General features: G+C 59.5%; 56 protein-coding genes and 1 tRNA gene (1 of these 57 only partly in view). 24 read left to right on the top strand and 33 right to left on the bottom strand.

Going from position 1 to position 55,446, the window contains the following annotated elements; all coding sequences use genetic code 11:
- Nucleotides 1-167, top strand: the end of a protein-coding gene (locus tag JIN78_RS08395) for a dihydroorotase (RefSeq protein WP_200391510.1). It extends 1,114 nt beyond the left edge of the window; 167 of the gene's 1,281 nt are visible here — the last part of the coding sequence; its start codon lies off the left edge, out of view; its stop codon occupies nt 165-167.
- Between the two features lie 68 nt (nt 168-235).
- Here the strand turns inward: JIN78_RS08395 and JIN78_RS08390 are convergent, their stop codons facing one another.
- From JIN78_RS08390 to JIN78_RS08370, 5 genes are all read right to left on the bottom strand, one after another.
- Nucleotides 236-613 carry a VOC family protein gene (locus JIN78_RS08390; RefSeq protein ID WP_200391509.1) on the bottom strand — a complete coding sequence of 126 codons (378 nt, stop codon included), beginning with the start codon at nt 611-613 and terminating at the stop codon, nt 236-238.
- 21 nt (nt 614-634) lie between these two features.
- Complete coding sequence (locus JIN78_RS08385; protein ID WP_200391508.1) at nt 635-2,182, bottom strand: AI-2E family transporter; 1,548 nt, start codon at nt 2,180-2,182, stop codon at nt 635-637.
- Nucleotides 2,183-2,255: 73 nt separating this feature from the next.
- The gene (nusB, locus tag JIN78_RS08380) at nt 2,256-3,146 is read right to left on the bottom strand and encodes a transcription antitermination factor NusB (RefSeq protein WP_200391507.1); all 891 of its coding nucleotides are present in this window, start codon (nt 3,144-3,146) and stop codon (nt 2,256-2,258) included.
- Between the two features lie 28 nt (nt 3,147-3,174).
- Nucleotides 3,175-3,663 (bottom strand): 6,7-dimethyl-8-ribityllumazine synthase, encoded by a 489-nt coding sequence (ribH, locus tag JIN78_RS08375; protein ID WP_200391506.1) that lies wholly within the window; start codon nt 3,661-3,663, stop codon nt 3,175-3,177.
- A gap of 62 nt (nt 3,664-3,725) precedes the next feature.
- Complete coding sequence (locus tag JIN78_RS08370) at nt 3,726-4,103, bottom strand: DUF3817 domain-containing protein (RefSeq protein ID WP_200391505.1); 378 nt, start codon at nt 4,101-4,103, stop codon at nt 3,726-3,728.
- Nucleotides 4,104-4,262: 159 nt separating this feature from the next.
- Here JIN78_RS08370 and JIN78_RS08365 point away from each other — a divergent pair, with 159 nt between their 5' ends.
- The gene (locus JIN78_RS08365) at nt 4,263-4,982 is read left to right on the top strand and encodes an N-acetylmuramoyl-L-alanine amidase (protein ID WP_200391504.1); all 720 of its coding nucleotides are present in this window, start codon (nt 4,263-4,265) and stop codon (nt 4,980-4,982) included.
- Here the strand turns inward: JIN78_RS08365 and JIN78_RS08360 are convergent.
- From JIN78_RS08360 to JIN78_RS08345, 4 genes are read right to left on the bottom strand one after another with little or no spacing between them, the layout of a single operon-like run.
- The gene (locus JIN78_RS08360; protein ID WP_200391503.1) at nt 4,976-6,958 is read right to left on the bottom strand and encodes a DUF455 family protein; all 1,983 of its coding nucleotides are present in this window, start codon (nt 6,956-6,958) and stop codon (nt 4,976-4,978) included. The two genes, JIN78_RS08365 and JIN78_RS08360, sit on opposite strands and share 7 nt — an antisense overlap.
- 58 nt (nt 6,959-7,016) lie before the next feature.
- Nucleotides 7,017-8,180, bottom strand: coding sequence for a prenyltransferase/squalene oxidase repeat-containing protein (locus tag JIN78_RS08355; protein WP_200391502.1), 1,164 nt, complete (start codon nt 8,178-8,180; stop codon nt 7,017-7,019).
- Nucleotides 8,181-8,209: 29 nt separating this feature from the next.
- Nucleotides 8,210-8,956, bottom strand: a complete 747-nt coding sequence (locus tag JIN78_RS08350; RefSeq protein ID WP_200391501.1) for a YdjY domain-containing protein — start codon at nt 8,954-8,956, stop codon at nt 8,210-8,212.
- A 47-nt stretch (nt 8,957-9,003) separates the two neighbouring features.
- Nucleotides 9,004-9,987, bottom strand: a complete 984-nt coding sequence (locus JIN78_RS08345) for a hypothetical protein (RefSeq protein WP_200391500.1) — start codon at nt 9,985-9,987, stop codon at nt 9,004-9,006.
- Between the two features lie 256 nt (nt 9,988-10,243).
- Here JIN78_RS08345 and JIN78_RS08340 point away from each other — a divergent pair, with 256 nt between their 5' ends.
- The 10 genes from JIN78_RS08340 (at nt 10,244) to JIN78_RS08295 (ending at nt 17,674) form a co-directional block, all read left to right on the top strand.
- On the top strand, nt 10,244-10,729 hold the full coding sequence (locus JIN78_RS08340) for a hypothetical protein (protein WP_200391499.1): 486 nt from the start codon (nt 10,244-10,246) through the stop codon (nt 10,727-10,729).
- Between the two features lie 22 nt (nt 10,730-10,751).
- Entirely contained in the window at nt 10,752-11,801 is a 1,050-nt protein-coding gene (locus tag JIN78_RS08335; RefSeq protein WP_200391498.1) for a GNAT family N-acetyltransferase, read from the top strand.
- Between the two features lie 106 nt (nt 11,802-11,907).
- Nucleotides 11,908-13,110 carry an FtsW/RodA/SpoVE family cell cycle protein gene (locus JIN78_RS08330; protein ID WP_200391497.1) on the top strand — a complete coding sequence of 401 codons (1,203 nt, stop codon included), beginning with the start codon at nt 11,908-11,910 and terminating at the stop codon, nt 13,108-13,110.
- 96 nt (nt 13,111-13,206) lie between these two features.
- A complete protein-coding gene (locus tag JIN78_RS08325) occupies nt 13,207-13,839 on the top strand; it encodes an RNA polymerase sigma factor (RefSeq protein ID WP_200391496.1) in 633 nt (210 codons plus the stop codon).
- On the top strand, nt 13,823-14,434 hold the full coding sequence (locus JIN78_RS08320; protein ID WP_200391495.1) for an anti-sigma factor family protein: 612 nt from the start codon (nt 13,823-13,825) through the stop codon (nt 14,432-14,434). Before JIN78_RS08325 ends, JIN78_RS08320 begins: the two co-directional genes overlap by 17 nt.
- Nucleotides 14,435-14,440: 6 nt before the next feature.
- Nucleotides 14,441-14,932 carry a hypothetical protein gene (locus tag JIN78_RS08315; protein WP_200391494.1) on the top strand — a complete coding sequence of 164 codons (492 nt, stop codon included), beginning with the start codon at nt 14,441-14,443 and terminating at the stop codon, nt 14,930-14,932.
- The gene (locus JIN78_RS08310) at nt 14,929-15,633 is read left to right on the top strand and encodes a DUF1573 domain-containing protein (protein WP_200391493.1); all 705 of its coding nucleotides are present in this window, start codon (nt 14,929-14,931) and stop codon (nt 15,631-15,633) included. The genes JIN78_RS08315 and JIN78_RS08310 overlap by 4 nt, the downstream gene beginning before the upstream one ends.
- On the top strand, nt 15,630-16,073 hold the full coding sequence (locus JIN78_RS08305; RefSeq protein WP_200391492.1) for a rhodanese-like domain-containing protein: 444 nt from the start codon (nt 15,630-15,632) through the stop codon (nt 16,071-16,073). The genes JIN78_RS08310 and JIN78_RS08305 overlap by 4 nt, the downstream gene beginning before the upstream one ends.
- Before the next feature lie 84 nt (nt 16,074-16,157).
- Nucleotides 16,158-16,997: a prephenate dehydrogenase gene (locus tag JIN78_RS08300; RefSeq protein WP_200391491.1), complete on the top strand. Its 840-nt coding sequence runs from the start codon at nt 16,158-16,160 to the stop codon at nt 16,995-16,997.
- A complete protein-coding gene (locus JIN78_RS08295; protein ID WP_200391490.1) occupies nt 16,994-17,674 on the top strand; it encodes a hypothetical protein in 681 nt (226 codons plus the stop codon). The genes JIN78_RS08300 and JIN78_RS08295 overlap by 4 nt, the downstream gene beginning before the upstream one ends.
- A 9-nt stretch (nt 17,675-17,683) precedes the next feature.
- On the opposite strand, the gene JIN78_RS08290 is transcribed toward JIN78_RS08295, so the two are convergent.
- On the bottom strand, nt 17,684-18,919 hold the full coding sequence (locus JIN78_RS08290; protein ID WP_200391489.1) for an efflux RND transporter periplasmic adaptor subunit: 1,236 nt from the start codon (nt 18,917-18,919) through the stop codon (nt 17,684-17,686).
- A gap of 189 nt (nt 18,920-19,108) precedes the next feature.
- Here JIN78_RS08290 and JIN78_RS08285 point away from each other — a divergent pair, with 189 nt between their 5' ends.
- Both JIN78_RS08285 and JIN78_RS08280 read left to right on the top strand, forming a co-directional pair.
- Nucleotides 19,109-19,729, top strand: coding sequence for a ribonuclease HII (locus tag JIN78_RS08285; RefSeq protein WP_200391488.1), 621 nt, complete (start codon nt 19,109-19,111; stop codon nt 19,727-19,729).
- Nucleotides 19,716-20,093, top strand: coding sequence for a YraN family protein (locus tag JIN78_RS08280; protein WP_200391487.1), 378 nt, complete (start codon nt 19,716-19,718; stop codon nt 20,091-20,093). The genes JIN78_RS08285 and JIN78_RS08280 overlap by 14 nt, the downstream gene beginning before the upstream one ends.
- 68 nt (nt 20,094-20,161) lie before the next feature.
- On the opposite strand, the gene JIN78_RS08275 is transcribed toward JIN78_RS08280, so the two are convergent.
- The 12 genes from JIN78_RS08275 to JIN78_RS08220 all read right to left on the bottom strand — a co-directional run bounded on the left by JIN78_RS08275 (nt 20,162) and on the right by JIN78_RS08220 (nt 32,747).
- A complete protein-coding gene (locus JIN78_RS08275; protein ID WP_200391486.1) occupies nt 20,162-21,748 on the bottom strand; it encodes an Rne/Rng family ribonuclease in 1,587 nt (528 codons plus the stop codon).
- Between the two features lie 33 nt (nt 21,749-21,781).
- The gene (locus tag JIN78_RS08270) at nt 21,782-23,872 is read right to left on the bottom strand and encodes a peptidoglycan D,D-transpeptidase FtsI family protein (RefSeq protein ID WP_200391485.1); all 2,091 of its coding nucleotides are present in this window, start codon (nt 23,870-23,872) and stop codon (nt 21,782-21,784) included.
- A gap of 2 nt (nt 23,873-23,874) precedes the next feature.
- Nucleotides 23,875-24,453, bottom strand: a complete 579-nt coding sequence (locus JIN78_RS08265) for a hypothetical protein (RefSeq protein ID WP_200391484.1) — start codon at nt 24,451-24,453, stop codon at nt 23,875-23,877.
- Nucleotides 24,450-25,283, bottom strand: a complete 834-nt coding sequence (gene mreC / locus JIN78_RS08260; RefSeq protein WP_200391483.1) for a rod shape-determining protein MreC — start codon at nt 25,281-25,283, stop codon at nt 24,450-24,452. Before mreC ends, JIN78_RS08265 begins: the two co-directional genes overlap by 4 nt.
- Before the next feature lie 36 nt (nt 25,284-25,319).
- Complete coding sequence (locus JIN78_RS08255) at nt 25,320-26,357, bottom strand: rod shape-determining protein (RefSeq protein ID WP_200391482.1); 1,038 nt, start codon at nt 26,355-26,357, stop codon at nt 25,320-25,322.
- Between the two features lie 176 nt (nt 26,358-26,533).
- Entirely contained in the window at nt 26,534-27,322 is a 789-nt protein-coding gene (locus JIN78_RS08250; protein WP_200391481.1) for a ParA family protein, read from the bottom strand.
- 384 nt (nt 27,323-27,706) lie between these two features.
- A complete protein-coding gene (locus tag JIN78_RS08245) occupies nt 27,707-28,066 on the bottom strand; it encodes a hypothetical protein (protein WP_200391480.1) in 360 nt (119 codons plus the stop codon).
- A tRNA-Ile gene (locus tag JIN78_RS08240) sits at nt 28,036-28,108 on the bottom strand. Before JIN78_RS08240 ends, JIN78_RS08245 begins: the two co-directional genes overlap by 31 nt.
- 93 nt (nt 28,109-28,201) lie before the next feature.
- Nucleotides 28,202-28,426 carry a hypothetical protein gene (locus JIN78_RS08235; protein WP_189568477.1) on the bottom strand — a complete coding sequence of 75 codons (225 nt, stop codon included), beginning with the start codon at nt 28,424-28,426 and terminating at the stop codon, nt 28,202-28,204.
- A gap of 90 nt (nt 28,427-28,516) precedes the next feature.
- On the bottom strand, nt 28,517-29,980 hold the full coding sequence (locus tag JIN78_RS08230) for a PLP-dependent transferase (RefSeq protein ID WP_200391479.1): 1,464 nt from the start codon (nt 29,978-29,980) through the stop codon (nt 28,517-28,519).
- Nucleotides 29,981-30,105: 125 nt separating this feature from the next.
- Nucleotides 30,106-31,953 carry a mucoidy inhibitor MuiA family protein gene (locus JIN78_RS08225; RefSeq protein ID WP_200391478.1) on the bottom strand — a complete coding sequence of 616 codons (1,848 nt, stop codon included), beginning with the start codon at nt 31,951-31,953 and terminating at the stop codon, nt 30,106-30,108.
- Between the two features lie 71 nt (nt 31,954-32,024).
- Nucleotides 32,025-32,747 carry a cupin domain-containing protein gene (locus JIN78_RS08220; protein WP_200391477.1) on the bottom strand — a complete coding sequence of 241 codons (723 nt, stop codon included), beginning with the start codon at nt 32,745-32,747 and terminating at the stop codon, nt 32,025-32,027.
- A gap of 171 nt (nt 32,748-32,918) precedes the next feature.
- Between JIN78_RS08220 and JIN78_RS08215 the strand changes: the two genes are divergently transcribed.
- The gene (locus tag JIN78_RS08215; protein ID WP_200391476.1) at nt 32,919-33,980 is read left to right on the top strand and encodes a phosphatase PAP2 family protein; all 1,062 of its coding nucleotides are present in this window, start codon (nt 32,919-32,921) and stop codon (nt 33,978-33,980) included.
- Between the two features lie 20 nt (nt 33,981-34,000).
- On the opposite strand, the gene lpxK is transcribed toward JIN78_RS08215, so the two are convergent.
- Nucleotides 34,001-35,248 (bottom strand): tetraacyldisaccharide 4'-kinase, encoded by a 1,248-nt coding sequence (lpxK, locus tag JIN78_RS08210; RefSeq protein WP_234037877.1) that lies wholly within the window; start codon nt 35,246-35,248, stop codon nt 34,001-34,003.
- Between the two features lie 62 nt (nt 35,249-35,310).
- On the opposite strand from lpxK, the gene JIN78_RS08205 reads away from it, so the two are divergent.
- Both JIN78_RS08205 and JIN78_RS08200 read left to right on the top strand, forming a co-directional pair.
- The gene (locus JIN78_RS08205; RefSeq protein ID WP_200391475.1) at nt 35,311-35,766 is read left to right on the top strand and encodes an SRPBCC family protein; all 456 of its coding nucleotides are present in this window, start codon (nt 35,311-35,313) and stop codon (nt 35,764-35,766) included.
- Nucleotides 35,767-35,865: 99 nt separating this feature from the next.
- Nucleotides 35,866-37,065 (top strand): phosphoglycerate kinase, encoded by a 1,200-nt coding sequence (locus tag JIN78_RS08200; RefSeq protein ID WP_200391474.1) that lies wholly within the window; start codon nt 35,866-35,868, stop codon nt 37,063-37,065.
- Between the two features lie 60 nt (nt 37,066-37,125).
- Here the strand turns inward: JIN78_RS08200 and cmoA are convergent, their stop codons facing one another.
- Nucleotides 37,126-37,839: a carboxy-S-adenosyl-L-methionine synthase CmoA gene (gene cmoA, locus JIN78_RS08195; RefSeq protein ID WP_200391473.1), complete on the bottom strand. Its 714-nt coding sequence runs from the start codon at nt 37,837-37,839 to the stop codon at nt 37,126-37,128.
- Between the two features lie 107 nt (nt 37,840-37,946).
- Here cmoA and JIN78_RS08190 point away from each other — a divergent pair, with 107 nt between their 5' ends.
- Nucleotides 37,947-39,560, top strand: a complete 1,614-nt coding sequence (locus tag JIN78_RS08190; RefSeq protein WP_200391472.1) for a bifunctional GNAT family N-acetyltransferase/carbon-nitrogen hydrolase family protein — start codon at nt 37,947-37,949, stop codon at nt 39,558-39,560.
- 585 nt (nt 39,561-40,145) lie between these two features.
- Here the strand turns inward: JIN78_RS08190 and JIN78_RS08185 are convergent.
- Genes JIN78_RS08185 through hisA form a run of 3 tightly spaced genes read right to left on the bottom strand, consistent with a single transcriptional unit; the run spans nt 40,146 to nt 42,846 of the window.
- Complete coding sequence (locus JIN78_RS08185) at nt 40,146-41,720, bottom strand: NAD(P)/FAD-dependent oxidoreductase (protein WP_200391471.1); 1,575 nt, start codon at nt 41,718-41,720, stop codon at nt 40,146-40,148.
- Entirely contained in the window at nt 41,717-42,070 is a 354-nt protein-coding gene (locus JIN78_RS08180) for an acyl-CoA thioesterase (RefSeq protein WP_200391470.1), read from the bottom strand. Before JIN78_RS08180 ends, JIN78_RS08185 begins: the two co-directional genes overlap by 4 nt.
- Nucleotides 42,067-42,846, bottom strand: a complete 780-nt coding sequence (gene hisA / locus JIN78_RS08175) for a phosphoribosylformimino-5-aminoimidazole carboxamide ribotide isomerase (RefSeq protein WP_200391469.1) — start codon at nt 42,844-42,846, stop codon at nt 42,067-42,069. The genes JIN78_RS08180 and hisA overlap by 4 nt, the downstream gene beginning before the upstream one ends.
- Before the next feature lie 61 nt (nt 42,847-42,907).
- On the opposite strand from hisA, the gene JIN78_RS08170 reads away from it, so the two are divergent.
- Nucleotides 42,908-43,999 carry a formylglycine-generating enzyme family protein gene (locus JIN78_RS08170; RefSeq protein ID WP_200391468.1) on the top strand — a complete coding sequence of 364 codons (1,092 nt, stop codon included), beginning with the start codon at nt 42,908-42,910 and terminating at the stop codon, nt 43,997-43,999.
- Nucleotides 44,000-44,051: 52 nt separating this feature from the next.
- On the opposite strand, the gene JIN78_RS08165 is transcribed toward JIN78_RS08170, so the two are convergent.
- From JIN78_RS08165 to JIN78_RS08155, 3 genes are all read right to left on the bottom strand, one after another.
- Complete coding sequence (locus JIN78_RS08165) at nt 44,052-44,300, bottom strand: hypothetical protein (RefSeq protein ID WP_200391467.1); 249 nt, start codon at nt 44,298-44,300, stop codon at nt 44,052-44,054.
- Complete coding sequence (locus tag JIN78_RS08160) at nt 44,297-44,761, bottom strand: carboxymuconolactone decarboxylase family protein (protein WP_200391466.1); 465 nt, start codon at nt 44,759-44,761, stop codon at nt 44,297-44,299. The genes JIN78_RS08165 and JIN78_RS08160 overlap by 4 nt, the downstream gene beginning before the upstream one ends.
- 68 nt (nt 44,762-44,829) lie before the next feature.
- Nucleotides 44,830-46,557 (bottom strand): mechanosensitive ion channel, encoded by a 1,728-nt coding sequence (locus JIN78_RS08155; protein WP_200391465.1) that lies wholly within the window; start codon nt 46,555-46,557, stop codon nt 44,830-44,832.
- 120 nt (nt 46,558-46,677) lie between these two features.
- On the opposite strand from JIN78_RS08155, the gene trhA reads away from it, so the two are divergent.
- From trhA to JIN78_RS17720, 3 genes are all read left to right on the top strand, one after another.
- Nucleotides 46,678-47,328: a PAQR family membrane homeostasis protein TrhA gene (trhA, locus tag JIN78_RS08150; protein ID WP_200391464.1), complete on the top strand. Its 651-nt coding sequence runs from the start codon at nt 46,678-46,680 to the stop codon at nt 47,326-47,328.
- Nucleotides 47,329-47,370: 42 nt separating this feature from the next.
- Nucleotides 47,371-48,153: a 3-keto-disaccharide hydrolase gene (locus JIN78_RS08145; protein ID WP_200391463.1), complete on the top strand. Its 783-nt coding sequence runs from the start codon at nt 47,371-47,373 to the stop codon at nt 48,151-48,153.
- Between the two features lie 157 nt (nt 48,154-48,310).
- Nucleotides 48,311-50,218: an ABC transporter ATP-binding protein gene (locus JIN78_RS17720; RefSeq protein WP_200391462.1), complete on the top strand. Its 1,908-nt coding sequence runs from the start codon at nt 48,311-48,313 to the stop codon at nt 50,216-50,218.
- A gap of 13 nt (nt 50,219-50,231) precedes the next feature.
- On the opposite strand, the gene JIN78_RS08135 is transcribed toward JIN78_RS17720, so the two are convergent.
- Nucleotides 50,232-50,762, bottom strand: coding sequence for an ATP-dependent zinc protease family protein (locus JIN78_RS08135; protein ID WP_200391461.1), 531 nt, complete (start codon nt 50,760-50,762; stop codon nt 50,232-50,234).
- A gap of 15 nt (nt 50,763-50,777) precedes the next feature.
- On the bottom strand, nt 50,778-52,430 hold the full coding sequence (gene recN, locus JIN78_RS08130; RefSeq protein WP_200391460.1) for a DNA repair protein RecN: 1,653 nt from the start codon (nt 52,428-52,430) through the stop codon (nt 50,778-50,780).
- 142 nt (nt 52,431-52,572) lie between these two features.
- On the opposite strand from recN, the gene JIN78_RS08125 reads away from it, so the two are divergent.
- A complete protein-coding gene (locus JIN78_RS08125) occupies nt 52,573-53,019 on the top strand; it encodes a GtrA family protein (RefSeq protein WP_200391459.1) in 447 nt (148 codons plus the stop codon).
- A 57-nt stretch (nt 53,020-53,076) separates the two neighbouring features.
- On the top strand, nt 53,077-54,198 hold the full coding sequence (gene ald / locus JIN78_RS08120) for an alanine dehydrogenase (protein ID WP_200391458.1): 1,122 nt from the start codon (nt 53,077-53,079) through the stop codon (nt 54,196-54,198).
- On the opposite strand, the gene JIN78_RS08115 is transcribed toward ald, so the two are convergent.
- Entirely contained in the window at nt 54,191-54,811 is a 621-nt protein-coding gene (locus JIN78_RS08115; RefSeq protein WP_200391457.1) for an HNH endonuclease, read from the bottom strand. The two genes, ald and JIN78_RS08115, sit on opposite strands and share 8 nt — an antisense overlap.
- Between the last annotated feature and the right edge of the window lie 635 nt (nt 54,812-55,446).

Here is a 55,446-nt window from a genome sequence, read left to right as displayed (position 1 = left end):
AGGAGGGGGGGCGGGCGGAATTGCTCGTTTTCGATCCCAAAGCGGAAACCACCTTTGACCGGGCCTTCCTCAAGTCCAAAAGTGTGAACACTCCCTTCTACAACCAGACCTTGCAGGGAAAAATCACCCACGTCTTGGCGGGAGAAGAGCTTCTCTTGGAACGCTGAAGGCCTAAAAAAACCGCAGCCTGTGTGACAGGGTGCGGTTGTTGAACAAAGCAGTCGACGGACTGGATTCAGGGACGCTCGAGAATTTCGACTTCGTAGCCATCGGGGTCGGTCACGAAAGCCATTTTGCGCTCTCCACCGGAGAATTTTTCGCGCCAGCCGTCGGGCCAGATTTCGAGACCCTCTTTTTCCAGCTGATCGCAGTAGGCGATGATGTCGGGCACTCCCACCGCGGTGTGCATGAGGTCCTCGGGGAACTCCACCTTGTAGTCCGGCGAGTAAGTCAACTCGAGGAAGTGGTCATTGCCGGGCAGATTCATGAACGCCAGTTCATTGCCCTGGGGAGACTTCTTTTTCTCCCCCGTTTCAAAGCCCAGCTTGTTGTAGAAAGCGATGGAGGCTTCCGGATCGGAGACGCGAATACGAGTGTGTAGGAATTTAATCATAAGGTTGAGAGGGCGGATAGTTCAGTTCGCTGGCAACAATTTGTCTTCATCCACGGCCGGTTGCTCCAACTGGGGGGAGACCTTGCGCTGCCAGATGTAGCGGGAAAAAAGCACCTTAATGGCAGCCGTCAAGGGAACCGCCAACAAGGCTCCCAAAAAGCCGCCCAGCAAGAGGGACCAGAAAAAGATGGAGAAGATGACCGTCATGGGGTGAAGGCCCACCGAGTCGCCGACGATTTTCGGCGCGGTGACGAGAGAATTGATTTGCTGCACCACGAGAAAAATCGCGATCACGGCCACGACATAAGCCCAGGTGCTGTCTCCCAGCCACTGATGATGGGCATCGCTTCCGCCGAAATGGATGAGGGCGATGATGGAGGCCGGAATCATGCAGAGAATGTTGCCGATGAAAGGGAGGATGCCGAGGATGGCGAGGGCCAGTCCGATGAGGAAGCCGTAGGGAAGTTGAAAGACGGAAAGCGCGACCCCGACGAGAATCCCGTCGATGAGGGAAACCAGAACCTGACCCCGGAAGAAGGAAATGAGGTAGGAATTGATTTCCGACAGGGTATCGACGACCTCGTCCTTGAAGCGGGAGGCCTTCAAGGGAATATACTGGTGCCAGGTGGCCTTAATCTTCGAGGATTCGTTCAAGAAGTAGAAGAGGTAGACGGGAACAAGGAGGAAGCCGAGGAGGTAGCCGAGGAAGCCAAAGACTTTGGTGGAAGCCCGCAGCCAGTCCAGGCCAGTGGCGGTGAGAGTTTGCCAGTTGTCGGTGAGGAGCTGGCCCAGTTTGGTGTCGGAAAACTTCAATTCCTTGGTTTGGGCATGATAGTCCCGCACGGCCTGCTGCTCCTCTCTGCTCACTAAGCGGGTTTCGGACTTCTCCAGCGAAGGATCCGGATCATGATCTTCGGGGAGGGCCACATTGCGGTCGGGCATGAGGGCGGCCTCCAAGGTGGAAACCGGCTCTTCCGGAGGAGCGTCACCCGGCGCGGGCTTGGTAGGGGGGACTTCGAAGCGCAGGTTTTCCACCGGAAAGAAGTCCCCGTTGCGGTAGCGGTAGCCCCGGATGGAGTTGTCTTTGTTGTATTCCGGGAAGGGGTAAGGTTTGGCAATGATTTCCCCGCTTTCGGGATCCACGTAACCAGTGATCCAATCGAACAGGGGGGTGGCTCCGGGGATGACTTCCTGCAAATCTTTGATTTTATTCACCACGGAGGGGCCGAGGTTTTCCTCGTCGCCCAACAGCTTGCCTCCTTGCTCAATGAGTTTGGGAATGAGCAAGGAAAAGAAAATAACCACCACGAGGGTGAAAGCTCCGAAAACGGCCAGCACAGCCTTGAAGCGGGACAATTTGCGGCGGTGCTGCAACCACTCCACGACCGGATCAAGGAGATAGGCCACAATGCCCGCCACCGCCAAGGGCACGAGCACGGGCTGCAAGTAGCCGAGAACTTGCCCGGTGAGCCAAATCAATCCAACGAGAATAGCCCCGAGGAGCACGATGGCGAGTCCAGTGAGACCTGACCAGAGGGTCCGCTGTTGGAAATCGTTGGGATACGGCATGGCGACTCCCGTTAGACAAGCTTACCGGGCGAAAAACGGAAGTCCGAAAATAGGCGCATCTTGTAATTGTGCCCTACTGCAGTTTGCCAAGGACGCCATTGACAAAGCTGGCGGAGTCCGTGCCGCTGTAGCGCCGGGCCAATTCCACCGCTTCATTGATACTCACCGCCGCCGGGATCTCCGGGCAGTGTTGGATCTCGGTAACGGCGAGCCGGAGGACCGCACGGTCAACTTGGGCCAGCCGTTGGAAAGAGAAATTCTCCAATTGGGCGGTGATGAGTTTGTCCGTTTCCGCGAGATTCGCGAGCACCAACTGGTGACGGGCTTGGGCAGCACCCTTGATCTCTTCCCGGGTCTTGATGCACTCACGAAGAGTCTTGGTCTCAGGAATATCGGGGAGATTTTCCGTAAAAAGCGTGTGCAGGAGAGAAGCGGATTTAACGAGCGGAGGGAGAGCTTTGGCCAGAGGTCTGAGGAGTTCGGGGCAGGCATCGACAGGGCCGAGAGCAGTGATGAGCGCCTGACCGTTGTGGCGCGACTCCTCATTGGTGGCTCGGATGTCTTCCAGATTCTCCGCAATGGTTTCGGGCTCTTTTTCTGATTTGAGCTGGCGTCGGAGGAGGTCGAAGCAATCGGGCAATTTCTGCTCGGCGGCCAACAATTGCCGAAAGCCCCGGTTTGCCGAGCGATCGTCGAGAAAGCTTTCCAAGAGAGGAGGAGCCTGCACACGCTGCTTCCAGACCGGCTGCAAACGTCCCGCGCGGTTCTGTTGCAGATGGAGCACCACCCGGGCCCGGGCGCGGATCACTTTGCCCTCAAAGGGGGCCAGAATGAGGGGCCAAGGATCACCGGCGAGGGCCGCCTCCTCACCATCAGGGGACGGACGATCGGCATGAAGAAGCTGAACGACGGCCTCGCGAATTTGCCGGCGGGCCGTGGAGGGAGAAGGAGAAGTGTTTTTCATCGCAGGGCAAGAAGTAACGCGGGCGAGCTCACTTGGCGTTGCGGGTCAATTCTTTGCAGACCTCGATCATGCCAGCCGCGGCTCGCGCGGCATCGCGGCCCCGGTTCAAGTCATTATCCTCAAGGCAGCGTTCTTTGGCCTGCTCATGGGTCTTTACCAGCAGGACTTCATGAATGACCGGCTTGCCATAGGCCACGGAGAGATTGAGCAAAGAATCGGTTACCGACTCGGCCACCAAATCCGCATGGGCGGTGGCTCCCTCGATGATGACCCCCAGACAGACGATCGCCTCGCATTCCTCGTTTTCCAAGACGAGTTTGCAGGCAAGGGGAATCTCGAAAGCACCCGGCACCCGAATCAAATCGACCCGGGCGTTGGGAATGAGTTCACCCAGCTCGGCGAGGCAGGATTCCACGAGGCCTTCCACGTATTCTTCGTTGAACTGGGAAGCGACGATGGCGATTTTGTTGCGCCCGCCGGACATGATGCGGGGTTTGGGTGGGACCGAGAAACTCATGAGAAGGGCGGGTTATGGGAAGTGGGAGCGGGATTGTCAAACGACGAGTGGAATTCCTGTCGTCATTGCTCGAGTTCCGCCAGCTTGCGACGGAGAAAAGGGTCGGCAAAGAGAAAGCCGAAGGGAGCGATGGAGGAAAAGCCGATGAGGAGAGCGAACTTGCGAGACCAAGCCAGCTGGCGCCAAGCCCAAAAAAGAACGAGGGCAAAGACAGTGAAGAGTCCACCGTGGACGCGACCGGCCCAGGAAACCGGCTCATGCTGACCCGTGAAGCCTTCGAATATCATGGTGCCGATGAGAGCGAGCCAAGAGAGACCCTCGATTAGAGCAACGAGGCGTAGGGTGTGGATGAGATGCTGGGAGGACATGGAGCCGCCGGGAGGGTAAGGGGGCCAGTAGGTGCTTGCAAAGCCAGGAATGAACTGGAGCGAAGGCGACATTCTAGCAAATTTAAAAAATTGGTGACCTAAACTATTTACAAAGCCTAGAAAGTTTGTCATGTTAGTCTCTCAGTGAGTGTTTTCAGTGTCATCCAAGCAAAATTTCTTCAGGGGATTTGTCTCCTGTTGTTGCTGACGCAGACCTCCTTCGCCCACGTGGTGAAGAGAGGAGACACTCTTTACTCCATTGCCCGGGCCAATGGCGTTTCGGTGAATGCCCTGATGTCGGTCAACGGGATCAAGGATGCCGGGAGCCTGCAAATCGGGCGCAAGCTGGTGATGCCGGGAGCGACGAAAACGGCTCAGGTCAGTCTGCGAGCTTCGCGCCCGGCCCCCTCGGCCCGCAAGTTGACGGTGGTGATCGATCCCGGGCACGGGGGCAGAGACCGCGGGGCCGTTTGGGGTGGCGTGCGGGAGTGCGACCTGAATCTGAAGACCGCGCTGAAGTTGGAATCCTATCTCAAGAAGGCTGGCTACCAGGTGGTTCTGACCCGGCGAAGTGATTCCTATGTCTCGCTCGCCCGGCGCGCGGCTACCGCCAATCGCTATCGCCAGGCTATCTTCATCAGCATTCATTACAATGCCAGCCGTCTCACCGGGGTGCATGGGGGCGAGACTTTTCATGGAGGGTCGGCCAGCAGCCGGTATCTGGCTTCGTCCCTGCAGGGACAGCTGGTGAGCCGTTGCAAGGTTCGCAATCGAGGCGCTCGTTACGGGCGCTTTTCTGTTTTGAGTGAGACCCGTTGTCCAGCCGTGTTGATCGAATGTGGGTTCATCAGCAACGCTCGCGAGCGGGCTCGCTGCCAGACCTCGGCCTTTCAAGACGCCGCCGCCCAGGCGATTCTGGCCGGGATCCAGCGTTGGGATCGCGCTTATTGATGGTGCTTCCAAAGGGCGAGAAAACCCTTTGCCTGCTCAGGATCGTTCAGGGGAAGACCATCCGGGAGAGTTTTTGAGAACTCCCGGCGGCGGGCGATGGTCAGCTCGCCGACCTCATCGGGAGCAAGAAGGCGGCGCAATTGGTGTGCGATGCGGCCCATGGAGCAGCGCGCGTTGATCTCGACGATGGGACGGAGGCGAATACGTTCCGCTTCTTTTTGGTAAAAAAAGGCATCGATGGCGACCGGGCCCTGATAGCCGGGGAGAAGGCGGGGAAGCTCTCGCAGAAGGAATTTCTTATAGAAATCCGGTCCCGAAAGGTGGCCCTCTCCAGTGGCGATCAGCGGCTGATGAAAAGCGACGGTGCATGCCTTGGGAAAAATCTGCCCGATTTTGGGGGCCACTCTCGTGCCCAGATAATGCCCCCGCGCATCGGTCAAAAGGCGGGTGAAGCTGAGAAAGCGCACTTGGCCACTGCGGGAAATATCGTAAAGAGCGGAGAAGTCGAGGAGGCGTGGGCAGAATGGTTCGATGACGACTGCTCCCTGGGTGTTCAGGATGTGGTGGAGCCAGTCCTCCTGCTGGGCCAGAGCGGTGGTGGTTGTCACCGGAAACTGGCCGCGCCCGGCGCAGGCGAGGGGGCTTTTGAGAAGCAAGGGCTCCTCTGGGAGGCGGGAGTGGAGGTGAGCCCGGGCGGAGGCGAAATCTTCAAAAACGAGGGACTCGTTGTCCGTCAACCCTAGCTGGCGGGCAGCACGGCCGGTGAGGATTTTGGAGAATTGTTCGGCGGGCAGGGCCTCCCGCCAGGGGAAGAGGCTCTGCCCGGTGGGGATATCGGACAAAGGGCGGAAGAGTTCACTTGCCTCAGGAGACCAGGCCCAGGGGCGGAAACCGCCAATTTTCCGGGTTTTAAGGTCACCAACCTGGGCCAAGGGTAGGATTTCGGGCAATGGGAGCCCGGCCTCGTGGAGACGGGTGAGATGGGCGGAGCCCGGCGGGCGGCGCATCAGGACCACATCATCGGGATGGGCCATGGCCAGCATGAGAGCCTCCAAATCTTCCTCCAGAGTGCGCGCGGCTTTGTCGGCCTGATAGGATTTCCCTTGGTTGGCAGCGGCGGCGTGAGCCTCACAGTTGGGGTTGAAGAGGTGCAGGTGGGGAGTGCGGCCGCGGGAGCGTTGGTAGAGCTGCAGCTGTTGGATAAACTCCGTATCGAGCCCGGCCCGGCGGCGGCCTTCTTCATTGAAGGGCACCCCTCCCGGTGCCTTCGCCCGCACGGGGGTCAGAGGATGGGCGAGGGAGCGGTGCCAGGCGTCCCAATCGCTTTCCTTTTGCTGCTTGAAGCGCCGAAGCCACTTGAGCCCATAGCCTACGTGGGCAATCTCGTCCTTGTAGATGGTTCCCAAGAGGGAGGCGGTTTCCCGGTCGTCCACGCGTTCAAAGGCGGCGGCGTAGTAGCGGGCGTAGTCGAGATTGCTTTGCTCGAAGGTGAGGGAAAGGCGCGAGACATACTCCAGCGGAGAGGTCATGGGTGCGATGTGGTCCCAAATCATGCGGGACAAGCTGTGCGCGCCAAATTCGGTCCCGGTGGCCGCCATGCGAGCGAGGTAAAGGCGGGTGTGCTCCTGCTCGTCGCGCAGGGTATGGAGAAGTCCCCGGCGAAAGGCGTCGGGGGCATCGGGGAACTTGAGCAGAGCCAAGGCCATCAACTCGACGGCGAGGAGTTCATGATTGCAGAAAAAGTGCAGCAGAATCGAGCGCTGTTCTTCGTCCCCCAATTGCTCGGGCGAGGGGATTTTGGTGCGGGCTTCGTGATTCTTCCGCGGGCGCAGGGTCAGGGGCCGTCCGGGTAGGTCCGGGGTGGGGTAGCTGCCCTTTTTCGGGGGATCGAGCAGGAGGCCGGGGGGAGGAGGGGCCAGCTTGTCCGCGAGCCGATCGGAAAGGAGGATTCTTTCGGCGAACTCGCGGATGGTCATTGCGCAGGGATAGGAAAACCAGCCCGCCGGGAGAGGACGGGCTGGTGCAAAGGCGACTTCACATCACGGCGTGAAGCTGGGCAAGGGAAATGAGGTTGTAGGAGGTGACCAGGAGGGGATTGTTCTCCATCCAACGGGAGTTCTCATTGACCCAGGAGCCGTCCTCCCGCTGGGTGGCGAGCAGTTTGCGGGTCAGGTCCAGGCGCCAGTCAGCTTCTTTGCCATCGGCGAGGGGGAGTTTTTCCAAGCCAGCGGCGGAGAGGGCTTTGGCAATGGTCTGGTAGTAGTAATAGAGCCCTTGCAGACCGAGGCCGGGGTTCTCTTCCAGGGTGTAATTCTTGCCCAACCACTCGAGGGCGGCGACGACGCGGGGATCGTCCTGCTCCATCTCCGCATAGATGAAGGAGAGGAGACCGGCGTAAGAAATGGAGCCGTAGGACCGAAGGGCCACCGTGCCATCGGGCAGTTCTTGCTCCCCGGCCTTGCTGTCATTGGGGAAGTAGACAAAGCCGCCCCGGTTGTCGGGATCGCCGGAGGCGAAGTCCTGATCATTGCTCTCGGGCAAATTCTGACAACGGGAGACGAACTGGATGGCAGCCTCCCAATCGAGCTTGGGCTGGGGGCCGTGCTTGGAGTCGGTGGCGAGAGCTTTGGAATGATGAAGTGCTTCCAGGGAGAGGTAGGTGTTCGACATGTCGGAGTGCGGGTAGCTGCCGCCATAGCCGACGCCGCCATCATAGACGTTATCGGTCTCGCCCTTGTTGCCCCAGTCGGTTTGTTGATTAATGAGGAAGGCGCGGGCTCTCAGAATGATGGGTTCGTCCTCTTCCTTGCCCAGCGCGAGCAGCGCCATGATGGAGGTGGAGGTGTTGTAGGTAGCGAGCCCTTTTCCGTAGATGCCTCCGTCGGCGTGCTGGTGGTTGCGCAGGAACTCGTAGCCCCGCTGAACCCATTCCGGAGTTTCGGTCGCGTGGTCGTAGCTGGGATCGCGGACGATGGCAGTGAGCGCTAGCGCGGTGAAGGCCGGGGTTTTGGGATCACCCCAGTGCCCTTCGGGCTCCTGTTGGCTTTTCAGGTAGGCCACGCCATTGCGGATGGTGCTTTCCGCCTCCAGCTTGACGGAGAGGTAGGGGCTAACGACTTCCTGGGACTCGGTCGCGGTCTGGGCCGGAGCGGTCGCGGCAGTCGCCAGGAGAAATGAGAGAGCAGTGATTTTAATCATAATTGTTCGGTTTCTTCGGGTTGGCGGGCTTATTTTTTCTCCAACAGAGGAGCGAATGTAACGGTGACCGCAGTGCCGATGGGAGGCATGCGCTCCTGGTAGGGGATCCAAGGTTCGTCGGTGTCGTTGTCTTTGCCGGAGAAATTGAGAAGGGAGGAGCGCGTGATGTAAATGGCGACCAAGTCACCAGAGACTTCAGCCTTGAAGGCGTTTTCATGAATATAAGAGCCTTGGTAAATCCACGGGGCTGGTTTCATGGCCTTTTCGGTGGTGAGGTGGTAAATCAGGTCGTTGAGGGGAACTTCCTTCTGTTCTCCCTCTTGCTGCCAGCTCACCAGCAGTTGCAGGCGGGCGGCTGTTTTCTGAGCCTCGGGGACCTCCGGGTATTTGCCGGTGTTCTCGTAGTTCTCGTTCAGGATGGGAAAGAGCTCGGGCGAGCTTTGGTACCCGAGCAGCTTGAGGGCGACATTCAAATGGAAGGCCGAGGCCTTGGTCATAAGAAGGGATTCGTGGATTTTCCCTTTCTCATGCACGATGGCGAATTCCAAAATGCCTTCCACCTGATTGACTTCGGCGGGGAAAGTGATACGTCGGGTTTTCTCGTCGAATTCGACCAACCCCAGAGAGTAGCGACCGTCACCCAATTCCTTCACTGCAGGCTTTTCATCCGAAGCCGGGACTACCTCGGCCTCTTCCGCGAGAGCAGCCGGGGGAGAAAAAGGAAAGGCAAGAGCTAGCAGCAGGGCAGAAAGGGAAGAGTGGGTGCGGAATCTCATGTTCGCGGTAAACTAACGCGCCCGGAGGGGCCTGTCTTGGAGAAAAATCAGGGATTCTCGACCAGGGTCTCAGGCGTGGTTTCAATTTCCGCTTCAGCGGCTCCCTCTCCCTCGCTGGCCTCGTCCGGCAGGGGAGAATCTTCCGAAGGTTTTTCCGTTGGCGGGCCCGCTTCCAAGGATTGGAAAGGGGTTTCCAGAATCTGCTGCCAAGCCAGTCGGGTCAGCTTGTTCACGATGGCATTCTCCGGTTCATCTCCCTTTAGCAAGGGCGGAGGAAGGGTCAATTGTGCGATGGTTTCCAGCCGCCGTCCGATGAGACGGTAAAGGCCGTGGGTGAGCTCGGAAGCGAGATCCTCGTCTTCGGCGGGAATAATGGTGATGACGGAGAGGGAGGGCTTGGCAGCCTCTTCTCCCGGCACGGTCAGCCACATGGCCACCGGGAGGGAGGGCAGGGAGGCGGGAGGAGGCGGCAGCTGGGTGATCTCGAAGCGTGCGGAAGCCAGATTTCCGCTGGCGACACTGACCAGGCTGGAAAGGGTGGTGATCCCATGCTGCAGCGACTCCGGCGGTCGCGCCGTGGCGAGATTGATCTGCAGGGGTTCGCTGGCGGAGAGATCCCCGTTCCAAGGAGGGAGCGACTCCTTAAGGTTGGCGAGTGCTTCGGTAGCTTCCTCCTGGGCCGACCCGCCGGAGGGCGTTGAGTCGATCACGCGCTCATAGGCCAGCACCGCCCGCTGGATACGGCCTTCGTATTGCAGGCGGTCAGCCAGTTGGAGGAGCGAAGGGGCCCCCAGGGAAGCTTGTTCGCGATACTCGTCCAATTGGGGAGAGGCATTCAGATCACCCAGAGGAATCTCGGGGATTTCAGGCGTTTTCCCCTCTTGGGGGTGGAGGGAATAGGGAGTGACGGCTTCCACGATTTCGCGATTGACCGGCGAGGCGAAGTCGGGACGCAGTTCTCTGACCGGAATCGTTCGCGGCGTCATAAAGTCGTATTTGCGCACGCCCCAGAACCACGTCAGTAGTGGCACCAGTATTAATAGGGGAAGAGCTACAAATTTCGGAATCATGCCGTCGGGGGCGATTACACCGCGCTGGCGGAGGGGAGAACAGAAAAAGCTCTGTCGTCCTCGCATTCTTTTTGCCGCAAAGGGGGCGGACTTGCTACCAAGGTCGAGACCAGCGGTCGCTTCTTGGGCGGATTCGGCTTCCGGGGAAATGAAAAATCGCGCCCTCGCACTAATCGGTTGTTGAGTTAAAAGGCTGCTCCAGCTTAGACAGAGCGAGATGTTTCAATCGAAAGACCTCACCGAAGAACAAGTCGAAGCTTTGCGCCGCTGGACGGCAGAAGGGGACCAACTGGCGGACCTTCAACGCAAATTGAAGGAGGACTATAGCCTCAATGTCACCTACATGGACATGCGGTTTGTGGTGCTCGACTTGGGCTTGGAGATTCAAAGTCAGGAAGAAGAGCAGCCGGAAGAAGCGGAAGGGGCCGTCGAGAACGAAGCCGGGGGGCCTCCCAAGATGGATCCCCAGGCGATGGGGGGCACGGTTTCGGTTTCTGTCGACCAGATTGCCACCCCGGGGGCCATGGTTTCCGGGCAGGTGACCTTCAGCGACGGAGAGCGGGGGCGCTGGATGATTGACCAGATGGGTCGGCCGTCCCTCGATCCGGAAACGATGGGCTACCAACCGACTCATGAAGACTTGGTTTCTTTCCAAGGCGAATTGCGCAAGGCCCTCGAAGGAGAGAGCGGAATGGGATTGTGATCTTCCGGGAAAAGAGCCGATCATGACGGGTGATATCCGGGAAGTGCTGCAGTATGTGCCCCTCTTTGCGGGGCGCACCTTCGTCATTGTCTTTGATGAAGGGCTGCTGCCTGAGTCTGCAGTGGCGGAGACCCTGCTGGACCTCATTGCCCTGCAACGGATCGGTGTCCATCTAGTCGTGGTGGTGGTGGGGGGAGACCTCGGCGACCTGGTCGATTGGGCGGTGGAGTCCGAGTTCAAAGCCGAGCCCGTTTCCAGGATTCTCGGCGAGGAAGGCTGTTGGCAAGAATGTCGGTCTCTCCTCCAGCGGGGGCAAGCGGCCATGGTCGATGGCCGTGGGAGCCGGGTCCTCGCCACCCGGGTCGGTCAGCTGGCCAAGGATTTGGCGGCGGCCAAGCTCATGGTTCTTCTCAATGAATACCCGGGTTTCGGCGATCGGCCCAGCATCGCGGAGGGAAGTATTGTCGCCGGGGAAGAGCACGAATTACTGGTGATGGCGGCGGAGATTTGCCGCCTGGGGGTGCCCCGGGTTCATCTCTTGAACGGGCACCTGCAAGGAGTGCTCACTGCGGAGATTTTCTCCAACGAAGGGGTCGGGACGATGGTGCACGCCGATGCCTATCGGGCGGTGCGGCCTCTGCGCGAGGAGGATATCCCGGAGCTCCTGGCCATGATGGGCCGCTCGGTGCGAGCCTCCCACCTCGTTCCACGGACCTACGAGCAGGTGGCCAGTCGGCTTCATGATTTTTCTCTCCTGACGGTCGATGACAACGTGGTCGGTTGCGTGGCGGTCCACTCCTATCCCGGGCATGAATTGGGAGAACTGGCCTGCCTCTACGTCAAGGAGAGCCACGAAGGGCGCAATTATGGGGGCGATCTGGTCAAGGTAGCGGAGGGGCAGGGCCGGGCCGCCGGTCTCAAGGGGCTTTTTGCCCTCACCAACCGCGCGGCCAAGTTCTTTGCGGCCCGGGGGTATTCCCGGCACGAGATGGACCTCCTCCCTGAGGTGCGGCGCAAACAGCTGGAGGAAAGCGGCCGCAATTCCGAGGTCTGGGCCAAGTGGTTCACCTAGCGGATCTCGCTGAGGGAGCGGCTGCCCGGCGACTAATTTTTTTGGCAAAACACGGCCCGGGCTTGTGTCGGGCGATGGCATTGCCCACGCTGTCATTTTCCCGCCCGTGACCCCGCTTCTTCGAAAAATTCTAGGCCTCAATCTCGTGATGGTGACCGTGATGTTCGGTCTCCTCATCTTTGGGGTCTTTTCCATTGAAAGCGCGGCCCGGCACCTGCCCGGAGGGGGCGAGCGCTTTGCCGACAACCAGAAGATGTTTATTCTCCTGGGTGCGGTGGTCTACTTTTTCACTGCTCTCATTGACTACCGCTGGGTCAAGTGGCTGGCCATTCCCATGTATTTCGGCGGGGTCGCGCTCCAAATCATGCTTATGCTCGGCATTTGGGAGGCTCCTCCGCCCGCCGTCCACCAGTTGCAGATTCCGGGTGTCCCTTATAGCTTCCAGCCCACCTCCTTTGTCCTGGCTTCGGGTATCATTCTTTTGGGCACCGCTTTTGACCAATTGCCCCGGCTCCACCGGTTTTTTGGGGAGCCTGCGGTCAAGGTCCTCCTCGTGGGTCTCATCTGTGGAGTGCCTTTTTTGCTCGTGGTGAAAAATGGCGATATGGGTTCGGCTCTCGTCTTTCTCCCTGTGGCCCTGGTCACCCTCTTGGTTGGAGGGGTGCCATTCCGCTATCTCTCCGCCATGATGCTGCTGGGGGTGGCGTTGCTACCCTTGCTTTACTATTTTGTTCTGCCCATCGCTTCGCCCGACCGGGGAATGGTGCGTATCCAGCAGTGGCTTCTCTACGTTCAGGAAGGCCGCGTGCCCGATGACAAAGGCGAAAATTACGCTCCCTACAACGTGACCATGGCCGTGGGGCAGGCAGGCTGGAAAGGCCTGGGCTACAAAGCTCCCGAGGAGAGGGGCTCGATCCATGCCAAGCGCTTCATCCCCTACAACACCGCTCACAACGACTACATCTTCGCCGTTATTGCCGAGGAACAAGGCTTCCGGGGCGCGCTCTTGCTTCTCAGCTCCTTTGCCCTCTTGCTGGTGCAAATGCTTTTCGTGGCCTTCTACAGCCGCGACTTTCTGGGACAGGTGGTCTCCGCCGGGGTGGTGGCTCTTTTCTTCGCACACATTTTCGAAAGTGTGGGCATGTGTGTCCTCCTCATGCCCATCACGGGTATTCCGCTTCCTCTCATCAGCTATTCCGGATCCTTTCTCCTCATTTGCATGTTTTTGCTCGGGGTGGTCCAAAGCGTGTGGGTGCACCGCAACGAGCGCCAGGGAGTGGTGGACGGGCGCCAGGAAAGACGGCGCTGAATGCCGCCTGCCTTGCATTTTCCAACGACCTTGGGCATTCTTCGCATTCGTTCAATATTGATGAATTTTTTCACCAGGTCAGCGTCGAAGGGAGTGATGGCAAAGGACTCCGGCTTGCCGGCTGGGGCCGGAGGCGAAGAGGCGGAGGACGCTATCAGCGACCTCGACTTGGTGGCCCGCTGCCAGGGAGGAGACTCCCGGGCCTTCGCGGACCTGGTCGCCCGCCATCGTGGAAGGGTGTATGCAATGATTCAAAATATGGTCAAAAACGAGGCTGATGCTTGGGATCTCTCCCAAGAGGTCTTTGTCAAAGTGTGGAAAGCTCTTCCGCGCTTTGAAGCCCGTGCCAAGTTCACCACCTGGCTCTACCGCATCGTCCACAATGTCGTTTACGATTGGATGCGGAAGCGAAAGCTGGAAAGCGCGGGAGAATTCGACGATCAGCTCATGAAAGAGAGCCAAATCGCCGCCGGAGCCCGCACCACGCCGACCCAGGAGGCCGCGCCTGACCAGGCTCTCCGCAATGAGGAATTGCGGGGCCGTATTGAGGAAGCCCTCGCCAAATTGTCGCCCGAGCATCAGGAGGTGATTTTGCTCAGAGAAGTGCAGGGGCTTGACTACAAGGAAATTGCCGAAGTGATGGAGATTTCTTTGGGAACAGTGATGAGTCGCCTGTTCTATGCCCGTAAGAAACTACAAGGATTTTTAAGTGATGAAACAGGAGCGTAAAGAAGAGTTGATAGTGCGTTGGATGGATGGGGAGACCTTTTCTGCCGCAGAACAGCGGGAAGTGGACCAGCTCCTCACCGCCGAGCCCGAGCTGGCTGGCATGAAAGAAGGGCACGCCCGGCTGCGCACGGAATTGCAAGCGGCCTTCACGCCCTCGCAAGACGTGCCTTATGGAGACTTCTTCCAAACCAAACTGGAGCAAGCCATTCGCGACAGTGAGGCGGACCGCCGCCCGGTGGAAAAAAGTCTCCGGGCCTCCTGGCGCGAATCGCTGCGCTGGTGGTTGGCCCCGGTGGCCTTGGGCGCGATGGCGGTGGCCTTTCTCGCAGGTATCCGGGTCGGGCATCAACCGACCGCGCGCGAGATCGTAACCACTGAAATTCGCCCCGAGCCCGTGATTTACATTCCCGAAGGGGGAGTAACCGCCAATGTGGTGAAATCCGACGCCGCCGGAACCAGTGTTATCGTGCTCGATGGCCTTCAGCCCATTCCGGACTCCATCGACCTGCTTGCTGGCGAGCAGACTGTCCACGAGTCCGGGGACCCGGTCCGGCTGGTGTCCCATCGGCAGACGCAGACCCGTCAGCTTTACTAAAAAATTATGAAAGCTTTCTGCTCCCTGCTCTTTCTCTGGATGCTGGCCCTCCCAGCGGGGGCTCAGGACCCGGGGAAAGAGGTCGTCGCCCGCCTGCGCACCGTTTTGCTCTTTGGCACCAATGGCGATCTGCAGGAACTCGCACCCCAGGTTCCCCTTGCCGACAAGGCCCATGGCACCCGCATGGAGCTTTTGGCGGACCTGAATTTCAGTAGCTACGGCTTGCTGGGCACCGAAGAACAGCCCGTCTGGCGCAGCTACACCAATTGGTCGTCCCCCATGAAGGGTTCCAGCGAGATCCTGCTCAGCTTCGAGCCCAATGGACAAGTGGAAGACGGGGGAATGCGGTTGGATTTGGAGCTCTGGCAAGGAAAACGCAAGGTCATGAAAACCACCCGCTTGTTGGAAATCAACAAATGGCTCTACATCGCGGGCCCCCAGTGGCGAGGTGGGAGGTTGATTGTTGGCATCGAGCTGCTACCTTCTGCGGAGAAATGAAGACAGTTCTGTCCCGCTCCACCCTACTGGCCGCCGCTCTCCTCACCGGAGTTCATGCGGGTGAATTGACTTTTGAAAAGACGCTTCTGGAGGTGACCGCGCAGCCCGATCAGGAGCAGGTGACGGTGGATTTTGCCTTCACCAGCACGGGGGACGATGCGGCCGTGATTCTCCGCCACGACGCGCCCTGCTCCTGTCTTGAGGCCCAAATTAGTAACAATGGTCAAATGGTCTGGGAGCCCGGCGAGAGCGGCACCGTGCGGGGGCTTTTCCAAGTGGGCTCGCTGCGTGGCACCATCGACAAGCAAATCACGCTCATGATGAAGGATGGTCAACGGCACGACCTCACCGTGCGCATGACTCTACCGGAGTTTCTCGTCATCGAACCCAAGACCCTCAAGTGGGAACAGGGTGGAGAAGCTGAGTCACAATCCTTCGAGATCACGGTCGCGGAAGGACAAAAAATGGCTCTCACTGAGGTGAGCGCCACGAATCCCACTAAATTTCCCTACGAATTGGAGACCCTCGAAGAAGGGCGCCGCTACCGCATCACGGTCACCCCCAGCGATTTGGAAAAACGAGGTTTCGGACTGCTGCGGCTCAGAACCGACAGCAAGTTCAAAAAACATCAGAACTATCAGGCCTACGTGGTGGTGACCAAGTCCTTCACTGGGACCGATAAAGCTGCCGTGACGCAATGATTGCCCGCATCGCCCGCGAGAGTCTTGCCCTCATCTTGCTCGCTGGCTTAGCCAGTGTCGCCACTTGGTTTGCCTGGGGAGGCCCCGAGCGGGGGGAGGCCTGCGACCCCGCTACTCTCGAGCCGGGGCAAATCTGTTTCGCCGAGGCGGCACGGCTGCCCCATGTGCTTTGGGTCGATGCCCGTCCACGGGCCCTATGGGAGAAAAACGGTTTTCCTGGCTCCATCCTTCTCACCGATGATTCCTCGGAGGACTTCGCCCTCCTGATGGGAGAAGCCTTCGAGAGTCTCGCCAACGCGGAAGCAGTGGTTATCTACTGCGCGACTAGTGGCTGTGGGTCGAGTGAGGCGGTGGCCGAAAAAATCAAAGAGCTGGAGATTCTGCCTCCGGAGAAAGTTTACGTGCTGGCCGGGGGCTGGCAATCCTTGGAAAGCCCTTGAGATATCCCGCCCTGGGAGGTCGGGCCCGAAGGCAACGTGGTCGGGACTTGCCAAAGGGCAAGGAGCTGAGTTCTATCGGCTGCGATGGCGTTCGGAAAAATAGCGGTTTTGGGACCCGGTCTCTTGGGTGGGTCGGTGGGATTGGCAGTGCGTGAGCGTGAGCTTGGCACAGTGCGCTTTTGGGGACGCTCGGAAGAAAAACTGGCCCGGGTGCGCGAGGAGGGATTCATGGCCGAAAGGGATTTGGCCCGGGTCGTGGCGGGTGTCGACATGGTCATCCTGGCCACCCCGGTGGAGTTCTACCGCCAATTGGCCGAACAACTGGTCGCTCTCGGCGGGGACTTTCTCGTCACCGACGTGGGAAGCGTGAAAGCTGCGGTGGCCGAGGGAGCAGGGGAAGTCTTGGCCGCAGCAGGTATTCCCTTCATCGGCAGCCATCCCATGGCCGGGTCCGAGCAGGGAGGCTTCGAGGTGGCCCGGGCCGATCTTTTCGTGGGGGCCTGCTGCTTTCTCTGTGGCGATCCAAGCAGCTCTCATTTCCCCAAACTCGCCGCTTTTTGGCAAGCTCTCGGCTGCACCACCGTCCAGCGCACGGCCCGCGAGCATGACGAGATTGTCGCCCGCATCAGCCACTTGCCCCACGTCCTCGCTGCGGTGGGGGCTCAGGTTTCGCTTCGGAATCCTGGCGAAGAGGAGTTCGGCGGAGGCGGTTTGGCCGACACCACGCGAGTGGCAGCGGGCAATCCCCCCATGTGGACCGGAATTTTGCTCGAAAACCGGGCGGCCATTCTCCACGAATTGGCCCGGGCGCGCGAAGAACTCGCCCAAGTGGAATCCCTTTTGGCAAGCGGGGAAAAGGAAAAGCTCTCCCTGTGGCTGGAGGAGGCCTGCCAGCGCCGCAACCGTCTCTCACACCGCTCATGAACTTCGACGAAGAGATCAGCGCGGAAACCCTCAGCCACCTCAATGAGATTCTTGCCAAGGGACCTGCGGAGGAGGCCAGCGACGCTGAAATCGAAGCGCAGTTGGCTAAGATCCGGGCCTTGCCGGGGGGCGAGCGGTTGCTCCGCTCCCTAGCCGAACAAATGAACCAAGGGGGTGGCGAGCTTCTCGCCCAACTGACGGCGTCTTTGCCGGATTCCCCGACTTGGCCTCCCGACTATCGTCCGCCGCAGGCCTCGCTCCGTCTGGTCGGCCAAGCCCGGCATTCCCGCGAGACCGCCTCTTGGGTTCGTCTGAGTTTGCCCTCCGATGCCTGCTTTTTCGATTGGAATCGGGCTTTGCAAGCCGTTTTTGCTGAAGAGATTGCTCCTCGTCGACCCTTCTTCGAATGGCGGGAGGGCGGAGAGGTCGCCGCTCTCTTTAGCCAGGACCCGGCGGATGCGGAGGGGAACCAGTTTTGCGAAGTCCAGAATCGGCCTCTGGACCTTTTCGCGGAAGGGGTGGAGGAAATCTACTACTGTCGTCCCGGGTTGCCGGAAATCATCCTCCGCTGGGAGAAAGTGCTCGAGCCACCACCAGGCGAGCGCGCAGATCCGCGCCCCCGGATACTGGGCGGCGAGCACAAAGGGCAAAGACGAGAACCCTCGGTGCTCTTCTGACAAACGCGGCTAGGCTTCGGGAACGATCGGAGCGGGCACGGCTTGAGCCGCTTCTACCGCCGGTTCTTCGCTGAGCGAATCCACAATCTCAATGACCGCGCCATTGCCGGCATGGGGAATGCGGGTGCTGACGATGGCGTGGTTTTCCGGCAGGTCGTGATCGACCACCATATTGACCGCATCCGTCCAGAAGGGGGCAATGTCGTAACGGCGGATTTTGTGAGTGGCGAGGTCGACGAGGAGCGTTTCGAAGGCGCTGCGCAACGTTTGGCGGGGAATGACGAAAACATCCTCCAGAAGATTGCCTTGAATCTCCGCCACCACCGGTTGCCCAATGCGGAGGGGAGGGCGCTCCGTGGTCAAGCCATAAGGATCGGGGATGCGGGCAATGAGAAAGAGCTCCCGGGACGTTTCGTCAATGACGCCTTCGCTGCGCACCAGTTGCGCTTCCCAAGTCGGGTCCTCTCCGGTGGGGTGTTCGGTCAAGCCATCCTTGATGAGGGCAGGCGTTGCCGCCAGGGAGCTGCTGTTTTGAAAAGGGGTGAAGGGGAGATCCTTGGGTGCCACCGGAAGGCGGACTTCCGCGTAGTCGGTGGCGAAAATGCTGCCCAGAGTGGTGCCCGTTCCCACCGATTGGCCGGGGCCCACCGCACGCTCGCGGACACAACCGTCGTAGGGCGCGACGATCTGGGTATAGGAACGGTTGCGACGGGCTTCCGCAAGCCGGGACTGTGCGGTTTTCAGATTCGCCCGCGCTTCCTTCAGCTGGGGAATGCGCAAGACAAGGTCATTCGCCTTCTCCGTATAGCCCAAGTCCTTCCAGTTCAGATCGGCTTGCTTGGCCCGGGCTTCCTCCTGCGCGAGAGCGGCTTCAGCACGTGCCACCTCGGCTTCTGCCGAGACGATCTGCGACTCGCTGTCCGTCGGATCCAAGGTCACCAGGACGTCCCCCCGCTTGAAAAAGGCCCCCACCTCGAAGTGGGGATGAATGCTCTCGATGCGCCCCGCGATTCGCGGCGTGAGACTGGTCTCGACGCGTGGCTGCACCACCCCCCGGGTATTAATGGTGATTTGGTAGTTCTGCCTTTCCAATGGAATGACTTCCGCCTTCTGGGTCGGGCGCTCGCCCCGGTCGGGGGTGAGGTCTTCTTCCGGTGCTTTCCACTTGTGGGTAGCCAGCCAGCCCACGTAGATACCGAGAGCAAGAATGGGCAGAGGAAGGAGAAATCGAAGCAGGATGCGCATTGGTTGGGTGAATCTACGTGCTCGCGACCTTCATTTCCATCGTTAGAAGGTCCTTTTTTGAGAAAAATCTGTCACTCCTCGTCGGGTCGGAAGCCTGCTGGTTCCTTTGATGACGCTTTTTTCCCTCTTTCTGCTCAGTTGACCCTTTGTTCTCGCGGTAAAACCCCTTTTTCTTCCAGAGACCCTGCCATGCCAGATGACTCCTTTGAACTCGCCGCCCGCAACCGGGGTTACCGGGCCGTGATCGGAATTGATGAAGCGGGCCGAGGGCCGCTCGCTGGCCCGGTGTCCGCAGCCGCCGTGCTTCTTCCGGAAAACTTTGTCCTCACCCACCTTAACGATTCTAAAAAGCTTAGTGAGAGAAAGCGAGAGGCTATTTTTACGCAAATAACAGAATCGTCGGAAATCTCTTGGGGGCATGCTTTTGTCGAAAGGGAAGAGATTGACGAAATCAATATTTTGCAAGCGACCATGGTGGCCATGAAACGTGCGGCCGCCAAAATTCCTGCCGCCGATTACGCGTTGATCGATGGTCGACCCATCAAGGATTTTCCACTCGCCTCGGAAGGAATTGTGAAGGGGGACGGGCGCAGTCTCTCCATCGCGGCCGCCAGCATCATCGCCAAAGTGATGCGGGACCGTAAAATGCTCGAATGGGATCACGTTTATCCCGAATATGGCTTTGCCCGGCACAAGGGATATGGCACAAAGAGCCATCTCCTTGCCTTGCAAGAACATGGCCCCTGTCCGATCCATCGTCGCTCGTTTGCACCCGTTGCTGAGGCAGCGCGTCGCTTTGACGCGCGGTGACCGCAGGCTTACCGGACAGGAAATCGGGGCTTGGGGCGAGCGCATCGCCCGTGAGTTTCTCTGGGCGCAGGGCTGCAAGGTCCTTTACCGCAACTTTCGCGCTCCTCAGGGTGGAGAAGTGGACCTCGTGGCCAGAGAGGGCAAATTCCTGTGCTTTGTGGAGGTCAAAACCCGCACCCGAAAAGGGGAGGGACGTCCGGCGGAAGCGGTGGACAAAACCAAACAGGAACTCATTGAGCGGGGGGCGCGGGAGTGGCTGCGCCTGCTCAATAAAAAAGAGGTCCCCTGTCGCTATGACATCATTGAGGTCCTTCTCCTCGAAGGCGAGAAGCCGGAGATTCACTACTTGCGAAATGCCTTTTAAGCAAAACCCCCCAGCCGGGTGAGGGCTTGGGGGGCTGAAAGCGGTCGTTCGCTCGCGCAGGCGAGGGTCTAGACCGAGACGTATTTTTTCTCGGTATTTGCGTCGATGATGTCGTAGCGCTCGCGGTGACGGGTGGAGTCGGTGCGGAAAATCAATCGTCCGGTGTGTTTGCGCTCCAATTCGACGAGAATGTGGGAATCTTCTTTCTTAAAGCGTTCCAGAACCACGGGGTGCACGATGACCACGAGGTCTCCCGCCTCTTCGTGATGTCTTGCAATAACAGTATTGAGCGCGCGCTGGATTTCGACCGAAAGGGTGAAAGCAGTTTTCACGCGACCCCGTCCTTCGCAATACTCGCAGGGCTCGGAAAGGGTTTCGCGCAGACTCTCATTGAGCCGCTGGCGAGTCATCTCCATCAATCCCACGGAAGAAATCTGCAAAACCTGGGTCTTGGCTTTATCCTTGGCAAGACGCTCCTTCATGGTGCGATAGACGGTCATCTGGTCGCGACGGTGGCGCATGTCGATGAAGTCGACGACGACCAGGCCCCCGATATTGCGCAGGCGCAGCTGCCGGGCCACTTCTTCGGCGGCTTCCACATTGGTTTGCAGCAGGGTTTTGTCGACATCCTTGCCGCCCCGGTTGCGCCCGGAGTTCACGTCCACCGCAATGAGGGCTTCCGTTTCGTCGATGACGATATACCCCCCGCAGGGAAGCCAGACCTGCCGCAGGAAGGCTTCGTCGATTTGTTTTTGCACCCCCAACTTGTCGAAAATCGGCGAACGGGTGGGGAAGTGATGAATGCGGCGTTTGGCCCGGCGGGAGATTTTCTCCGCGATCGCTTGCATCTTTTCAGTCGTTTCCAAGTCATCGCAGATGACGTAGTCAACGTCTTCGGTGAGAAAGTCGCGGGCAGTGCGTTCCACGATGCCGGGTTCTTGAAAGACGCAAACCGGAGCCGGCTTGGCATCGCGGGCATCTTCCACCGCTTCCCATTGGTCGAGGAGCATGTTGAGGTCGCGCATGAAATGCCGGGCACGTTGCCCCTGGGCGACGGTGCGCATGATGATGCCCATTCCTTCCGGGACATCGAGTTTTTGCATGATGCTGCGCAAGCGATCTCGTTCCTTGGGGTCGTCGATCTTGCGGGAAATGCCGAATTGCTCGGAGAAGGGCATGAGGACCAGGTAGCGACCGGCGAGAGAAATATTGGTCGTGACGCGGGGCCCTTTGGTGCCAATGGGCCCTTTGGAGACCTGAATCATGATTTCCGAGCCGATGGGGTAAATGCTCGGGATGTCTTTGGAGCTGATCTTTTTCTGCTTTTTGCGGGGACGGTCACTGCGTTGGATTTCCTCCATGGAGTTGTCCAGCGCGGCGGGGATGGCATCCCAAAAGTGGAGGAAGGCATTCTTATCCATGCCGATGTCCACAAACATGGCCTTGAGCCCTTGCTCGATGTTCTTGACCCGGCCTTTGAAAATACTGCCCACGAGGTTCACTTCGCCCTCGCGCTCAATGTTGTATTCTTCCAGGCGGCCGTTCTCGAGCAGCGCCACCCGGCGTTCGAGGGTTTCGGCATTTATGACAATGGTATTGCCTTGGCGGGGGTCGATTTCCCCAAAGCCAAAGGCTTTCTTGATTTGTTTCAACATGTTGGTCGTTAGAAAATTGAAAAACTGAAGAGCTTACTCCTCATCCGCCCCTGACGGTTCGCCCCCTCCACCGGGCAGAGGAATGAAGCGGGGTTCGATTTTGACGGGCTCGTCTTCATCGGCAATCTCGCTGACTTCGTCGCCGGTTTCACCGAGGTCCTCCAGCGGGATGGAAAGAAGGGAATCTTCCGGCAGCTCAATCTCTTCAATCGCATCGAAATGGCCAGCGAATTTTCCCATTCGTTTCACTGGCAAGCGAAGTCCTTTCTCGGTGGCGGCAATGCCGCGCAGGATGATGTGGGCGAGGGGACCGGCCACGGCACCGCCGCTCTTGCCGCCTTCCACAAAGATGGTCACGGCGTAGCGGGGATCGTCATAGGGCGCAAACGCGGTCACCCAGGCGTTATTGGTGCGATTGGCTTCGGTGCCCTTCTGCACGGTGCCAGTTTTGGCCCCGGCGGGGAAATCCTCTACCGTGACCCGGCGGGCGGTGCCTCCCAGCTGATTGGCAGCCATCCACATTCCTTTTTTGACGCGAGCCATGGCGGCGGCCGACACCCCTTGGTCGGCGACGAGGTCGACGAGCAAATCGGGTTCGTCGGGAATAATGGTGTCGCCCTGCAAAACGGCATTTTTGACCAAGCGCGGACGGAAGTATTTTCCTCCATTGGCGATGCAGGCAGTGATCGCGCAAATTTGCAAGGGGGTGGCTTGCATGTGCCATTGCCCGATGGCGGTTTGAGCCAATTGGGCCGGAGTGACGATCGTTCCGGGCTCCTGCAACTGCACCCAGGCCTCGCTACCGGGCAGGATGCCGGGGGCTTCGTCGGGCAAACCCACCCCCGTGCGTTTGCCGAGATTGAGGGTGGCAAAGCCCTCCACGATCTTGTCCCGACCCAGCTTGTTGGCCCAGTTCATGAAGTAGGGATTGCACGAACGCTGCAGGGCCTCTTCGAGCCCGAGGGCCCCGTGCCCGGCGGTCTTCCAGCATTTGATGCGCACACTGCTCCCGTAGGCCACGTAGCCCCGGCAATAATCGCGGTAATTGGCGTCCCCATTCATCAGGCCGGTCAAGGCCACGGGCAACTTGGTGGTGGACCCCGTCATGTAGGAATTGACGGCCCGATTGGTGAAGGGGCTAGCTTTGTTCTGCAGGTAATAGTCCGCGTTCTTTTGAGACAAGGCGGGGATGTAGTCGTTGGGGTCGTAGTTGGGCAAGGAAGCCAAGGCGAGGACTTCCCCTGTCTTCACGTCCATCACCACGCCTGCAGCCCGGCCCGCCCGGCGGAGAACGTTCTCGACGAGGCATTGAATGCCGCCATCAAGAGTCAACTTCAGCGTCGCACCCTGTTCGGGAGGACGGGAGTCCACGGTGCGCCCGATGATTTCTCCCTTTTCATTTTTGTAGAGACTGCGCTTGCCATGGAGCCCGGTGAGGATGTCGTTGTAAGCCCGCTCGACGCCTTCCATGCCCCGGCTATCGCCGAAATAATGCTGAAACTCCGCTTTTTCGGCCGGCGTGTGGGTCCCTTTTTCCCATTGCCGGACATAGCCGAGGACGTGTCCCGCGAGGGTGCCCAAGGGGTAGCGCCGCTGCGGGCGGGAATTGACGTAGACTCCCTGCAGACCGAGCTTGTGCTCCGCCAAGCGGGAAAACTGGTCGAAATCGAGTTTCACGGGCAAAACATAGGGAACCAGATCGCCGTGCGAGATGTAGTGGGTGCGGATGGCCGAGCGGTGCAGGGGCGCTTCTACGCCGAGTTCCTTCAAGCGCGGGAGAATCATGCGCTCCACCATTTGATCGATGGTGAGATCGTCTTCTCCCTCCTCTCCTTCCGTCTTGGCAATCTGCCATTGGCGATTCCAAGCGTCCTTGACCTCGCCCAGGTTGATGGCGAGCTCGTAAACCCGGTAATTTTCCGCCAATGCCACTCCATTGCGGTCCATGATCTCGCCGCGCACCCCTGGCTCGCGAATAGCCACCACACTAAAGCCCGGCTTCTGGCGGATGTAGTAATGCTGGTCCTGGATCTGGAACTGATGGAGACGATGGAGGAGGGAGACGGTCCCCAGGAGAATGAGGGCAGTGAGGAGGTAAAGGCGGAAGCGGTAGCGGGATTCCATGGCTAAAGTCGGGTTTTGCGCAAACCTTTGTAGCGAATCTGGTAGCGAAAGGTCTTGGCCAATTGAAACAAAACAAGAAAAACGAGCGGTGAAAACAACATTGTCAGCACCGAACTATAAAAAATGAAACGGAGGTTGTCCTCGCTGAACAAAAGATGCCCGCGCACGAAGGAAAGGAGCATGAGCTCGGTGAAGAGGTAGAAGAACAGCGCGACCCCGGTAACCGGCACGGAGATCTGCCACTTGCCCTCCCGAAAGACCGGCTGCACCCCCTGCATGATGAACCCTCCGAGGGCAAAGAGAAAAATGGAATAACCGAATTTGAGCGTGGTGACCACTTCCGGGTAGACCTCCGGGTCGCCTTCCACCGGAAGGATGATATGCTGGGCATCCCACAAAAGCCCGCAGACAAAAGAGAGCAAGAGCATGCCGGTGACATCGAGAGTCACTGCCGCACAAATGAAAACGAGAGGCACGAGGAAGAGGCGGGCATGGTAAAAATCCGGCAATACCGGAATAAATTGCCGCAGGACAAAGGCCGTCAGCAAAAGCCCGAGAACCGAAAAGAGGTAGCGAATCATGGCGTGGTCACTTCCTCTCCGGCGACGCCCTGATCTCCTTGGAGAACAAAAACAACCGCCAAATTCTGCAAATCAACACTGGGCTTGACGAGGGCTTCGCTCTCGTAGCTGCCGGCAATCACCTCGGTGATGGTGCCTACCTGAATATCAGGAGGGAAAATGCCTCCGCGTCCGGTGGTAAAGACCTTCATGCCCGCCTGAATGGGAGCATTCCGGCTGAGATAGCGCAGACGGAGGAGGGGAGAGAGGCCATATTCGCCCCGCTCTCCACTGAGAATGCCCTTCTCGGGTGAGCCCTCCACGTAGACCGAGACTTGGCAACTCTCGTCCGTGATCAAGATGACATTGGAGATATCCTCAAAAGATTGATCCACGCGACCCACCAAGCCGCCTTCAGCCAGAACCGTCAGCTGGGTGCCAATGTCCGCTTTCTCTCCCTGATTGATGGTCAGTGTGTCCCACCAGGTTGAAGGTTGCCGCTTGATCACCTTCGCAGCCTTGACATCGAAGTTCGTGCGCTTCTGGAACCCCAGCGCTTGATTGAGCTGTTGATTCTCGCGCTCCAGCTCACGAAAACGGCCTTCAATGATCTTCAGTTCACCATAGTCGGCCTGAATCGCTTCCAGCTTGCGCTGCAAGTTTTCCGAATGCTCCACTTCACGGACGAAATCGCGACTGAATTTTTCAATGTTGGAGCCGCTCTTCAGGAAAGGGCCAATGGCACGGTAGTAAGTCTCCTGCACTTTGCGCACCGTGACCGGACTCCACGTCAGCACCCAGGTTCCCGCCGCCAGAAACACAAGGAGGGTGATGAGAGTGAGAGGCTTCATGCAACAAGCAAACTACGGTCGGCGGAGAAGAAATCTTTAGCGGGAGGAGTGATAATCGGTATTGGTCACCCGCTTGAGGAAGGCCAGTTCGCTGAGCGCCTTGCCCGTGCCTTCCGCCACCGCGCTGAGAGGGTCCTCCGCGATGTGAACGGGGAGGCCGGTTTCCTCGCGGAGCAACTTGTCCAGCCCCCGCAGCAGAGCACCTCCACCAGCCAGCACGAGACCCCGGTCCACCAGGTCGGCAGCCAATTCCGGCGGGCAGCGCTCCAAGGTGGTGCGCACTGCATCGACGATGGTGGCCAGAGGATCGGCCATCGAGTCCCGAATCTCCTGCGAGGTGATGGTCACCGTCTTGGGAAGTCCGGAAACCAAATCGCGCCCCTTCACCTCCATGCTCGTCTCCTTCGGCATCTCCGAGGCCGAGCCCACGCGAATCTTGATTTCCTCTGCGGTGCGCTCACCAATCATGAGATTGTAGCCCCGCTTCATGTATTGGATGATGGACTCATCGAGTTCATCCCCGGCGGTGCGCACGCTGCGGGCGTAAACGATTCCGGACAAGGAAATGAGCGCAACCTCAGTGGTGCCCCCGCCGATGTCGACAATCATATTGCCCGAGGCATCCTGCACGGGCAGTCCCACCCCAATGGCCGCCGCCATGGGCTCCTCGATGAGGTAGACCTCGCGCGCGCCCGCTTGCTCGGCAGACTCCTTCACCGCACGGCGCTCCACCTCGGTGATGCCAGAAGGAATGGCAATCACGACGCGGGGACGGGCCCGGCGCTTGTTGTTCACCTTACGGATGAAGTGACGAAGCATGGCTTCCGTAACCTCGAAATCAGCAATGACCCCGTCTTTCAGGGGTCGGATGGCCACGATATTGCCGGGCGTGCGGCCCAACATGCGCTTGGCATCATCGCCAACCGCCAGCACTTCATTGGTTCCGGCCTTGACCGCCACCACCGAGGGCTCGCGCAACACAATGCCATGGTCCTTGACGTTGACCAAGGTGTTGGCGGTGCCCAAATCAATCCCGATATCGTTGGATAACAGGCCAAAAAATTTCGAAAACATCATCATCCGGCGTTCTGGTTCTTAAAGTTGGAAAAATTGCATTTAACTGGCAAAAATCATCCAGCAGACTGACGACAAGTCGATTACCGGGTGGGGGATCGCTGGGTGTTGCCGGACAGAGTGCCGCTCGCGCGCACTATCGAAACTGGGACGCCATCCGGCAAGCGGGAAAGCTGTCACGCGGCACTCGCTTTTTCCTGATGACGGCGAAGGAATTCCTGCGCCAGCTCCCGATAAGCCTTCGCACCCAGGCCCTCCGGATCATGGTCAAAGATCGTGACCCCATGGCTGGGAGCCTCACCGAGACGAATCGTTCGCGGAATAACCGTCTCATACAGCTCACCGGGAAAGTAGTTGCGCACTTCTTCCACCACGCTGCGCGAGAGATTGGTGCGCCCGTCGAACATGGTCATCAGAATGCCTTCGATGACGACTTCTTCATTGACTCCCGCCTCGCGGATCTGGCTGACGACGCGGGTGATTTTTGCCAGGCCTTCCAAGCCAAACCATTCGCACTGCAACGGAATGAGAATCTCGTCGGAAGCCGCTAGAGCCGAGGTCATCAAAATACCCAACGAGGGCGGCGTATCGATGAGACAATAATCGTAGGAAGCCTGCACGCGGACAGATTCGCGCAGCACCTCGCTGAGCCGGGTGAGATGGTTGTCATAGCGCACCAGCTCGACTTCGACCCCGGCCAAATCCATCTCGGCTGGGATGAGGTGCAAATTTTCCTGCGGCGTGGTCAGAATTTTCGATTCCAGCAAATCATCGCTGACCAACGATTCGTAAATGCTTTCGTGCTCGTCGGCGGGAAAACCCAGGCCGCTTGTCGCGTTGGCCTGGGGATCCAGATCGATGAGTAGGACGCGCTGACCTTCCCGGGCCAAGGCGGTGGAGAGATTGATCGAAGTCGTCGTTTTTCCAACGCCGCCTTTCTGATTCGCGATTGCGACAACTTTCATGCGTGTGCGAGACACCTGAAGGCAAAGGTCGCGGGAAGACAAGTCCTAGTTCGGTTCGCGACCGAAAAGACCGTGGAAGCACAGGTGCCGATGCGTTCCTCAGGAATGAGAAGACGCTCGCCAACAGTTCCTTGGAAATAAGAACGGCTCCTTTTGCCTAGCTCTCATAACTTCGCATAATAAATGTAATGCGGAATCTAGAAACGAGTTCATCATGCGACTTCGAAGCTGCTTCTACCAGTAGCCCTGGAGTCAGTGGCACGGATCCCCGCATGCTTTCTCTCGGCCCCGCCCTGCAGCGAGTCCTTTCGATAATTTTTTTGCCTTAGCCCAAACCGAGCCAAGAAAAAACGCTCCAGACTTCAGCGTGTCTGAAGTGCTTGGTTAGTCGACTGCCGAGTCTTTTTCTTTGGGCTGGCCAATGTCCAAAGGGCCGTTCTCGGTTTCACTTCCGCCGCCGAAATTGAGGTCAATCGCATCCATCTCCCTCGGCGAAAAATTCGGATGCTGGAGTTCATTGCCACCGACCGACTCCACCCAATTGGAGTAAAAATTGTAAATTTGCGGGAAAATATTGAGCGCGCCTTCATCTGGCCTGCCGCATGGCGAGTCTCGCTCCACTGTTCTCGTCGCTGGCTTTCGGGCGGAGTTGAAGCTCGCAACCCGTTCTGCCCAAGAATAATCGTCCTGCCCGAGGTTGGCAAAAAATGAAGTAGGCCCGGTCGGACTTGAACCGACGACCAAGGGATTATGAGTCCCCTGCTCTAACCACTGAGCTACAGGCCCCGAAAAAACTGACGGAAGAGGCCTTTTCCTAGCCTAAAAGGCCCATCCCTGACAAGCAGGGTTTACACCCTTCCTTCTTTTCCATCCCCGCCCTCAAGCGGCGATGTCGTAGTGCTTGGCGATTTCCCGGAAGATGCGGTCACGACGCTCGCGTGCCTTTTCCACCTCGCGGGTCTTGAGCGAAAAGCGAAGGCGCTCGGCGGTGGCGTCGGGTTTGTGAACGGTCAGGTGGCACCACCAGATGCCCCGGTTGTTCCACAAATGATGATTGGGGTTATCTTCGTTGACTCGAACGGCTAGAACAGTTTTGCGTTTCATAAGGCAAGCTAATTGCACTCCTTAATGGTGTCATTGGACAACGTAAAATTGTCTCAAAAATTCTTAACTTTTTAAAAATTCAGGGAGGATTTATGCCTGATTCAAGGCTGCTTCGAGGGTTCCCAGTAATTTTTCTGGATTTTCGATTCCGGCTGACAGGCGAATGAGGTGAGGCGGCACTCCGCAGCCTGCGGCCCAGTCCAGCTCATGGTAGTGGGCCAGCAGGGTGTAAGGGCAAGCCAGGGAAAACTCCGTGCCCAAGCTGGGGCCTTTGTTCCACGCGAGGGCATCGTAAACCCGGGGGGCACGCTTCTCATTGCGCAGGGTGAAGCTCATGAGTCCGCCATAGCCTCCCGCTTTCCTTTTGATGGCTTCGTAGCTCTCCCGGTGATGGAATTTGGGATACCAAATCCGGTCCACCAAGGGATGTTCGCGCAGGTAGTCGGCGAGTATTTCGCCATTGCGATTGATGGTTTCCATGCGCTCGGGGAAGCCCTCCGCATTCTCGCGCAAGACGCGGGAATCGGCGGCATAGAGGCGGTTGCGGTTGGGGTTGCACTCCAGCAGGGCTGCCATCAGGTTGGCATTGCAGGCGGAATCCGGATTGATGAGGACCGCTCCTCCGCTGACGTCTCCTTTCCCCGAGACCCACTTGGTCAAGCTGGTGGTGACGGCATCGACATGCGGCAGCACTTCCACATTGTGGATGGAGGCCACGGTGTCGTCGGCGATCAAGGGCACCCGCCCCGCGCGGGCGGCCAGGGAGAGACGGCGCAGATCGACCGTGCTGAGGAGAGGATTGCTGGGGAGTTCGCAGAAGACCGCCGCGAATTCCCCCTGGCGGATGCGGGAGAGAGCCTCGTCGAAGTGCTCGCCGCTGGCATCGGGCAGGAAGACGACTCCGCTGCCGAAGTTTTCCTGCACCTTGAGGGCGTCCACATAGGGGAAGTCCAGTTGCAGGGTTTTCTTCGCGGGAGTGAGGCTCGTAACCGCACGATGAAGGGAGTAAAAGGCGGCCATGCCCGTTTCGTAGAGGAAAAGCTGGTCTGGATGGCAGTCGAACTTCTGGGCTAGAAAAGGTTGCAGGCCTCCGTCCGCTCCCGCTTCCCGGTGGGCCAGAACGTCTTCCGCCTGGCGACTGGTGACCACTTCCCCGCTGAAGCGCCAATACTGCAGGGCGCCCCGCAGCGCGTCCTCATTGACGACCAGGGCTTGCAAGCCGTCGAAGCTAGCGATGCGGGTCGCGCAGGAAAAATTCTTCTCCACGTAGCGCTGAGCCCGCTGGGCCACTTCCTTGCTCGGGAAGACCACCACCCGCTCTCCGGCCTGTCCGATGCTGGCTTGGGCGGCCTCATTGAGAGCCTTGACCTGATCACTCAGGAAAAAGCGCGGGTAGCCGGCCTGCATCTTTCGCAACACCTTGTCGCGCTCCTCTTCATACCCAACCACACTGTCCCAAGTCGGTAAACAGACCGAACAAGCATGGGGGGAATCTGGCAAAGGCAAACCAAGGTCCCCGCTTTCCCAGGCGGGCTCGGTAGTGAAATCTCTCAACGCGGCTATTTCGTGGTTTTCTGGCCGAAAGAACAAGTCTCTTTCGGGGCAGATCGCCTTTCCTAGGCGAAAAACCTCTCCAAGAGAGCTTTTTCTCTCTTCTTCAGCCCGCAAAGGGAGTGTTTTCAAGGCTTTTGGGAGCGGCCGGCCCGTTGGATGAATTCGTTGCGGAGGACCGATTTCCGCTCGCCACTGACTTCCTGCAGGGAAACACTTTTGTCATACTCCAGGCGATAGGTGTAGTTGATCGCGGTGGCCTGCTCGCCAGTCCCGGGTGCCACCGCCAAGTCCCAGCGCAGGATTCCCTTGGGACGCTCGAAGCGCAGATAGTCGCGATCTGTGGACAAGGGGTGGGAGCTTTCACTAAGCGAGACTCGCAAACTGGCGGTGTCCTCCATGTGGGGAGTGCGCTCGCGCACGCTCAAAGTGACAGGTTCTTCCTTGAAGTTGTCGAGCACCACCTCCACCTCGATTTCCACCAGGCGGTTGCCTCCCTGCACCGTTTCCGTGCGATCCACCAGCGTCCGGCGGGCCCGCAGTTGCCCGTCCACCCCGAAGCCGAGGGTGTAGCTGCGGCCCCGGGCGATGGTGGGCATCTCGGTGCGGCCAATGAATTTGTCATCTAGATAGACGTGCACTTTTCCGCCCAAAAGATCGTGGCTGCCGGTGTTGACCAGCTCCGCTTCGCGAAAGACGGCGCTGGTCAAGACAGGGGTAGCGACATGGTAGAAGCTGGCCGGACAGTTCACCGCCAGGACCCGCACCATTTGAGCTTCGCGGCGGCTGACGAGAGTGACTGCCCGATCCAGTTCGTATTGAATGGCCAGATCTTCGCCACCGTCCTGCGTTTGATTCAATTGCTTGAACTGCCCCGAACGCATGGAGAGCTCTACCAGCTGGGCGCTGGCTGCCAGTTCGTTGGCGGCAAAGTTGGCATCGGCAAAGTCCTTCACCGTCTTGCCCGCCAGGACCTTGCGATTGGCTGCATTCTTCGCCCGCAAGACATCTTGATAATGGGCCGCCTGCGCCATGGCGGAGTCGTTGCCGGAGGGCAAGACGCCACTCTGCTGCACTTCCACATGCAAAGCGGTCAACTCGGGATTCTGCGCGCTGACGGTGGGCGAGGCTGTGGAGAGAATGAGCCCGGCATCGCGCCAATCCTCGCCACTGACCTGGTGAATGAGGGCGTTGAACTCGAGGCGCACCTCTTCTCCCCCGGAAACGCCGGCCACGTTGTAAACCGGGGACCAGCCACAATCGCGGACGAGATAGTTCAAATCAAAGACTGCCTCGGCCCCGGCCTCTTTCTCGACAAAGATAACCGCGTCATAGATTTCTGTCGGCCCTTCCGCTAAGCGGTGCCGTTCTTCCCGCAATCCGGTGAGTTCATCGCTGTCGTCCGCTATGGCGTTGTCCAGCTCCATGATTTCCTGCGAAGCGGTTTCATATTCCCGGAAGTGCATCTGGGTGACCTTTTCCAATTCTCCGGCCTGCAAGACCCCATGAGTCATCTCCTGCCGGGCAGCCGGAGCCACGAAAGACCCCAAATCGCGTAAAAATTCCTGCCGAATGCGACGCAGGGCAATCTCGTTGCGGGCAGTGGAAATGGCCCGCTCCAGCTCTTTGATCCGTTCATCCAGCCGGGCTACCTCGCTCTCCACCCGCTTGGTTTCCTCGCTGGAGCGCTGGCGGCAGGTGACCGAGCGAATCTCCAGTCCCCTCCCCTCATCGGCGAAAACCGATTCGGCATCGGTCGCTGTCGGTAGGCCTTTCACGATGACCTCGAAGGCCCCCGCTCTCTCCGCCGGAAGGGTCACTTGCCGGGTCACCAAGGCCGTTCCCTGATAGAGGGTGACTTCCGTGATGTGGTTCTGGTTACTTTCGGCAGGAACGCTTCCCTCGGGGTCTGCGCTGGCTCCAACTCCCCCCAGTAAACTGAGGCCGACGATGAGTGGGTAAAAAGTGAGTTTCATAGTCCTGGGTCCAAGACAAAAAACGGGGACCGAGGACTTTTTTGTTTCTCTTTTTGCTGTTTTTTTAACATTTATCGCAAAGTGGCCCGGTAATGGGTTTCCGAGCCTTCCACCGGATCAGGATCGAGCTCGAACCAATTGCTCTTCTCAATGCGATCGCGATTATAAGGCGGCGCGAAAATGTCGATGAGCTGGGTGCGTTCCTTCGCCTGCAGGCTATGGATGTTGCGGGCTTTGGAGGTGAGCGTCGAGACCTGACCCTTCCGCAGATGGCCATGTTCGCTCTCCCTCAACAAGACCGCGCGCTCGCTTTCTTGGGCGAGCAAGTCGTAGTTCCAGACTTCGATCTCGCCCGAGGCGCAGAGAATCACCCCGGTCATCTCCGGGTGATCGTGATGGGGAATGCGCTCTTCCTTCTCAAACTGAAGCAAGGTGACGTGAAAATCGCGTTGTTTTTCCAAGGGTTCGAAGTCGACCCGGCCATTGCCCAATCCGCGCTGGGCCTTTGCAAAGGCAGCAGTCAGCTGGGCATCCTTGAGGTTCAACCGTTTCGCCAGGCGGGCGGCTGCTTTCACGTAGGCCTCCTCGTTCCACCGGTCCAGATGTTGTTGGGCGGCTTCCTTTTCCACTGCTTCCAGAAACGCCTCCCAGTTGATGGTTTGTTCCTCCCCCACGCGCCCTTGGCAGGCATTGGCCCGCGTCGCCAGCGCCGTCAATTGCGGCAAAACCAAGCCAAGCCCAAGAAAACCAGGGAGCGAAGTCCGCAAAAAATGGCGGCGGTCGTAATCATCCATTGCGTCATTATACTAAAGCGCCAGGCCGTGACAAGATTCCGATTCGCGCCTTTCGCAAAGGTGGCGACTGACAAGCGGGCTTGGATTGGGTAGGACCCCCGCGTGCGTCTTGCCGTTCTTTGTCCCCTTCTTTTGCTCGTTGTTCTTTCGATTCCCTTTGTTGTCAGCGACTTGGATCTCGTTTTGCACCGTCCCTTTTATGGCGGCGAAGGCGAGTGGCCCACAGGAGACCGGCCCTTCTGGCGCTTCTTCTACACGCTGGCTCCGATTCCGGCCATCGCCATCGGGGTTGTTTCCCTCCTCGTTCTTTTGCTGGGGGTGGGAAATCCCCGTTTGAGCCGTTATCGCAAGCTCTCCGCTTACTTTTTCGCCGTTCTTGCCGTAGGCGCTGGTCTCATCACCAACACCTTGCTCAAGGACCAGTGGGGGCGTCCCCGTCCCGCGCAAATTGTTGAATTCGAGGGCACGGAGGAATTCGAACGCCTTCTTCACTACGATCCGACCTCGGAAGGGAAGTCCTTTCCCTGCGGCCACGCCACCGTAGGCTTTTTCTTCCTGGCCCTGGTCCCCCTCCTCACCGGATGGCGGCGTTGGTTGGCGCTCACCTTTGCCCTGGTCTTCGGCAGCCTGATCGGTATCGCCCGGATGGCACAAGGAGGTCATTTTGCTTCCGATGTGGTGTGGGCGGCGGCAGTGATGTGGTTGACGACGCTCCTTTTTTACAAAGGTCTCCGTCTCGACCGCTCTCTCTGGTGGCAGGCCGCGCCGGGTGCCAAGAGGCCGCCCCGCTGGTTGCCATGGGTCACTACCCCCCTCGTGATCGCCCTCGTTGTCCTCACCACCACTATCTGGCCCTATGATAAAAAGATTCGGGTGAAAATGTCGCCAATTCCTCCACTGGAGAGCCTTGTGATTGATTTTTACGGAGAAGGTATCATCGAGTTGGAGTCCGGGGAGGTCTTCGCCATCACCTCCTTCACCGACGGGCACCGCGCTCCCAAGAGCAAGCTGCGGGCGCGGGGAACCTTCGATCCTGGAAGCAAAGTGCTGCGCGTTGACTTCGAGAAGACAGGTTTTTTCTCGGAACTCAACGTGCGCACCGTGATCACCCTTCCCCCCGGCATGGACCTCACCCTGCGAGCGGGCGAGGAGGTGAGCGACGTCATCCTCGCCCGGGAATTACCGGAGCCGAGTTGGCAGCTCGCTCCCCAGACCCAGATCCTGCGGCGTTAATCACCCTCCACGGGGGCGGGTCATTTTCCCGACAAAAGCCGCTGTTGCCACCACTCGAGGGCGGTGAGCTCAGGAGGGTGGCAGATGCGTTCCAGGCAGGCCTGCCATTCTTCCTCCCCTTCGATGATTTCCACTTCGATTCGCAGGAAGTAAATGGGCACGATCATTTCCGTGGGCCGGGGAAAACGAACCGCATCTTTTTCAGTGGTCACAATCAAGTCCGCGTCCCGCCTCAGGGCCCGTTGGCAAAGGGCGTCGACATCCTTCAGGGGGAAGACCTGGTGGTCACCAAAGGTGCGGTGAAAAAGGACCTCCGCGCCCAGTTCCCGGAGCAATCTCTCGAAACTCTCCGGGACCGCGATTCCGCTGATGGCAGCGACAAATTTGCCCTGCAAGGCCTCCAGGGGCAAGCGCTCGCCCTCCGCAAAGACTTTTTCCAGGTGCTGGGGCACATGATTGGTCTGGATGATGGGCGCGGTCTTATTGTAACGCTGCAAACGGGCAATCTGATCCTCGCGCAGAGGTTGGTGACAGCGGGTGACGAAGATATAGTTGGCCCGGGCAAGGTTGCAGGGAGGCTCACGCAGGGTGCCCCGGGGGATGAGGGCCTCGGTGCCAAAGGGTTTTTCGGCATCGACCAGCACCACATCCACGGCATGGGCCAACTTGAGATATTGCAGGCCATCGTCGAGCAGGAGAATGTCGGCCCCCAGCTCGCGCACCGCGAAGCGTCCCCCCTTGATGCGATCGCGGTCCACCACCACCGCCACGCCCGGAAGAAGATTTTTGGCCAACATGAAAGGCTCGTCACCCGCGTATTCCACCAAAAGGCGCAGGTTCTCGCCGTCGCTCACGACCTTGGGAAAATCGCCGGGTTCCTCCTCGCGCTCTCCTCGCCAGACCTGCCGCTCTTCCAGTTTGCGGCTCTTGTAGCCACGACTGAGAATGACCGGGCGACGACCGCGAGCGAGGAGGGCTTTGGAAAAAAACTCCACAACCGGAGTCTTGCCCGTGCCTCCCATGGTCAAGTTGCCGATGCTGATGACCTGCACCCCCAGACGCGCCTGGTCCCTGAGGCCAGAGCGAAAGAGCAACAGCCGGAGACGCACCAACAGGGCGAAGAGCCAAGAAAAGACGCGGAAAACCAAGCGGGCCACGGTGGCCCAAAAGCCCTTCTCACGGCCGAAAATGACATCGGCTCCCCACTTTTCCAAATCCTGACCCACGCTGGACACCCCGCCATCCAACACCGGGCGGCCCGGAAACAAAACCCCGAAGTCCGCCCTCCTTCCTCATTGCCCGGGCCAGCCAAATGGGCGACCTTGCCGATATGGAACAACTCGCCCAAGAACAATTCCTCCCCCTCTCCCGCCGCGAGGCCTGGGAGTTTTTCCGCCGCCCAGCAAATCTGGACAAAATCACCCCCGAAGAATTTCGCCTCGAAACGCTCACCGGTCCCAGCGAGGTCTATGCGGGCGCCATACTCGTTCATCGCCTCCGTCTCCCCCCGGGCCTTCCCCTCAGCTGGGTCACCGAAATCACGGTCGTGGAAGAGGAGCGCGCCTTTGTGGACCAGCAGCGCTTTGGCCCCTTTGCCTTTTGGCATCACCGCCACAGCTTGCACGACGCCCCCGGGGGCACTTTGGTGCGCGACCTCGTGCATTGGCGTCTCCCACTGGAGCCCCTCAGCAAGCCTCTCAATCCCCTCTTCATCCGCCCACGTCTGGAGCGGCTCTTTGCCGGTCGGCGGGAGCGTCTGGCGCAACTTTTTCCCTCCCCGCAGTGAGAACTTGACGAAACTGTCACTCTCCCGCCCCTTCTCGCTCCTTGCCCGGCAGGAACGGCTCTTGACAGTCAGGGGAGCTGCGGGCGATATGGCCTCCCGATGAACAAACTCTCTATTCGCGATCTGGATGCGGCAGGTAAAGAAGTATTGATGCGGGTGGACTTCAATGTCCCGCTCAATGACGCTGGTGAAATCACCGACGACACCCGTATCCGCGCCGCTCTCCCCTCCATCGAACATTTGCAAAAAGCCGGAGCCAAGCTCGTGCTCTGCTCCCACCTCGGCCGCCCCGGCGGCAAGCCCGACAGCAAGTATTCTCTCCAGCCCGCCGCGACCCGCTTGGGCGAATTGCTTGGTAGCGAGGTCGCTTTTGCCAGCGATTGCGTGGGCGAAAGCGCCGACAGTGCCCGGGCCGCACTGACCGATGGCGGCGTGCTGATTTTGGAAAACACCCGCTTTCACGAGGCTGAGACTAAAAATGAAGGCGACTTCGCCAAGGCCCTCGCCGGAGGAGCCGAAATCTTCGTCAACGATGCCTTTGGCACCGCCCACCGCGCTCACGCCTCCACCGAAGGCGTGACCCACCATGTTTCCCAGAGCGCCATGGGCTTCCTCATGGAACGCGAGCTGGAATACCTCGTGGGCAAGATTTCCGAGCCCGCGCGCCCCTTCCTCGTCATCATGGGCGGCGCTAAGGTGAGCGACAAAATCGAGGTCATCACCGCCTTACTCGAGAAGGCCGACACCATCCTCATCGGGGGCGCCATGGCCTACACCTTCCGCAAGGCCCAAGGCCACGAAGTGGGCATGAGTCTGGTGGAAAATGATAAGCTCGACCTCGCCCTCGACATTCTCAAGAAAGCCGAGGAAAAAGGCGTCAAGTTCCTCCTTCCAGCCGATACCCTCATCACCCAGGAATTCAAGAACGGCGCCGAGACCAAGAACATTGCTCCCTACAACGAAGGCGGCAGCATTCCCGCCGATTGGGAAGGCATCGATATCGGCGAAAAAGCCATTGCCGAGTTCAAAGAAGTGGTCGCCGAGGCCAAAACCATTGTTTGGAATGGACCTATGGGCGTCTTCGAAATCGACAGCTTTGCCCGAGGCACCAAGGAAATCGCGGAAGCGGTGGCCGCTAGCGATGCCATCAGCATCGTGGGTGGAGGTGACTCCGTGACTGCGGCCGTGAAATTTGACGTGGCCGACAAGATGACCTTCATCTCCACCGGCGGTGGCGCCAGCCTCGAGCTCCTCGAAGGCAAGGAACTGCCCGGCGTGGCCGCTCTCAGCGAAGCCTGAGCCATTTTCCATATTTGGTAAAAAGCCGACTTTCCCCGCATGGGAGGGTCGGCTTTTTTGCTACTGCTTCCGCCCCACCCAGCTGGCGAAATTGAGGCATTGCAAAACCTGGGTCACTGGCTGGAAACCCGCCGCCCGCAGCCGGGCCAGATGCACTTCCGGCGTTTCGGGAAGGAGAACGTCTTCCAGCGAATCCCGCTTGCGTGCAATCTCCAGCTCGGAGTAGCCCTGTTGGCGCTTGAATTGCCAGTGCAACTCCCGCAACCAGTCCTCAGCCGCCGGATCGGAGCTGACGAATTTTTCCGACAAAAAGAGCACCCCGCCCGGCACCAGGGCCTCATGACAGCGCTGCAAGAGCCCAGCCCGCTCGTCGAGGGGAATAAATTGCAGAGTGAAGTTGAGGATGATGAGCCCCGCCTTCTCCAAGGGCCAGGTAGTGGCATCCCCCTGGTGAAAAGCCACCCCCGGCAAATCAAGCAGCTCGCGCGCCCGTTTCACCATCGCAGGTGAGCTGTCCACGCCGTGAATCTCCCCCGCCCGGTCCCGCGCGCCCTGCCAGGCGGCTTCCACCCCCGCTCCCAGGGAACAGCCCAGGTCGTAGATGCGCGTTCCAGGCGGCACCTCTCTCCCGGCGATAGCTTCGATAGCGGTCAAGGTCAGCCCATAACCCGGCACCGAGCGCCGGATCATATCCTCGAAAACGGTGACCACTTTCTCCGAAAATTCGAAGCGACCTTCAGGTTCGTTACGGGCGTAAATTTGATCTCGGCTCACGCCGGAGACCCTAGGAAATCCCCGGCGCCTTGTCGGCGTAAAAAAGGCCCCCTGCCTCAATTCGCGCTTTTCTCTCTGAAGAAGAGACTTAGCTTGCTAGCGATTCCATGCAAGCGACCACCCATCAAACACCCCGCGGGAGCGTCACCCTCCGCCTCGCCGAGACCTCCGACATCGACACCCTCGTCGAGCTCAATAAAAGCTGCTTTCCGGCCATGGCGGAGGAAAATGTGGTCTGGACCCGCGGTCACCTCAAGACCCATCAACAGCTCTTTCCGGCCGGGCAAATCGTCGCCGAGCTGGACGGTCGTCTCGTGGGTGCGGTCTGCTCCCTCATCGTCCATCTGGGAGACGATCCTTATCGCCCGCACACCTACGCCGGCATTACCGATGGCGGTTTTTTCCACAATCACGATCCTCAGGGCGACACGCTCTATGGCGCGGATGTCTTCGTCGATCCGGAGATTCGCGGAGCCGGTATCGGCCATCTTCTCTACGAGGCCCGCCGTCGACTTTGCCGCAGCCTCAATCTCCGTCGCATTCTCGCCGGCGGCCGCATCCACGGTTATGCCGAGGTGGCCGACAAGATGTCGCCGGAAGAATACGTCCACGGAGTGGAGACCGGCGAAATCAAAGACCTCGTGCTCTCCTTCCAACTGCGGGAAGGCTTCGTGGTGCGTGGCATCCTCAAGCACTACATCACCGACCCTAACAGCAAAAACAACGCCACTCTCATCGAATGGCTCAATCCCGACTACGTTCCCAGTGAAGACAAAGACGAGCGCAAAGTGCGTGTGGCCGCCGTGCAATACCAGGTCCGCAAGATCAACTCCTTCCAAGAGTTCGCCGACCAAGTGGAATACTTCGTGGAAACGGCCCACGACTACCGGGCGGACTTCGTTCTCTTCCCCGAGTTCTTCTCGGTGCAGCTTCTCTCCCAAGACACCCTCAAGAACCTCCCTTCTGCCGAAGGCATCGCCCGGCTCGCTGACCTGGAGGACAAATTCATCGCCCTGATGTCCCGCCTGGCCCGCGAATATGGGCTTCATATCGTGGCCGGCAGCCATCCCATGCGTCGGGAAAACACCATTTACAATGCCTGCCCAGTGTTCTTCCCTGACGGCTCCCACACGTCGCAGCCCAAGCTCCACATCACCCCTTCGGAGGTCAAATACTGGGGCATCACCGGAGGCAGTGAATTGCGTGTCATCGATACCCCCAAGGCCCGTATCGGGGTGCTCATTTGCTACGACTCCGAGTTTCCGGAAGCGGCCCGCCATCTCACCGACCAAGGAGCGGAAATCATCTTCGTCCCCTACTGCACCGACGACCGCCCCGGCTACCAGCGGGTGCGCATTTGTTCGCAGGCGCGCGCCATCGAGAACCAGATCTACGTGGTTACGGCCGGAGTAGTGGGCAACCTTCCCAGCGTGCCGGCAATGGACATCCACTACGGTCGGGCTGGTATCTTCACCCCCAGCGATGCCGAATTCGCCCGCGATGGCATCTTGGCGGAAGCCGATCCCAATGTGGAAATGATGCTGGTGAGCGATCTGGATATCAACGACCTCTATCGCTCGCGCAACTGTGGCAGCGTGCGTCAACTGCGCGACCGCCGGCCCGACCTTTTCCAATTCTCAACCCGCCTCAAAAACGAACTTCCCAATCTCGCCGACGAGGACTTCCGCCCCGTGAATATTTTCGATCCCGACAAAGAGTGAGTGGCTTTCCCACAGCAAGATTCTCGCGAACTGCGGAAAGACTCCGTTGCGGGCTCCGCCCTCCACTCCATCTTTCCGCAGAACCTTGACAGAACAACACAAGCAGAGACAAGAAGCCCTTTACTGAATCTACAGTTTAGAACTGTCCAAACTCTGGGGTCAGGCCAAGTGTTCTTATGACTTGCTCTTCAAAGATAAACCCGAAAGACAATTGGAGAGCGGATCTGGAAGCTTCCAGAGGGTTGAGCCAGCGACGCGGGGGGCACGGGGCTGACCCTTGCCGAACGGCTGAAGGAGGCGGTGTGGCGCATTGGCGGGCGGATGGAAAACGTCATCAGGAAAGACAATCCCAGGGCGTTGCCCTGGGCTGGTATGGGATGCCCCCTTGGGGCTGTGGGAGGAGCTTGGGACGCCGGGACTGCGGTGGGACGGGGCCGGTGGGTTCGGTGATTTGTTGGACGACGTGGGCTCTGGGGCCGACGGGGCGTCGGCGCTACGTAGCAGTGGAGTTACGTTCGCCGAGATTTCCTTTGGCGATGGCTTTGGAGAGACGGTTTGTCCGACGGCTAGATGCCGCTGGAAGGGTCAGCGACGGTGGGCGCCGATGGCTTCGGCCACGCGCATGCCATCGAGGGCGGCGGAGACGATTCCTCCCGCGTAGCCGGCCCCTTCCCCACAGGGGTAGAGTCGGGGCACGTCGGGATGTTGCAAGCTCTCGTCTTCTCTCGGCACCCTCACCGGACAACTGGTGCGAGTCTCGAAGCCAATCATGAGGGCTTCCTCACTGAGATAGCCCTTCATGCGGCGACCAAATTTCTTGAGTCCGATCTGCATGCGTCGGGTGATGAACTGGGGCATGAGTTCGTCGAGCCGGGAGCTTTGCAAGCCGGGAAAGTAGCTGGTTTCGGGTAAATCGCGGGATTCCTGCCCGGCCAGGAAGTCCATGAGCCGTTGGGCGGGAGCGATTTGCCCCAGCCGATTCTCTCCGTTGCCTGCCCGCTTGGCGGTGCGCTCCAGGTCTTTTTGAAAATGAATGCCCCGCAACACGTCGTCGCCAGGAAGGTCGGAGGGATCGACGCCGACCACCATGCCGGTATTGGCGAAGGGCGAGTCGCGGCGAGCCAGGCTCATGCCATTGACCACGACCTCATCATTCTCGGTCGCGGCGGGCACGATGAAGCCACCGGGGCACATGCAGAAGGAGTGCACTCCCCGGCCCTCGATTTCGCAAGCCAAGGCATAACGGGCGGCCGGGAGCTCGTAGGGACGCTCCTGACCCCGGGGGTAGTGATATTGGATGCTGTCGATGAGGGGCTGAGGGTGCTCAATGCGCACGCCGACGGCGAAGGGTTTGGCTTCGAGAGCAATTTTTTCCTGCCGCAACATGGTCAGGACATCGCGGGCGGAATGCCCGGTTGCGAGGATGACGGCTTCGCCCCGCAGCTCTTCGCCCTCTGCATTGCGCACGCCCTCCAGGGAGCCATCGGCAGCGCGCAGGAGGGCGGTGACCTTCCAGCCGAAGCGGACTTCTCCCCCGCGCTCGCGAATGCTCTCGCGCATGGCCATGACCACCTTGGGAAGGAGATTGGAGCCGATGTGCGGGTGGGCATCGACGAGGATTTCGGGAGGCGCGCCATGAGCTACGAGGGTTTCGTAGACTCGCTTGACGGGTCCGCGTTTGGTCGCCCGGGTGTAGAGTTTGCCGTCGGAATAGGTGCCGGCTCCTCCTTCCCCGAAACAGTAATTGGAATCCTCGATGACGGTGCCTTTGCGTAAAATGGGGGCCAAGTCAAAGCGGCGGGTGGAGGCGTCTTTACCGCGTTCCAGCACGATGGGTTGGAGGCCGAGTTCGAGACAACGGAGGGCCGCGAACATGCCGGCCGGGCCGCAGCCGACGATGAGCACCTTGCGGGCTCCGGGAGCGACGGCCGGGGCTTGGTAACGCGGCTCGTCCTCGGCAGGTAGGTCTTCATCCACTGCCACCTGGAGCCGGAGCTGGAACTTCACGGGGGCGCGCCGGGCATCAATGGATTCCTTGAGCACGCGTAGGCCCCGGATCTTTTTAGGATGACACTTCAGCTTGCGGGCTGCGGCTTTGCGCCAGGTCTCTTCTTCGCGTCGGTTTTCCACCGACACCACGATATCAACGGTCGTAATCATTCTTCTCGCAGGGGGCGTTTTTCGCCCGCCTTGTTCACATTCACAAAACTCACTTCAGTGGAGAAAATGGCTTCGCCACTGTCCTCCCGCCCCCGCATGACGCGCACGGCATAGGTCACCGAGGTGCGACCCTCGCGCACGCGCTCGCTCTCGATAGCCAGGATGGTGCCCTCGCGCACGGAGTGGCGGAAGCTGACGGCCTCCATGCCGATGGTGACAAATTGGCAGGCGGGGTAGTCCAGACTGGCGGCGATCCAAGAGGCCTCGTCGATCCAGCTCAGGAGGCGGCCCCCGAAGAGGAAGCCGAACTGGTTGAGGTCCTCGGGCAGGACGAGGCGATGGGTCTTCATTCCCCGTTTTCCTCCCGCTGATTCCACGCCACCAAATCGGCGTAGCGCACGCCTTGGCCGCCAAAGATATCGAGCGCGCTGCCCACGGTGACGTCGACGTGCCCGCCGCTGCGCTCCTGCACCAGCTCCATATCCGCCATCGTGCCCACTCCCCCGGCATAGGTCAGGGGACGACCGTCCCAGGCCCCCAGGAGGGCGAGTAAATCCCCGTCCACGCCGCCACACTTGCCTTCCACATCGGCGGCATGAATGAGAAATTCGCCACCCCACTCGGCCAGGTCATCGAGCACGGCAGGGGTCACGGGCAGATTGGTCAGGGTTTGCCAGCGGTTCATGGCCACCTGCCATCCGTTCTCCCGGCGGCGGCAGCTCAGGTCGATGACGAGGCGCTCGGGGCCGATCTCGCGGGCCAGCTCTTGCAAACGCTGACGCTGAAAGGTGCCTTCCTGGTCAAAAAGATAAGAGGTCACGATCACGGCACTGGCTCCCGCTTCCAGCCATTCGCTGGCGTTCTCCAAGGTGACGCCGCCGCCCAGCTGCAGACCGCCGGGCCAGGTAGCGAGGGCCTCCCGGGCAGCCTCGCGGTTGCCCGGTCCCAGCTGGATGACGTGTCCCCCGCGCAGGTCATCGCGCCGGAAGAGCTCCGCGAAGTGGCCCGCTCCTTCGGACGCGACAAAATTCTCCACCGCGCCCTGATCGGTCAGGGTGCCGCCCACGATTTGTTTGACCTGACCCTCATGCAAATCAATGCAGGGTCGAAATTTTGTTGTCGCCATCGCCGTAAAAGTAATCAGGTTTTTGACAAACCGGAAGCCTAGGACTTTCATTCTGCCTCGCATGACATTCAAGACTGCCCTCCCTCTCGTCCTCGCCTGCCTCTTTTCCACCCATGCTCCAGGGGAGGAACAGGAAGCCCTCCCCGCTGCTCCAGCAGGGATGAGCTACATTCCCGGGGGCACCTACACCCGGGGCGAGGATCGCGACCTTGGGGGCACGGCGCGCTACCCGGAGGAAGCCCCCGTGCACGAGGTGACAGTCTCGGCCTTCTTCATTGACCAGACCGAGGTTACCAATGGGCAGTTCATGGCCTTTGTGAAGGCGACGGGCTATCGCACCCAGGCGGAGCGAGGCCTTTCGCGAGAGGATTTTCCCCAGGCTCCGGCCGAGCAATTGCAGGCTGGCGCACTGGTCTTCCAGGCCCCGGAAGAAGAAGTGGACAAGTGGCAGCCGGGGGCCGAATGGCAGTGGTGGCAATTTGTGCCGGGGGCGAATTGGCAGCACCCGACTGGTCCCGATAGCTCCATCACCGCGAAAATGGATCACCCCGTGGTCTGCCTCACCAAAGAAGATGCGGAAGCCTATGCCGAATGGGCAGGCAAGCGGCTACCCACCGAGGCGGAGTGGGAACGGGCCGCGCGGGGCAACCACGATCACGCGCTTTTCACCTGGGGAAAAAGCCCCAAACCGGACGCCGGACAATGGCCCGCCAACTCCTACCAGGGTGACTTCCCCAACAACAACAGGGCCCTGGACGGCTATGCCGGCACCGCTCCCGTGAAGAGTTTTCCGCCCAATGACTTCGGTCTTTACGACATGGCAGGCAATGTGTGGGAATTCTGCGCTGACCTCTATCGTCCTGATTACTACCAGATGTTTGTGAAAAATCCGGAGCCCAACCCGACGGGCCCGACGGCGGCCCAAGCCATCACCCAGCCGGAAACGACCCTCTTCGCCCGCGGAATGACCATTCCCGAGGAGGTGGAGGTCTTTCATCCCCTCGCCCGCCTCTGGGTGGTCAAAGGGGGGTCCTACCTCTGCCACCACACCTACTGCCTGCGCTATCGCCCGGCAGCCCGCCACTATGCCGAATCCCTCTCCCCCACCAACCACACCGGGTTCCGTTGCGTAAAAGATCTGCCGACGGAGTGAAAGAGTGAAAGAGCCGGGAACCCTTCAAATGAAGAGAATTCCGGAAAGACTTTCACCAGGAAAAGGAGACCGAATACTGGCCATGGCCCGCGTGTAGCGCGGAAGGGCTGCGGAAAATCCGGAAATCCCGATCTCCTCCCGGAAAGCCGGAAGGGTCGATATCCAAAGACCAGGAGCGAACTTGAATGATGGTGTGGCCCTGTTTTTGGGTGATGGTCGCCCCGCGCAGGAGAAGAAAACCACCCAGGAGCAGCCCGCCCACCCCAGCGAAAATCCCGTAGCGTGGCCAGTTGCTATTCATTCTTGCCACCCCGGAACTTGACCTTGCGCCAGTTTGAGGCGGGTCCAGACGTTCATATTGATCACGATAGCAGCGATTTCCGCGATTTCCCGCTCGCTGAAAAGGTCGGCGAGAACTTCGTGAGCCTCCTGGAAGCCCGGCCCCTGTCCTTCGGTGAGAAAGTCGGCATATTGCAGCGCCACCTGCTCTTTTTCGCTGAAAAGTTCGCTTTCCCACCATGAGGAAATGTTGTCGACCTTGGGAGCCGGAATGCCGATTTCGCGCGCGGTCTTCGCATGAAGGATGATGCAGTAGCTGCACTCATTCCGCTGCGCCACCCGCAGGCGGAGGAGCTGGGCCAATTCCTTGTCCACCGCCAAATCCGCAGTGTAGCCAAAGGCTTGCGCCATCTCTTTGGCCAGACCATGAAAAGGCGTGAGGTCGGGATCGAATCGGGTATTTTTGTAAACAACTTCACTCATAATTCACAAAATCAAATACCACGATTCCTCCCGCGCAGACAACGCCTTTTCCCGGCCAAGCTTTTAGCTCAGTCGCCCGCCCGGTGAATGGTCATTTGTGGGAAAGGGATTCCCCAACCATACTCATTGCAGGCATCGAGGCAGCCTTGGCTCAGCGCGCGGAGGAGATTGGGGCGCTTGTCCTGGGCCTCCCCGGTGACCTTGACCACCACGAGGTAGTCCAGCGAGGAAGCGCCCGCCTCCTTGAAGGCGGAGAAAGTGGCGAGGATCTGCTCGGCGGGGAGAAATTCCTCCACCTTGCGCCGGGCATTGGCCGCGAAGATCTCCGCCACCGCATTGTAATCAAGCTGCTGATGGGCGTAATCGATCCCGAAAGTGATGGCGACCGCGTAGCCTTTGGAAAGATTAGTGGGCGCCATCGACAGAAAGTCGGAGGTGGGAATCACCTTGGACTGCCCACCGGCTTCTTGGATCTTGACCCGGTCCGGGCTCTGGAAAGCGACTTGGCCGTAGGTGCCGTCGGAAAGGAGGACGTAGTCCCCTACCTCGGTAATGAACCACGGTTCCTCATCATCATCATGGCGCATGCGCATTTCACCCAATTCCTCGATGGTCAAGCGCACGGTGCTGTTCGAGAGAGCCGGATTCTCAATGAGAGGATAAACGCTTAAGGAACGGACGCGGTAGGGCAAGCCGTTGTAGAGCACGCGCTCCCCCTGGCGCACCGGACCTAGATTGAGGAGAAGTTGCATTTTATGGTATCCCTTCAGAATTGCCTCCTTCGTGCCCCAGAGAACCGCGAGGAAGACCAGAATGGTGAGGGTGACCAATAACCAGTCATTGAAAGCCAGGAAAACAAAGAACACCGCCGCGATGGCAGCGAGAAAACGTAAGGCGGTGAAGCCCAGCTCCGCGAGACGGAAGGCAAAGCTGGTGCCCGCTTCGTGGCTCCGGCCCAGTCGCTTGAAAAGAAGCCGGTGTAGGTAGGTCAGTAAGTAAAAGACCGCCAAGCTAGCCAGGGCCGCGAGTAACAAACTCCGCCCGCGTCCCGCGAAAAAGGAGGATAGGGAATCCTGCACCTGCTGGGGAATGGGCTTTCGCTCCGCCTGCATCTCATCCAAGCGCGTCTTCGCGGTGGCGAGGTCCGCCCGGCAGAGAGACAACTGGGACTCCAGCTCGATTTGCAGGCTTTCGAAGAGATCCTTGATTTCGGAATCATTCTTCAACTCGCTGGAGTCGGTGGCCTCGATGGCTTTTTGCAATTTGCCCAAGGCCAGCTCCAAGTCCTCCTCCTTATTCTGCAGATCGAGCACCTCGGTGCGCAGACGGGCCAGCTTGCGCGTGGGCTCGGTAACCTCGCGGAGTTCCTCGAGACTCGGCTGCAGCAGCATCTGGATTTCTTCATTGAAATCATAGCTGGCCTCCTCCCCTTCCCCGGATTCCTGGTAGCGGGAACCCAGCGCCAACTCTTCGATGCGCTCCTTGAGGCGGGCAATGCTCTCCGTGTTGCGGGTCAGTTCGGCCTGGGCCTTGGCGAGGGCTTCCGCGCCGGGTTCACCCTCCGCAGTCGCGCCTGCCGCAGTCAGCTCTCGCACCTGCTCACGCAGGGTCACCTGCTGCTCGCGCAAGGTGCGGTAGGACGAGAGCACAGACAAAAGGCTATCGAATCCATTGGGAGCTTTGACTTTTTCGGTTGCCTGGGAATCGGCAGAGGGCGCGGGAACGGACTCCTGTCCCGCCATGGGCAGCAGGGACGAGAACAAGAAGAGGAGAGCGTAAAAAAGGGGAGGTTTCATGAAGCAGGTCCGGATTTGGGTTTCGAGATCGCGGGCACCCTAACGGCAATTCGTCATCGGGCAAGGCTTGGTGACAGCTCGCCGCTTGCCAAGAGGTGCGGTGGAGCTATCATTTCCGACGTGAGCCAAGCCAACAACCGCTCCCCGCTTTGCGACAGTCCCCGGGAAGAACTCGCCTCCGCCATCACCCATGGTCTTGGAGTGGCAGCCTCCATATTCGGGCTCGTCATCATGATTCTGGTGGCCAAGGACGCCTGGGCACTGGTCTCGGGCATTGTCTTCGGCTCGACGCTCATCCTGCTCTACCTCTCCTCCACCCTTTACCACTGCTTCTCCAGCCCCCGGGTGAAGGAGCTTTTCCAGATATTCGACCACTCTGCCATTTATCTCCTCATCGCGGGTTCCTACACCCCCCTCACCCTCGTGGCCATCCGGGGTCCTCTCGGCTGGAGCATTTTCGGCGTTATCTGGTTTCTCGCCTTGGGAGGTATTTTGACCAAAGCCCTCATGCGGCACAACCGCGAGCACTGGGCCTCCACCGCCCTCTACGTGGCCATGGGTTGGCTGGTTGTCGCCATCCTGCCCTCGGTCATCCGGGAGCTCCCTCCCGCCGGACTCTGGCTCCTCGTCGCCGGCGGTCTCTCCTACACCGGCGGGGTCGTTTTCTTCTCCTGGCGTAAACTCCCTTACAATCACGCCATCTGGCACCTTTTCGTTCTGGCGGGCTCCACCTGCCACGCCTTGGCCATCATCTTACACATTTTGCGCTGAAAGATTGACCGCCTGCCGCCAGTCTTTTTCAGTAACGATACGATGAAAAAGACCATTGCCCTTCTCTCCCTCCTGCCTGCTGGATTTCTCCCTGCCGAGCACAAAATCGACACCAGCAAAAAGCAGTATCCCGACGCCCCCACCATCACGGGCACTCCCTACTCCGTCCACGACACCACCCGCCCGCAACCCCGCAAAGTCGAATCGGCGGGAGCGGTAGCAATCTCTGCGCCCAGCGATGCCAAAGTCCTTTTCGACGGCAGCAACACCGAGGCTTGGAACGGCAACTGGCGGGTAGAAGACGGTATTCTCATCGCCTCTCCAGGCTCCTTGGTGACCAAGGAATCCTTTGGCGATTGCCAAGTCCACTTGGAGTTCCGCGTTCCTGCTGATCGCGAGGTCAAAGGGCAACAGGGAGGCAACTCCGGCATCTTTCTCATGGGCCGCTACGAGGTGCAAGTCGGCGAAAGCCACAGCAACCAAACCTACCCCGATGGTCAAGCGGGTGCCGTTTACGGACAGACTCCTCCGCTCGTGAATCCGGCCACCCCGCAAGGCGAATGGCAGAGCTACGACATCATCTTCAAGGCCCCCGTCTACAAGGATGGCAAAGTGAGCAAACCTGCCGAGATCACCGTCCTCTTCAACGGCGTGGTGGTGCAGGCGGGTTTCAAAGCCCTCGGTCCCACCCAGCACCAGAAGCTCGCCAGCTACCCCGAAAATCATCCCGAAAAGGCGCCCATTTCCCTCCAGTGGCACAACGACCCCATCGAGTACCGCAACATCTGGGTCCGTCCCCTCGGCGAGTATGACCAGCAGCCCTAATTCTTGGCGAAGCGGGCACAACCACGGCCATTTTTGGACCAATCGGTAGGGACGGCTCGCCGCAGCCGTCCGCCGAACCACTCCTCACCCAAAGAAGCCCTCGCTCCAATGACGAAAAAACTGGCCAGCGGGCCCGGCTTTCTCCAAGTCTGCCCACGTGCTTCTCTCTGCCACTGACCTCACCCTCGCTTACGGCCCCCAGAATCTCCTCGATGGCGTCACCCTCGCGGTGGAGGCCGGTGAAAAAGTCGGCATGGTGGGTCGCAATGGCTGCGGCAAGACCTCCCTCCTGAAAATTCTCGCCCGCGATAACGAACCCGATAGCGGCGAGATCGCCCTGCGCCGTGGCCTCCGCGTGGGCTACCTGCCCCAGGAATTCGAGCTCGATGGCACCCTCACGGTGCGCGAGAACATTCTCGCCGGCGTGGCCGACCTCGCCGAGGCCCTGCGCAAGTATGAAGCGGGCGAAGGCAGCGAGAGCGAGCTCGCCGAACTCCTCCAATTCATCGACCACGCCGATGGTTGGAATCTGGAACTGCGCATCAAGACCACCGCCGAGGCCCTGGGCACGCCCGACCTCTCTTCCCCCATCACCTCCCTGTCCGGCGGAGAAAAACGCCGCGTCGCCCTCTGCCGCGCCCTCGTCGCCCGCCCCGACCTCCTCCTCCTCGACGAGCCCACCAACCACCTTGACGCCGAGTCCATCCGCTGGCTGGAGGAGACCCTGCAGAACTTCACCGGCGCGGTCATCTTCGTGACCCACGACCGCTACTTTCTCGACGTCATCGCCACCCGCATCATCGAGATCGACCACGGTAAGGCCTACTCTCACCCCGGCAACTACACCGCCTTTCTCGAGAGCAAGGCCATCCGCCAGGAGATCGTCAGCAACGCCGAACGCAAACGGCAGAAATTCCTCAAAGACGAATTGGAGTGGGTGCGCGCCGGGGTCAAGGCCCGCACCACCAAATCGCGCAGCCGTCTCGACGCCTTCTACGAGGTCAAGGACCAGGAGGCCCCCGCTCAGGATCTCGAGATGGACCTCCTCATCCCCCCGCCGCCCGGTCTGGGCAACGTGGTTATCGAACTGGAAAAAGCGGGCGTCAATGTCGGCACCGAAAGTGACCCCCGCTGGCTCTTCCGCAATCTCGATCTGCAGTTCCGCCCGGGCGAAACGACGGGCATCGTCGGCCGCAATGGCACTGGCAAAACCACCCTCCTCAAGCTCTGCCTCGACCAAATCAAGCCCTCCGCCGGACACGCCACCCTCGGCAGGCGGGTCAAGGTCAACTACATCGACCAAGGGCGCATGCAGCTGGAAGGCACCGGCTCCCTGCTGGACGAGATTTCCAACGGCAACGACAAAATTCTCTTCGGAGAAGAAACCATCTCCGCCCGCTCCTACCTGCGCCGCTTCGGCTTTAGCGACGAGCGCATCAACGAGCGCGTGGACCTCCTTTCCGGCGGGGAACGCGCCCGCCTCATGCTGGCCAAAGTCCTCAAAAACGGCGGCAACCTCATCGTGCTGGACGAGCCCACCAATGACCTCGACCTCCCCTCGCTGCGCCTGCTGGAAGAAGCCCTCGCCGCCTTTCCCGGCACCGTCATCACCGTCTCCCACGACCGCTACTTCCTCGACCGTATTTGTGACCAAATCGTAGCCTTCGAAGACAGCGGCGTGGTCGTCCAGCCGGGCAACTACTCCTACTATCTCGAAAAGCGGGAAGCCCGCGAGAAAGCCGAGCGCCTGCAAATGGCGGCCTACGACAAAAGCAAAAGCGAGACCACCAAGCCTGCCGCCCCCCCCAAGGACCAGCGCCGGGCCAAGCCCCTTTCCAATCGCGAGCGGGAAGACCTCGAAACCATCGAGGATAAAATCCTGGCCGCTGAAGAAGCGGTCGCCGCCATCGAGGAAAAACTCAACGATCCCGCCTTCCAGGTCGAGCACTACGACGAGCTCCCCGCCGAGACCGCCAAGCTGGAAGAGGCGCAAAAGGTCGTCGCCCAGCACTACGCCCGCTGGGAAGAGCTGGAAGAACGGAAAGCGGAGCTGGGGCTGAACTGACGGCCCTCTTCTCTTACGACTTTTTCCGCCGCCAATGCTTGCCGGTGAGGTCGCTCTGGGAGCCCAGAAGGTGGCTCTGGGCGGTATCCACCACGAATCGGCGACTGAGCGCACGGCGCCCGATCAGGAGAGGAAAAGTCATCTCCGAGCGATCCGCCAGACTGATGCGGACCACCCACTCCAGCCCTCCCGGGGTGCGGAATTTGGTGCGCAGGAAGCAACGTTCACGAGCTTCCCCGGTGGAGCTTTTCACCCGCTTGCAAAAGGCCACCACACTCTCACACGAAATGGCCCGGCCATCCTGCGAGTGGGTCACGAAGCGCACCCACTCTTCCCCGTCGCGCTGAAAACGCTCGATCTGTTCCGCATGCAAGCTGGAGCGATAGGCCCCGGTATCAATTTTTCCGTGGAGAACCGGCACCCCGAGCTGGGGCAAGGCGATCCATTCGCGCCGGCCGATGACCAGTTTTTCTCCGGCGGAACGGTCTTTGCCCCACACGGGCTCGGCTTGTTGTGAGATTCGGGCCACTCGATAGTCTTTCATTGCTTCAGAGAGTTTTTAATTCGTTTCCAATAACTTGCGAGCCATGGATTCGGCTTCCTGTCCGCCTCCTCCCAACATGCGCACCAGCTCGGCGATGCGATCGGCAGCCTGCACCTCCCGCAGCCGGGAGAAGGTCCGCCCCTTTTCCACCACTTTCTCCACGAGGTAATGGTGGGCGGCAACGGCGGCCACTTGGGGAAAGTGAGTGATGCTGACAACTTGGTGAGCCTCGCCGAGAGCGGCCATTTTGCGTCCCACGGCGGCGGCCACTTCACCTCCCACATTGGCGTCGATTTCATCGAATACCATCAAGGGAGTAGCGTCCTTCTCCGCCAAAGCACTCTTCACCGCCAACATCACCCGGGCCAGCTCGCCGCTGGAGCCCACCTTGCGCAGGGGCTTGAGCGGTTCCCCGGGATTAGGACCAAATTGGAATTCAACATCTTCCAAGCCATTCGGCCCGGCTTCCTTTCGCTTCTGCAAAACAGCTTCGAATTCGGCCTGTTTGAAGCCCAAATCCCGCAAATGCCCTTTCACTTCCTTGGACAAACGGGGGGCCGCCCGCTTGCGCAAACGGCTGAGAGCCTTTCCGGAGTCCTGCACCTTTTCGCGGGCCCGCTCCAGAGCTTGTTGCAGTTCAGCAAGCCGCTCTCCCCGGTTCTCAAGACTATCCAAGCGCGCGGCAGCAGCCTCCCCGGTCGCCACGACATCCTCAAGGGTGGGACCATATTTCCGCTTGAGAGATTCCAGCAGATCGACTCGTTCTTCCAATTCGCGCGCTTCCGCCGGATCCATCTCGAGTTCTTCGAGGTAATCGCGCACGCTGCTTTCAATTTCCTCCAGCTCCAGCAAAGCGGATTCCAAGCCGGAAAAACGGTCTTCATTGCCACCGTCGAGGCGCTCCAATTCATGAGCCAACCGCTGTAGATCTCCTAATCGATTGACCACACCACTCTCGCCCGAGAGGAGCTCCACGACTTCACCTGCCAGTTCGCCCAGCCGGGCTCCATTGCTGACCTGCTGATAGCGCTCTTCCAGGCCCGCGATCTCTTCCAGCCGGATGTCGGCCGCTTCGATTTCCTGCTGTTTGTGCCGCAGAAGCTCCAATTCGGCATCCCCGGCCTCCTCCGAGCTACGCAGTTCCTGGTAGGCGTCGCGCGCTTGCACGAACTCCCGCCACGCCTGCCGATAGGCCCGCAGCGGGGCCTCGCCATCGGCATAGGCATCCAGCATGCCCAATTGACGCTCGATGGAATGCAAGCTCTGCTGCTCGCCAGGCCCATGCAGGTCGACGAGGCGCTCGGCGAGAGACTTCAGCAAGGTGAGAGTGGCGGGCGAATCGTTCACAAATTGCCGGTTGCCCCGCTCCCCCACCACTCGCCGGATGATGAGCTGCCCATCCTCACAGGGCGCGAGCCCGGCTTCCTCCAGCACAGCATCAACCGCGGAGGACTCAGCGAGGTCAAAGACGGCTTCCACCGTGCAGGCCGATTCCCCGGTTCGAATCAGTCCCTTGTCCGCCCGTTCGCCGAGGACGAGCTTGAGGGCTCCCACAATGACCGATTTTCCCGCCCCGGTTTCCCCCGTCACGCCCACCAGGCCACGGCCAACCTCCCAGACCAGCTGATCGACAAGGGCGAGATTCTGAATGCGAATAACGGCGAGCATAAGTGATGAACGGGCGCGACTATTTCACCCCGAAGGCCCGCTGGCAATCCCCGGGCAAGGCATGTTCAAAGGCCTCCTGCGCTCGTCAATTGACCTTTTCATCCCCCCTGCTGAGCCTTAGGCTCCCTCGCCGCAACTCACCATGCTCCCGAAAGTCCTCGCTGCCACCCACCAAATCGCTCCCCAATTCGTCAAATATCTCTGCTGTGGAGTGACCGCCTTTCTCGTCCATTGGAGCATCGTGAATGCCTTGGGTTTGACCATCAATCCCGCCTTTGACCAATCCCTGGGCGACGAGCTCCGTTTCTGGCGCTCGGCCCAGAACAACACCATCGCCTTTTTCCTCTCCAATGCTGTGGCCTATTATCTGAACCTTCGCTTCGTCTTTGAAGGGGGACGCCACCGCAAGAGCACCGAAGTCGGTCTTTTCTTCCTCGCCTCGGCCCTAGGCTTCTTCCCCGCCCTCTACTCCCTGGACCTCATCATCCGCACCCTCTCTCTCAATACCCACATCGCCAACATCGGTTTTCCCGCCGTGGCCGCCTTGGGGAACTTTTTTGCGCGCAAATTTCTCATTTTTCGACAATAGTGATGAAGTAGTCCCGCCGGAGGCACTCCAACTGCTAGGGCGGGCACCCTCAAAACTATGAAAATTGGTGTTCCGACAGAAATCAAATCCCAAGAAAACCGAGTCTCCGTCATTCCCTCCGTCGTCAAAGGTCTCGTCGCCCGCGGGCATGAAGTCTTTGTGCAAGAAGGAGCTGGAGTCGGCTCTTCCTACCTTGACGACCATTATCGCGCGGCTGGAGCCCGTCTCCTGCCCACCGCCGCCGATGTTTTCGCCGAAGGCGATTTGATCGTGAAAGTGAAGGAACCGCAGCCCGAGGAGATTGCCATGCTCCGCCAAGGGCAAACGCTCTTCACCTACTTGCACCTGGCCGCCGACAAAGCACTCACCGAGGGATTGCTCGCCAGTGGCTGCACCGCCATCGCCTATGAAACGGTGGAAGTGAACGGTCGACTGCCCTTGCTGGAGCCCATGTCGGAAATCGCGGGCCGGATGTCGAGTATCGTGGGGTCCTACCACCTCGCCAATCACCGGGGAGGCCGGGGCATTCTCCTCGGCGGCATCCCGGGAGTGGCCCCCGGCCGCGTAGTGGTCATCGGTGGCGGCACCGCGGGATTGAACGCGGCCCGGGTCGCCGCCGGAGTGGGCGCGGATGTGACGATTCTGGAGGTCGACTTCGAGCGCATGCGCTTCCTCGACATCACCATGCATGGAGCGCACACCCTCTACTCCTCGGAAGCGAATCTGGCGGAGATCCTCCCTCGCATCGACCTCGTCATCGGGGCCGTCCTCGTGCCGGGAGCTGCCGCCCCCAAGCTCATCACGCGCGACATGCTCAAGCTTCTCCAGCCGGGATCGGTGCTGGTGGATATCGCGGTCGACCAAGGGGGCTGCGCGGAAACCACCCGCCCGACCACCCATGCCGATCCCACCTATTTCGAGGAGGACGTCCTCCACTACTGCGTCGCCAATATGCCGGGGGCCTACGCCCGCACCGCCACCCAGGCGCTGAACAACGTCACTCAAAGCTATCTCACCCAGCTCGCCGACCGGGGCGTCGAAGAGGCCCTGCGCAGCCTGCCCAATTTGCAAAAAGGCATCAACGTCCACCGCGGACAGCTCACCTCCGAGCCGGTGGCCAAAGCCCACGGCTTGACGGCCCTAACCCCTGCCGAAGCGCTACAGGGCGGAGCTAATTGACCATCTGCACGCGCTCCTTGTCCGGTTGGATGAATTGCTCCCAACTCTGGTGAGCTTTGCCATCGGCCTTGGAGCCAAAGAGCGGACGCCAGCGGGGCCGCTTGGGCTCGCGCAGCGGCCGCATATTGGTCTCATGGGGCAGCTTGTTCGCTTTCCGAGTGTTGCACCGGATACAAGAAGTCACGATATTCTCCCAAGTGGTCTGCCCGCCCTTATCGCGGGGGAAGACGTGGTCGAGATTGAGGTCCTTCTCACTAAATCGCTGGTGACAATACTGACAAGTGAACTGGTCGCGCAGAAAAACATTGTGGCGGGTGAATTTGACCTCATTGCGAGGCATTCGATCATAAGCCCCCAACACGATGATTTTCGGCACGACCAAGGCAACTTTCACGGAGTGAATCACCTCATCGGCCAAGTGGGAAACGGACGAGAGGGAGTGTTCGACCCACGACGTCAGGGTGTGGGTCTGATATTTCGCTTCCCCTTCGGTCTGCACCACTTGGGCATGGCCGAGGCAGAGAAGCTTGAGTGCTCGCCGGACAGAGCAGGTCTGCACCGGCTGCCAAAGGCGGTTGAGCACCAGGACGGGTCGGTTGAGAACGGCATCCATAACTTTTCAGCTGATCACCTCTTAGCGAGCTTTTTGCCAAGTTTCAACGCGAAAGCTCAGCGGAGTTTGACTGCGTGCCATCCTGCCCCTCCTCGCTCTTCGTGAGAAAATTGTCCTGGGGACTCGCCGCGTGCGACCCCGGGTTGTTGCGGAAGAGGCGAGCGTGGGTATTTCTTCTCACGGGCAGACCCTCGTCACTAGGGCCGAATCAGGGGGCGCCGGAAACCACTTCCCCCACGGGCAAATCCCTGAAAATACGGCGAATCCGAGACAGATTCTCCGCCGAAGAGCCCGATACCCAAGATCGATAATTCTCTTCGTTGCACGGGCCCAGAGATCACTCACCACACCCTGCAGTTCTTCGACAGAGTCACAAAATGCGTGAATATTCCTTTCCGCCGTATGGTTTCCTCGTTCCTCATCTGGGTGAATCATCAAATGATGCCATGTAGGAATTGGGGGAGATTTCTTCACAATAAATCTCGAAAAACCTCTCTCCATATCGAGAAAATGCATTCTTGATTGAAGCCAGGTTTTCTTAGGGGATGTCCCACAGGTCGTTAAAACTCTCGGTGGTCGTTGGCGTGAGATTGGCTATTTATTCGTCGATTTCAAGGTTGGTGTTGAGGCTTCTG

The organism is Roseibacillus ishigakijimensis (assembly GCF_016595415.1).
Classification (GTDB): Bacteria; Verrucomicrobiota; Verrucomicrobiia; order Verrucomicrobiales; family Akkermansiaceae; genus Roseibacillus; species Roseibacillus ishigakijimensis.
The sequence above is the reverse complement of the archived record's forward strand: the minus strand, read 5'-3'. Positions and strand labels throughout refer to the sequence as shown.

Excerpts from the sequence above, each read along its gene's own strand:
- JIN78_RS08170 (WP_200391468.1), top strand. The coding sequence starts at position 42,908 with ATGACATTCAAGACTGCCCTCCCTCTCGTCCTCGCCTGCCTCTTTTCC.
- hisA (WP_200391469.1), bottom strand. The coding sequence starts at position 42,846 with ATGGCGACAACAAAATTTCGACCCTGCATTGATTTGCATGAGGGTCAG.
- JIN78_RS08355 (WP_200391502.1), bottom strand. The coding sequence starts at position 8,180 with ATGATTAAAATCACTGCTCTCTCATTTCTCCTGGCGACTGCCGCGACC.
- JIN78_RS08180 (WP_200391470.1), bottom strand. The coding sequence starts at position 42,070 with ATGAAGACCCATCGCCTCGTCCTGCCCGAGGACCTCAACCAGTTCGGC.
- JIN78_RS08310 (WP_200391493.1), top strand. The coding sequence starts at position 14,929 with ATGAAGACAGTTCTGTCCCGCTCCACCCTACTGGCCGCCGCTCTCCTC.
- JIN78_RS08265 (WP_200391484.1), bottom strand. The coding sequence starts at position 24,453 with ATGATTCGCTACCTCTTTTCGGTTCTCGGGCTTTTGCTGACGGCCTTT.
- JIN78_RS08340 (WP_200391499.1), top strand. The coding sequence starts at position 10,244 with ATGTTTCAATCGAAAGACCTCACCGAAGAACAAGTCGAAGCTTTGCGC.
- JIN78_RS08165 (WP_200391467.1), bottom strand. The coding sequence starts at position 44,300 with ATGAATAGCAACTGGCCACGCTACGGGATTTTCGCTGGGGTGGGCGGG.
- JIN78_RS08360 (WP_200391503.1), bottom strand. The coding sequence starts at position 6,958 with ATGACCATCCGCGAGTTCGCCGAAAGAATCCTCCTTTCCGATCGGCTC.
- JIN78_RS08255 (WP_200391482.1), bottom strand. The coding sequence starts at position 26,357 with ATGTTTTCGAAATTTTTTGGCCTGTTATCCAACGATATCGGGATTGAT.
- JIN78_RS08185 (WP_200391471.1), bottom strand. The coding sequence starts at position 41,720 with ATGATTACGACCGTTGATATCGTGGTGTCGGTGGAAAACCGACGCGAA.
- JIN78_RS08315 (WP_200391494.1), top strand. The coding sequence starts at position 14,441 with ATGAAAGCTTTCTGCTCCCTGCTCTTTCTCTGGATGCTGGCCCTCCCA.
- JIN78_RS08270 (WP_200391485.1), bottom strand. The coding sequence starts at position 23,872 with ATGGAATCCCGCTACCGCTTCCGCCTTTACCTCCTCACTGCCCTCATT.
- JIN78_RS08190 (WP_200391472.1), top strand. The coding sequence starts at position 37,947 with ATGCAAGCGACCACCCATCAAACACCCCGCGGGAGCGTCACCCTCCGC.
- JIN78_RS08135 (WP_200391461.1), bottom strand. The coding sequence starts at position 50,762 with ATGAAAGACTATCGAGTGGCCCGAATCTCACAACAAGCCGAGCCCGTG.
- JIN78_RS08205 (WP_200391475.1), top strand. The coding sequence starts at position 35,311 with ATGGAACAACTCGCCCAAGAACAATTCCTCCCCCTCTCCCGCCGCGAG.
- JIN78_RS08335 (WP_200391498.1), top strand. The coding sequence starts at position 10,752 with ATGACGGGTGATATCCGGGAAGTGCTGCAGTATGTGCCCCTCTTTGCG.
- JIN78_RS08390 (WP_200391509.1), bottom strand. The coding sequence starts at position 613 with ATGATTAAATTCCTACACACTCGTATTCGCGTCTCCGATCCGGAAGCC.
- JIN78_RS08325 (WP_200391496.1), top strand. The coding sequence starts at position 13,207 with ATGGCAAAGGACTCCGGCTTGCCGGCTGGGGCCGGAGGCGAAGAGGCG.
- JIN78_RS08385 (WP_200391508.1), bottom strand. The coding sequence starts at position 2,182 with ATGCCGTATCCCAACGATTTCCAACAGCGGACCCTCTGGTCAGGTCTC.
- JIN78_RS08200 (WP_200391474.1), top strand. The coding sequence starts at position 35,866 with ATGAACAAACTCTCTATTCGCGATCTGGATGCGGCAGGTAAAGAAGTA.
- JIN78_RS08295 (WP_200391490.1), top strand. The coding sequence starts at position 16,994 with ATGAACTTCGACGAAGAGATCAGCGCGGAAACCCTCAGCCACCTCAAT.
- JIN78_RS08115 (WP_200391457.1), bottom strand. The coding sequence starts at position 54,811 with ATGGATGCCGTTCTCAACCGACCCGTCCTGGTGCTCAACCGCCTTTGG.
- JIN78_RS08160 (WP_200391466.1), bottom strand. The coding sequence starts at position 44,761 with ATGAGTGAAGTTGTTTACAAAAATACCCGATTCGATCCCGACCTCACG.
- JIN78_RS08125 (WP_200391459.1), top strand. The coding sequence starts at position 52,573 with ATGCTCCCGAAAGTCCTCGCTGCCACCCACCAAATCGCTCCCCAATTC.
- JIN78_RS08235 (WP_189568477.1), bottom strand. The coding sequence starts at position 28,426 with ATGAAACGCAAAACTGTTCTAGCCGTTCGAGTCAACGAAGATAACCCC.
- JIN78_RS08350 (WP_200391501.1), bottom strand. The coding sequence starts at position 8,956 with ATGAGATTCCGCACCCACTCTTCCCTTTCTGCCCTGCTGCTAGCTCTT.
- mreC (WP_200391483.1), bottom strand. The coding sequence starts at position 25,283 with ATGAAGCCTCTCACTCTCATCACCCTCCTTGTGTTTCTGGCGGCGGGA.
- nusB (WP_200391507.1), bottom strand. The coding sequence starts at position 3,146 with ATGAAAAACACTTCTCCTTCTCCCTCCACGGCCCGCCGGCAAATTCGC.
- recN (WP_200391460.1), bottom strand. The coding sequence starts at position 52,430 with ATGCTCGCCGTTATTCGCATTCAGAATCTCGCCCTTGTCGATCAGCTG.
- JIN78_RS08250 (WP_200391481.1), bottom strand. The coding sequence starts at position 27,322 with ATGAAAGTTGTCGCAATCGCGAATCAGAAAGGCGGCGTTGGAAAAACG.
- JIN78_RS08290 (WP_200391489.1), bottom strand. The coding sequence starts at position 18,919 with ATGCGCATCCTGCTTCGATTTCTCCTTCCTCTGCCCATTCTTGCTCTC.
- ribH (WP_200391506.1), bottom strand. The coding sequence starts at position 3,663 with ATGAGTTTCTCGGTCCCACCCAAACCCCGCATCATGTCCGGCGGGCGC.
- JIN78_RS08225 (WP_200391478.1), bottom strand. The coding sequence starts at position 31,953 with ATGAAACTCACTTTTTACCCACTCATCGTCGGCCTCAGTTTACTGGGG.
- JIN78_RS08155 (WP_200391465.1), bottom strand. The coding sequence starts at position 46,557 with ATGAAACCTCCCCTTTTTTACGCTCTCCTCTTCTTGTTCTCGTCCCTG.
- JIN78_RS08145 (WP_200391463.1), top strand. The coding sequence starts at position 47,371 with ATGAAAAAGACCATTGCCCTTCTCTCCCTCCTGCCTGCTGGATTTCTC.
- JIN78_RS08220 (WP_200391477.1), bottom strand. The coding sequence starts at position 32,747 with ATGGATGATTACGACCGCCGCCATTTTTTGCGGACTTCGCTCCCTGGT.
- ald (WP_200391458.1), top strand. The coding sequence starts at position 53,077 with ATGAAAATTGGTGTTCCGACAGAAATCAAATCCCAAGAAAACCGAGTC.
- JIN78_RS08300 (WP_200391491.1), top strand. The coding sequence starts at position 16,158 with ATGGCGTTCGGAAAAATAGCGGTTTTGGGACCCGGTCTCTTGGGTGGG.
- JIN78_RS08305 (WP_200391492.1), top strand. The coding sequence starts at position 15,630 with ATGATTGCCCGCATCGCCCGCGAGAGTCTTGCCCTCATCTTGCTCGCT.
- JIN78_RS08370 (WP_200391505.1), bottom strand. The coding sequence starts at position 4,103 with ATGTCGCCTTCGCTCCAGTTCATTCCTGGCTTTGCAAGCACCTACTGG.
- JIN78_RS08320 (WP_200391495.1), top strand. The coding sequence starts at position 13,823 with ATGAAACAGGAGCGTAAAGAAGAGTTGATAGTGCGTTGGATGGATGGG.
- JIN78_RS08275 (WP_200391486.1), bottom strand. The coding sequence starts at position 21,748 with ATGTTGAAACAAATCAAGAAAGCCTTTGGCTTTGGGGAAATCGACCCC.
- JIN78_RS08285 (WP_200391488.1), top strand. The coding sequence starts at position 19,109 with ATGCCAGATGACTCCTTTGAACTCGCCGCCCGCAACCGGGGTTACCGG.